The sequence below is a fragment of the Pseudoalteromonas sp. MMG013 genome, assembly GCF_018100885.1.
Classification (GTDB): domain Bacteria; phylum Pseudomonadota; class Gammaproteobacteria; order Enterobacterales; family Alteromonadaceae; genus Pseudoalteromonas; species Pseudoalteromonas aurantia.
On record NZ_JAGJEE010000009.1, the window covers coordinates 1 to 57,671 of the forward strand.

Consider the following 57,671-nt stretch of genomic DNA (forward strand, 5'->3'; position numbering starts at 1 on the left):
GGTGTCTTTTTCTGTCTCAGTCAGCATTGGTAACGTATTGACCGCTTGCTCTGGCGTGTCCACAATGGAGTGTAAAAGCTGGACAAAGTGCTGCCCCATTCGCTCAATGGTGCTTGCTTTAAACAAATCACTGCAATATTCGATATTTAAGATGACCTTCCCATCACGAAGATAAACGAATAACAACAAGTCAAACTTACTTGTTTCATTATCGATTGTGATTTCTTCAAACGTAAGGCCATCGAGACTTACGCGATTGCTATCAATGATGTCTTGCATGACAAACATGACTTGAAATAGCGGTGAGTACGAAAGGCTTCTTGGGAGGTTGATTGTTTCCAAGAGCGTTTCAAATGGTAATGCCTGATGTGACATTGCCTCTAAGCTGGTGCGCTTTACGCAATCAAGTGCTTCATAAAAACTAGATGCTGCAGATAGCTGATCCCTTAACACCAAGGTATTTGCAAAAAAGCCTATTTGCTTAGCAAACTTAGTATCCTGCCGATTAGCAACCGCCGTACCAATAGAAATATCATATTGACCACTGTAACGGGATAGTAGTAATTTAAAAGCCGCCAGATAAGTCATAAATAATGACGCATTACGTGTTTTTGCCAACTCACTCACTTGTTCAGCCAAACCCGCATCTAAAACAAAGCGGTGCTTTTTGCCAGCAAAAGACTGCGTCGGAGGACGAGCAAAATCACAAGGCAATTCGATAAGGTGATTGCAACCTTCGAGTTTACACCGCCAATAATCTAAATCTATTTGTCGCTGTTCACTGAGTAAATACGACTGCTGGCTTTGTACATAACTATCGTACTGTGCAGGCAGCGGCTCTAAAGATACACTTGCGACTTTGACTTGTTGGCTGTATGCCTGAATAAAGTCACGTTTAAAGATGTCCATGGACCAGCCATCAAAAACCAGATGGTGAAAGTTCATCAATAAGATATGTTCTGTGCTACTGGTACATAATAGCTGTACACGATATAGCTTTTCTTTGTCTAACTTAAATACATGACGAGCTTCTCCCTTTAACCATGCGTTCACTTCGTGTGGAGCAAGGTTAACTAACGGAATATCAAAAAAGCTGGCATCGGTGACAACCTGATAAGGCTTTCCAGCTCTAACAGCCAGCTTCAGACGTAGCGCATCATGCTTTTTAACGACTTCATTAAAAGCAACAGAAACAGCTTTAAGATCAATGGTACCGGTAATTTTTATCGCCGCTGGTATATTGTAAGCTGCAAGGTTTTGTTCATCGAGCTGGCTTAGTGTCCATAACCGTTGTTGTGAAAAAGATAACGGGTACTCAGCAACAGACTCTTTCTCTGTAATTTGAACTTTATTCTTATTTTGCTTTGCACGGCCTTTTAAACGTTTTAGCAGTGCAAGTTGCTCCTCAGAGGAAAGACTGTCAAAATCAATTGTATTCTTATCCATTTTACATCCTGGCAAATAAATATCGGTGTGTTATTCAGCTTCCTCGGCAGACAAAAGCATGCTGTGTAGTAATACTTTACTTATGTTGGCAACCGTAGCTTGTTCAATAAATTCCTTCAGTGTCAAAGAAACCGCAAACTCTTCGTTGATTGCGCTGAGTACCTTCATGGCAGCGAGCGAATCCCCCCCTACAGAAAGAAACTCATCGTGGATACAAATATCCTCCACTCCAAGGAAAGCCTGCCACTGTGTAAGGAGCCATCGTTCCAACTCATTTCTCGGTGCAGTAAGCACTATTTTTTCTTCTTTATATTCAAAATGTTGTAGTAATGATTTGTAATCAATTTGCTTAAGCGTTTTTCGATCCAGCTTACCATTGTCGGTTATGGGTAATTCCGCAAGTTGAATAAAAAAGCTTGGGCGAGCTTGTGCCGGTAAGCGCTTATTGACCCGAGACCTGAGCGTCGATTTAGAAACGCTCTCGCCCGTATAATACGCTACCAAGGTATTTCCTTGATGTGCGTCATTAACAAGTACAACCACACAACTTTGCACACTGGGTTCTTCACTGATTAGCGATTCGATCTCACCAAGTTCTATTCTTACACCGTTAACCTTTACTTGGTCATCGATTCGGCCTAAATACTCAATTTGACCACTCACGTTAACTCTTGCTAGATCACCCGTTTTATACATTCTATTGCCTACTGAAGAGAATGGATCAGGCAAAAATAGCGTTGCGGTCAGATCTGGTTTGTGCCAATAACCGGTAGCAAGGTTTACACCCGCGATATACAACTCCCCCATGACACCAACTGGCACAGGCTTTAATTGCTCATCCAAAATATAGATTTGTGTGTTATCGATTGGCGTTCCTATCGGAACCATTTCTGCATTTTCAGAGAGTGTATTACAATCAAACATCGTGACATCAATAGCCGCTTCAGTTGGTCCATATAAGTTTTCCAACAGACTATTTGGACATAAGTCTTTAAACTGATTTACCAAGCTGACTGACAAAGCTTCACCGCTACAGAAAACCCTTTTCACCGTTTTCAATCCCTGAGGTTGTAATTGTAAAAATACGTTTAACATGGAAGGTACAAAGTGCATTAAGGTGACTGCGTGTTCTGCAATTATTTCAGCTAACTTTGACGGCTCTTTGTGAAGCCCCTGTGGCGTGATCACCATCGGCGCCCCTGTCAGTAATGGAAGGAATAATTCCCATACAGAAACGTCAAAGCCAATGGGGGTTTTAAATAAGATCCGATCCCCCTCGAATACATCATATTGTTGTTGCATCCAACATAAGCGGTTCAGCAGCGCGCCATGATTATTCACCACCCCTTTAGGCCTGCCTGTAGAACCTGACGTGTAAATAATGTAGGCTAAATCATGGTGACTTAAACTAACGTCGATGGCCGTTTGTGGCTGCTTATTAATCATAACACAGAGTTGTTCACTGGATATAAGTTGCACACCGCTACCAGCGAGCATATTGATATCATCGCATACAACAAGTTTCAGTTGTGCATCAGAGACTGTATACACCAAACGTTCTTGTGGGTAATCCGGTTCGAGTGGAACATAAATGGCGCCCGCCTTCGCTAGGCCCAAAATAGAAACAATCATATTTATGCTTCTATTTTGGAAGATACCTACCCTATCGCCTTTATCAATACCATTTTCTATCAACCAATGAGCAAACTGATTACTACGTATATCCAGCTCTCTCCTTGTGATGTGAGTATGTCCAAAGTATAACGCCGGGCTATCAGGTTTTTCCGCCAACTTTGTGCCAATCAAGTTTACAATCGTGAGGTCTTTAGGCAGCACCTTATTCACACCATTGAGACAACAGCTCTTCATATCATCACTATCTTCTTTGATAAGCAGCGCTTCAGAAACGGGGTGTTCAGGAGCCTTCAGTAAGCTTGATAATAAGTTCAAGAAGTTATTTGTTAAAGCACGAATCGTAGACTCTTTGAATAAAGACGTATTAAATTCTACTTGACCTGTCAGAACATCATTTTCTTCTTCAATAAACATGGTCAAGTCGAACTTAGATGAACCATTAGACAGGGTGTGCATTTGATACTGTAAGCTTTCGCCATGACGAGCTGGGGCAGGGTAGTTCTGCAATACCAACATGGTTTGAAAGAAAGGTAAAACACTGTTGCTACCAAGTTTTTCAACGATCATGTCAAAAGGTATGTCTTGGTGCGCATATGCTTGAGAAGCAGAGTGTCGAACGCTCGACAGCAAAGACAAAAAACTACTTGTTGAGTCGATTTGAGTGCGCAACGGCAATGTATTCACATATAATCCGACTGAATTACTTAACGCTTTGCTATGATGGCGGTTTGAGATTGGGCAACCGACGATTACATCTTGCTGTCCGCTGTACCTCGACAACAACAGTTTAAACGCTGCAAGCAAGACCATATACAAGGTTGCATCACCCTGCTGGGCCAACGATCTGAGTGATAAAGTGAGCTTTTCATCAAGCTCAAAGCGAATAAAGTCACCTTTAAACAAAGCTTTAGCTTGGCGTTTAAAGTCGGACGGTATGGTTGACGTTGACGGACTATCAGCCAGCTGTTCCAACCAATAAGGTAATTGTGATGTAAGCCATTTCGTTTCTACTTGCTCTTTTTGCCAAAGTGAAAAGTCAGCATACTGTACTATTTCGTGTTTAAACTGTATCGAACTACGGTCAGCACCCGCTATCAGCTGCGAATATATCTCAAGCAACTCACTTTGCACGTTCTTCGCCGACCAGGCATCAAAAATCATATGATGAAATACAAACACCCCAAAGCACAGTTCAGAAGATAAACGAACCAACTGTAAACGAAGTAGAGGTTCTTCATCTATCACAAAACGCTTTGTTGCCATCTGTGATTCTATCGAGGATAGCTCTTGTTTAGCCAGAGGTTCGGGTAAATGGCTCAAATCAATCACAGGCACATTAACCTGCAGTTGCGCTAACACTTGCTGCTCAGGCTCACCCTTTTGTATCACAATTTGCGTTCTCAAGATTTCATGACGTGCAACGATGATATTTAACACTTCTGTTAATTTATCGGTATCTAAACTGCCTGAAAACTCGATTCTCACTGGCATATTGAATAACGAAGTGTCTGTGACTTGCTCTTGAATCCACATCCTTTTTTGAGAATATGAAAGGGGTAGGGTTGATGGACGGTGACATAAAAAGTCAGGCTCACAAGCTTCCGATGCAGGCCCAACGAGCTCATAAGCAAGCTCATTAAGCTTGGAGTGTGCAAAAACCTTTGCAATCGGAACGTTGATGCCGTATTCACTTTTTAGCTGCGATACAACTTGCGATGCCAATACAGAATCACCACCCAAGGTAAAGAAGTCATCAAAACGACTAATTTGCGTGATCCCTAATAAACTCTGCCATATATCAGCTAAGATTTTTTCATGTTTACCATCTGGAGCAACATGTTCCTTAGCAACGTTGTCATTCAGCAGAGGTCTTGTTGTTGCCGGTTGCATCTTCTTGTGTTGAGACTTGGCAGATAGCATTCTCGAATGCCATTCTCTAGTTGAGACAAGCACTTGATTTAAATGCTTATTCGCAAAAACCCTATTTAAGACTTCAATCCCTTCTTTGTCAGTTATCCCAGAGGAAAGCTCAAGTGCTTTTTGCGCCTGAAACTTAGGATCTATATTCGTATTAGCGGCCATGCCCGACTGCTGCCAAGTATCCCAATTGATGGTGACAACATTTTCAAAGTACGTGCGCATTTGCTCAGCATAAGACTCCATAAATCTATTTGCTGCCGCATAGTCAGCTTGACCTACTCGCCCGACAAACGAAGCGATGGATGAATACAAGAACACAAATTCTGTGGTTTCTGGGTTCAGTAATTTAAATAAATTTACCGTACCTTGGACTTTAGACGCCACGACATCACGAATATCTTGTTCTGACTTTGCGATAAGGCGTGTCATACTGGCCATACCCGCAGCATGGAACACACCATTAACCTGCTTATAGGTAGCTATAATCTCAGCAAAAGCCTGTTGTAAGCTATCAAAATCAGATACATCGGCACGTAATATAGTAAGGCTCTTAACACTACGCTCTAACTGCAACAAACAGTCAACCTTGCTTCGCAGCTCGGGTGGTGTATCGGATTGGCTCACTATCGATTGCCAAAGCGTTCTGTCAGGCGCCCCAGAACGACTTATTAGGACAAGATTAATATCCTTACGGCTAGCTAACCATTTAGCTGTTGTTAGGCCCATCCCGCCCAACCCACCGATAACGACATACGTCCCATCAGTGCTCAAGTTAGGAATGGGATCCGCAACTGGCAATAACTTTATGGAATGGAAGTCTCTTTTCCACCATGTTGCGTTTTCATATTTAAACTGACCAGTTTGATAGTGCTTAAAGAGACAGTGCAATACCTTTTTTACATCGTCGAATATGGTTTCACTTGAAGCAATAGATACAGCACAGCTTTGCAACTGCTCAATTTCACTTTCAATACTTGCGAGTAGTGGGGCCATCAAGGCATTTTCTGGCGCCAGTTGAGACTTAACTTGATTCTCAATCTCATTGCTTAGAACCGTTAATTTAACGGGCAAGCTTTGTGCAACATCTTGTATTGCCTGAGCAAGATAAATAAGACCAAATAGATTTCGGTAAACTTTCGCTTCGCTATAAACTCGCTCAGACTGTGCTTTGAGGTCCCATGCCACCACAATGTGGCATGCTTGGTATTCGTTCAGCGTTCGCTTAAGTGATGAAAAAAGCTCCTTATAATGGCTCTTTTCATCAACACTCATTGCGTACCCATCTTCTAGTACAGTAAATTGCTTGCTATCACCGATAAAGATCACATCATTAGGCTTTTTAGAAAAGTGTGAAAACAGTTCCCCTAGTCGTTCTTTTTCACCGAATATCACCTTCAATTCATTAGATTGACTATGATTTGATGCAAAAACTTGCTCAGGAACTTGATGCCAACTCGGCAGATAAAACCACTCTTCTAATTGTGTTTTTTGTAAGTTTTGTGTTTGATTTGTTGGAGGGGCTATCCAATGATATTGTTTTTCAAAAGGATAAGTCGGCATATGAATTTTTCTAGGAGACAGTTCACGGTTCAGTTCAGACCAATTAAATTCAACACCAAAGCACCACACTTGACCTACAGTTTGCGTGAAGTATTCAAACGCATTAAGCTCTTGCGAAGGGTGTGGTAACGAACTGCATATTGCAGGTTCGCCATCAATAATTTGTCGCGTCATTTGCGCCAAAGTGTTACCTGGGCCCACTTCAAGAAAGATTTGATGCTCATCCAGCGCATTGAGTGTTTTCATACCTCTTTCAAACTGCACTGGCTCTCTTAACTGGCGCACCCAATAATCCACTGAGGTAGCTTCTTGATTTTTAATTAACTCCCCAGTAACACTCGACACATAAACTTTATCGGGTGCTGCTAAATCAACATGCTCAAACTCTTTGCTAAACTCTTCTAAAATATCATCCATCAAAGGACTGTGGAATGCATGTGAAGTCTTGAGTAACTGACTTTTTATCTGTTCACTGACGAGTTTTGACTGAAGTAAAGCAATATCTTCTTGCGGTCCAGCAACAACACATAACTTGGGAGCGTTATACGCTGCGATGACACAGTTTTCACCAAGCATGTCCGACAGTTCGTTAGCCGATAGTTTGACAGACAACATGCTTCCTTGTGGTGCCTTGTGCATAATGCGGCCACGAGCAGCAACAAGCTTAATCGCATTTTCCAAACTCATTACATTTGCCAAACACGCTAATACGTATTCACCAATACTGTGCCCAAGCCCATATGCCATACCAATACCAAGTGACTGCCATAATTTCGCTAAACTATATTCTATTGCGAAGATCGCCGGCTGGCTGAGCCAGGTTTGAGTTAATAGATCAACTCCCTTATCATCCTCAGCAGTGACAAACAGAGCATTTTTGAGTTCATGTTCAAGGAAAGGCGCAAACCCGCCACTTATTTTGTCCAACCAATAACGAAATGTTTCATTCTCATCATAAAGCGCTTTTGCCATGCCAAAATACTGGCTTCCCTGACCGGAGAATAACATTGCAACTTTAGGGTGTTTGTATGCCTTTTGTAACTGTGAGTCATTTGCAAGAATACTCGCCGCTGCTGATGCTGTTCTTGCACTGACAGCATAACGATATTCAAATCGTTCTCTTCCAGTTTGCAGGGTGTAACAACAATCTTCTAGTCTGTGCTGTGTTGAATCAAGAAATACTGAAAATGATGACTTCAGATTATCTAACGCTGTTGGTGTTTTAGCAGATAGGACTAATAAGGAGGGTTTATTTGTTTCTGGTAAACTGTCTCTACTAGGAGCTTCTTCCAATACAATATGTGCATTGCTTCCTCCAATACCAAAAGAACTGACTGAAGCCCGCCTGGGGCTTGTATCCACATTCCAATTGCTCAAATTCCTATTAACGAAAAAGGGGCTGTTCTGAAAGTCGATGTTTGGATTGGTATGCTCACAATGTAGGGTAGGGGGGAGTTGTTTATTTTCCAATGCTTTCACAACTTTAATGAACCCTGCAACCCCAGCTGCAGAAACTAAATGACCGATATTTGATTTAACACTCCCTAACGCACAAAACTGCTTTTTTTGTGTCGAGAAAGCATCATTTAACGCCGCTATTTCAATGGGGTCGCCTGTTTTAGTTCCTGTTCCATGAGCCTCTATGTAGCCGATCGTTTCAGCTTCAACCTCTGCCATCGCAAGGGCCTCGGATATAACCCGACTTTGACCATTTAAACTTGGTGCCGTAAAACCAACCTTATCAGAACCATCATTATTGGTTGCAAACCCTCTAATAACGGCCATTATGGCATCGCCATCTTCCATGGCTTCGTGCAAACGCTTTAATAAAACAACACCGGCACCATTTCCAAAAACTGTACCATCAGCATTCGCCCCAAACGCATGACACTGTCCTTGTTTAGAAAAGATACCGCCTTCTTTGAATAAATACCCTTGCTCTTGTGGCGTATCAATACGAACACCGCCAGCAAGTGCAATATCACACTCATACGTAAGTAGGCTCTTGCATGCTTCAACAATCGCGACTAAAGAGGAAGAACAAGCTGTATTCACAGAAATACTTGGACCCGTTAAATTCAGCTTATAAGAAACCGATGTTGCCAAGTAGTCTTTATCATTACCGTAAGCTACCGCAGCCTCACCAATAGAAGAGAAAACGTCATCATTTTTCCATAGGTTATTCAATAAGTAGCTACTAATAGCGGTGCTACCAAAGACCCCCACTGAATTAGTTGAATCAATGCCCCTGTAGCCACCTTGCTCTAACGCTTCATAACAGCATTTTAAGAACATCCGTTGCTGTGGATCCGTTACATCTGCTTCTCGTGGCGTGAATTGGAAAAAGTTTGCGTCAAAAAATTCCACATCATCAACAAAACTGCCGACTTGAACATAGTCATTTTGTTTCAAAATGGCTTCAGGTATGGATGACTTTGCTTCTTCACTCAATCCTCTGATTGATTCCAAGCCAGTAACGATATTTTCCCAATATTTTGATGCTGTAGCAGCATCTGGAAAACGGCAGGTAGTCGCAATAACCGCAATTCCGTTTTCTGGTAAGTCCTTATTTTCTATCGACATCGGAGTATGTTTCTTTGTTATTTTTCGTTTATTTTGGAGAGTTTAACTTCAACCGAGTGTAACATTTCTAAATCATATAACAACAATTTTATAATATTAATGACACAATGTTTCTTATAGGTAACAGCATTGTATTTATAAAAATAAGTATAATAATATTAGATAGTTAAATTGTTATTATGTAATCAGCAAGATCGAACAGAAAAAAGGCGTGGCAAGCGTTTCAGGAAATACAGCAATTAACTGTCATCAAAATTAGTCAATAATATAGTGTTCGTATATTACTCAATACACAGTATCTTTTGCGATATGTTTCATGATAGGTATTTGGGAAAAGCATGTATTCCTACTCACCTAAAACTCCTTTTTATGGTAAGAATAAGTTAAACTGTCGGGCGCTCGACACCCACTCGTATATGCTTGGTGGATTATTTGATTAGGTCTTTCATTTCCTCTTCGTTTACTGATTTTAGCTCTATGGCTTTTGCTTGTTTATTTAGACCTATAACTTCCTCAGTAAAACGTTGGCTTGGATAAATGGTGTACTTATAGTCAATAATTACATCATTCTCATCCTTCCTATTTTCAACGTCATAGCCGGCAATAATATCTGCCTCGATAAAATCTCTCATAGTCTGTGTCATATCACGTCGAATAGCGACTAAGCGACCATTTTCAATTTTTTTACTCTCAATGGATCCAAATCTAACCATTTGGTCTACCAACATAAAGTGATAACTTTTTCCTGTCGCAGCATAACGGAACATAGTATAAAGCCTTACTGCCAGCCATCGCGATAATGATCTACTGAAACTCTGTGTTCGTTCAAATAGATAACCTCTATACTCAACATTTTCGATTTTAGACGCCACGATGCTGTTAAGCACAGCAATACATTTCACACTTGTTCTGCCCCGTTCACCGCTGAAATGCACGGCATCTAAGTAGTTCGTTGTTGTATCAAAATGTTCAACTTCACCCGTTTTAGGGTCAATCACATCCAAAACAATACGCAGACTTGCGAGCTTTAATATCTGTAATGATTCTTTCAGGTCAGGTAAGTTGAGAGTCTGATTGACCGACTTCATCTCATTTTGAAGTTCTTTCAAAGAAAATGCGACAGCGTAACGCTCCCCCATTTTTCCGTTAATCGCTATAATATTACCTTTTGATGCTAAACGTATCAGCGCTCGCTCAACTTTCTCTTCTCGATCAGAAGGGTAGGCAATGTAATCAATATCTTTTTTGCTAATAATGGCTGGCGTAATTTCTATGCGGCCTTGATACTCTTTGCCTTGGATTTTGTCTGATACTTTTCTTTTGGTAACCGCTTTGTCAGCTTCAGAAAGCAGGGAAGGGCGCCTTTTTTCTCTCACAAAACGGGACCAAAGGTCATAATTCTGAAAAGTGTTCGAAACAACGAGCCCCGATTTTTCACCCATCGCCCCTGTATCAACAAAGCGCGATAATTGAAAAACCTCATCTGCATTTTGGATATCTCTCACCTGCTCACGAAAGCTTTTCGGTAAGTTACCAACATTTACAGTTTTATGGTTCATAGGAATACATACCTCCAATACTGGGGTCAGGGCTACTTTTCCATTCAATTACAGGCTGAGCAGCGGTCATGTTAACTCAACTCATTCTTTAGTAAGTCCGCAACTTTTGTTATTGTCTCCTCAGGTGTATCTTCTGAGAAAGTAATGCTTAAGCGGCCTTTTGAGTCTAATTTTGTTGAGATTTGTTTAAAATTAAATTTAGGTTCCCAAGGGTTTTTTGGCTTAACCTGTTTTGGTTTAAGTTCTGCAAGTAGCATTTGCTCTATCTTTTTTGATAGAACAGCATAGTCACGCTCATTGTCCTGAAATTTGTACGCTACAATGTCTGCTTCAAATTTAGCTTTAACATTCTGAGCAGCTAACTCCAACTTTTCTTTTGGAGCATTTAGCGCAGTTAATTCCTTAACGAATCTAAACGTAATATGTTGATATGCAGGGAAAAGTTCCCAAAGTGCTTTCGGCAACTTGGAAATCCTTTGTGCCATGTTCGCGGTATCTTTACTAACCTTAAAAATATCACCAAGTACGCGTGAACTAAGTTTTGAAAACTCTTGATTGGTAGATATTGTCAACCCTATATCGACAAATGAGGGGGCAACATAAACATCAGAAAATTGAGCAAGATATTTTTCATCTACTTCTTCTAAGTGTGCAGCTCTGTAACCGATTAACAGCGCGTTTTCTATTTGCTTTACAGCAAAAACGCGCCGTAAACCCACTACGACTTTGTAATTATCTCTAGAGCCTACAGTATAAATATGATAAGTGTTGCGCTTAGCATCTTGAATTGACGGCAATATGTCTTGTATTGCAGGTAGTTTCAGATCATCATAGCGACGAGGATTAAACTTCGACTGCTTAACGTTGTCAGGAATATCGCTGGAGTTTATTTCGAACGGATAGAAACGGACTCTATTACCTGATGGAAATAACTTTTCTATCGAGCCATCAGCTAGTTTTGATTCAGGTAATACGTTTTCCATTCTGGCTTTTATCTTAAGTGCCATTATTTCATTTTCTCCAAATCTCTTTCTACTTGATAGAAAAGGGCTGATGCAAGATTTTTCACGGCATCAGCAGCTGATTTTAAGCTTACTTTAGAACCATCGTAATCTTTGCCTTGAATGGTCAAAACGGTTTCGTATGATTGTCCAACCTTATTGAAAGCTTCTGAGCTAGGTAGACTTTCAGAGAGCATATCATCTAGAGTTTTAACATAATGTCTTTGTGAAGTTCTGTGTTCTTCTTTGGAGGGGATAAACTTTGTCAAAAAGCCATAAAACCCGATTATATTCATTTGAGAACCATTTGTTTCTATTTCTTTAATCATTGAAGGCAAACGCTCAAGAAACTTCAATGTTGAGTGCATATCAACATGTGCCGGTGGGGCAGGCATGATCAGGAAGTGACTGGCTACAAATGAGTTCATTAACAGTGGATCTAGATGAGGACCTGTGTCTAAAAAAATAAAGTCAAAATCATGCTTTATTTTTTCAATCAGATTTGTTTTTAATAAGTCATAAACAGGTGTATTGCAACCTTCTGACTTTAACTCTTCATAAATATTCATCCACGAACTTGCTACAAACCCATCTTCAATGGATGCAGGCATGAGTTTAACACCAGGTACATTTGAGTTAACAAAACCTTTTTCTAAGATTTCTTCTTTGCTTAAGTGAGGGTTAACACAAATTTGTGCTGCAGTGTAGTCAAAACTGTTTACGGTATAATGGTGATTTAAAAACATAGTTGCAGAACCTTGAGGGTCCATATCAATTACAGCAATTCTTAGATCTTCTTTTACTAAATCAGGTGTGAGCCTGAAACCTTGTGCAATTGAAACAGTAGAGACTGTTTTAGTTACCCCTCCTTTTAAAGAATTAACAAAAATGACGGTGGCATCATCATGTTTATCCCGCCATTTTTTTTCCCCTTTTTTTTCATATATTTTTATGATGTCTTCGATTGATAGATTGTAAACCTCTATTGAGCCATGTATTTTTCTTTGTAGCTCAGTGCCTTCAGCCTCTAATTCAGCAATATATTTATCAACACTTGTTCTAGATAGTTTTTGAAATTGCTTGTAAACAGCTGCTTTGGTGTAGGTAGGCAACCTTTTGAAATCAATTTCAGCTTTTAAAGTATCAATGTCTTCGCTTAATTCTCTTAAAGAGGTTCTTGCTCTGAGGGCCATCGCATCGAAGTCAACCGCCATTATTATTGTTTCCTGTTAGAATCTATAAAAACTATATTATTTCAAAAAAGCATGGTTTTCAATACAAATGTAAAAAAAGGATGCATTTACATAAAATCATAGCATGAACCACATAAACTTTGCTTTAGCATTAAGTTGGTTGATTAATCATGATTGAGATGCTTTCTCTAAGGTACTAAAGACTAAATTAGTTTGGTTAAATATATAGGTAATAAGATTAGAACTCTGAAATTATAAATTAACTCATTGAATTTAATTAAGTTTAAAACATTTTACAGATCGGTTTTACACTACATGTAGATCAAAATTACACTACTTTACAGATCGGTTTTGCACCATTATTTTAAATTACCTCTTAGCTTATACACACCTTATGCACAGCGCTATTCACAGTTGGGTGGGGTTAGATCAATATTGCACCATTAAAATATGAAAATCTATCCCCAGAAAGTGTCTACTTTTTCGTGAATTAATGGTGTAGATCGGATCTCCACTCTATAAAGATCAGATCTACACCATTCTGATCTTGCTTTATTCACAGTCACTTAAGGTGTCTCAGATCAATATTGCACCAACTAAGCCTTTCTTGTTCTAAGTGGTGCAATATTGATCTGGAAGTTCTCATCGCAGAAATTGATAAACTAGGGTATATATTATTTATTTTTATAAGTTATTGATCTTTAATAACATCCAATATTTCAGCTATGAATGTCTATTTCTCTTTATTTTAAAAGTGGCATGCTTTGCTCCCTTGAGCCTTGGTTTCAGGTGTGTTTTTGGCCTTGTTTTTGAGGTCAGGTCAAAATTACACTATTTTATTGGCTGAAATATGGGGCTGCCTTATTCGTATAGATGCTTTTCAGAACAGAGTTACACCATTTAAATGAGCGGGAATTGCGACCCTTCTTATTATTGCATATTCCGCTAAATAAAGAGCCTCTCCCCATCTTAAATGAATCGGTATATCGAAACAAAACTGCTTATTACTACTGAAATAGACTCGTTGCGCTGACTTTAGATGATTTTTGAAGTGTTTGTAAAATGTTAATTGTATATTATTTTGTTATCATTTTTGAAATTATTCCGTTTGTATTTTAGGCGTTGATTGTGTTTATTTTAACCAATTTGGACTGTGAGCTTTTTGTTGTTATTTTGTTCTTTATCTACATTTTTATATTTTTTATGTTTTTATTTATATATTTACGTAGAAATTCTGCGCTTTTGTGTGATAGCTTTATATAGACAGCTTGTAAATATTGCTTTTGTTTTGTTTATTTTTGGTGTCTATCGGTTTTAATTTTGGTATCTCGCTTTTGGTGGGCTGCCGTTTGGTTTTGTGGTCTTTTTGAAGTTGTTGTAAAGGGAATGTGTGAAGTATGGTTGGTGAGATAAATCGAATTGATTTCAATACTCCAGGTATAGAAAAAATAGTTAGGGAGAATCTAAATAATAGCGTTCCTTTTATAATTACAAACGCTTTAAATGAACTGCCTACTTGGGACGTTGACTATCTTGAATCCAAACTGGGTGATTTTCCATGTAATGTGAGATATTACGGGAAGAAAAAGTTTAGCGGTAGCAAAAGTGATTGGCAGCTCTACATTAAGTCAATGCAAGCGACAACCTTTGCTGAATATGCCGAGCAGTTACGTTCTGGCACTGCATTTCAAAATCGTATTTACTACGCTCAGCAAGAAATAGATGATACTGATCTTGAAATTGAGCCGATGGAAAATATTATCAGTCGTTTCGGATTAAAGAAAAAGAGTGGGTTCAATATTTGGTGTGGACCTAATGGGCACCGTGAGCCTTTGCATTATGATCATGCTGATGGGTTTTTATTCCAGTTACACGGTAATAAGAGAGTTAGACTTTTTCCTTATTCACAAACCAAGAATCTTTATCCATTTCCCTCAAATGTTACCGTCGGTTGGTGGTTTAGTCAGGTTGACTTAGATAACCCTGATTTCAATCGCTTTCCTAATGTGTATAAAGCATACGAGCACATGCTTGAATTTATTCTCGAAGAAAAGGAAATTCTTGTACTCCCATGGGGTTGGTGGCATGAGAATGAAAGTCGTGGCGAAAAAATGACATGTTCGGTCAATCAGTTTTTTTATAGTCGCCCTTGGTGGCGTTCTACAGCTTTATCCCCAAGACCTTTAGTGATTACTGGCGAAGAAAAATGGCGAGATATAAAAACTAGACTTGGTGTGCGCACTAACGCATATTCTAAAAATTTTACCATTAATAAAAATGCACAGTTGGTGCAGGAAGCTTTGCTAGACAAGCACGCAATTACTTTGTGGTACAACAAAGATATCTCCTGGCCAAGTGACGATAAATTTGTGATGCAAGTCAATCGGAATCAAATCGACGTCAATATTCGTCAAGAGAGCGCCAATAAAATTTGTTGGGAATTAGGTGGACACCCGTCTGGGTTTGCATCAGGAAGAATTGTTTACGAAATCACGCCTACATTATTACCTGATTATATCAATATTAAAGCAACACAATTTGATGTTACACCAGCAGCAACCAAGCATTTGAAGGGCATGCTTAATCACTCATTAATTAGTTTAAAAGACTATGTAGAAGTGAATGAAGGCGACCCCTTCTTAGCTTGTTAAATCGTAGTCGTAAGTCCCTTTTTGGAAGATAACAACAAAAATAACTGGCATAAAATGCCAGAAAGGATTGTAAATGAGTTCAGACATGAACCTCGCTAGGGAGCTATATCAATCGCGAGGATTTTGGATTGCTCCTAAACTGCTCGGTCAAGCACAGTTGGCTACATTACATGAAGCCATGGATGATGTCATGGATGGCTTCTACGACAGAGGTATTGAGCCTATTGATACGGCTGGTCAGTCGTATGACCCTCGCGACACAATACGAGATATCAATCAGGTTCATTTAGCAAATCAGGCGATACATGACTTAGTTACAAGTACCGATTTGGCTGCCATGCTTGCTGAGGTATTGGGCGCAAAAGCTTTACAAATTTGGGGCACACAGTTGTTCCATAAACCTGCTGCATTATCACGAAAATGTAATATCGGTTGGCATCAAGATTATTTCTTTCATAAGAAATATTTTGAGCCTGAAAGTGAGATATTTACAGTTTGGATAGCGATTTCAGACGTATTGGAAAATTCTGGTCCTGTACAAATGGTGCCTGGCTCTCATAAGTGGGGATTTTATGATATTCAGTCTTCACCAAAAGAGTACATACTTGAACAGCTAGGCAAAGAGCAGCAAGCACTGTGGCAAGAGCTTCCTGTGTTATTGCCTGCTGGTTGTTTTAGCGTACATCATAGCCTTACTTTTCATGGTAGCTATTCTAATTTGTCCGATATACCGCGTCGCTCTATAGCAATACGGTTCAGGACAGAAAAATCTAAGCCGACCAGCGGTTCTATGGTCGATCTAAGTGATCTCCAATCATACCCAATAGTACTGGGTATTCCCGAAGACTTTGAGTTTTAAGCTGCAACAATAAAATTATTTACGGAAGAAGTATGGATAGTTCAAATCACCTTTCTAGCATTGCCATTGTTGGTATGTCAGGCGCATTTCCTGGTGCTCGAGATATTTCCGATTTCTGGAAAAACATTATTAATCAAGTTGAGTCCGTTACCATCTTAGATGAAGAGCAGGCATTGCAGGTTGGGATTGATCAGGACACTTTAAAAAGCCAAAACTTTGTGCCTGTTTCTAATAGATTACAAGATATAGAGTACTTTGATGCTGAGTTTTTTGGCTACTCGCCAAAAGAAGCCAGTATTATGGATCCACAGCAGCGCTTATTATTAGAACATGCTCATTTGGCTTTAGAAGATGCAGGTTATTGTCCTGAAAAAACGGACTCTAAAATTGGTATCTACGCAGGTATCGGATTTAGTACTTATCTACTCAATCATGTATTTAAAAACCAAGAAGCCTGCATGGCTGTTAATCCAATGCAAATTATGATCGCAAATGATAAGGATTATGCAGCAACCCGTGTTGCATATAAGCTTGGTCTGACAGGGCCTGGTGTAAACCTTGGCACTGCATGCTCCACTTCATTGGTTGCAATTCATTTAGCAAGCAGAAGCTTGCTGAGCTATGAAGCTGATATGGTACTGGCTGGAGGCGTAAAAGTTGATTTATTATATCAATATGGCCAGCACCACACAGCCGGCGGTATTTTCTCTTCAGATGGGCACACTCGAGCGTTCGATGCGAAAGCGGATGGCACGACATTCGGTGATGGTGCGGGCATGGTTGTGCTGAAGCGATTACAAGATGCGGTAGATGATGGAGACCATATTTATGCTGTGATACGTGGCTCGGCTATCAATAATGATGGACACGATAAAATAGGCTATACGGCGCCAAGCATTACAAGCCAAGCTGAAGTGATTTCAATGGCTCAAGCTATTGCGGATGTACCACCAAATGAAATCGGTTATGTTGAGGCGCATGGCACAGGGACTCCATTAGGCGATCCCATTGAAGTTGCAGCTTTGACACGAGCATTTCGTGAAGGCACGGATGATAAACAATTTTGCGCTATCGGATCAGTAAAAACCAATGTAGGTCACTTGGATGTTGCATCGGGTGTTGCCGGTTTCATCAAAGCGGTTAAGTCAGTTAAAGAAGCTAAGTTGCCTGCATCATTGCATTTTGAGTCACCTAATCCAGAGATCCATTTTGATTCAAGCCCATTTTATGTCAATACGCAGCTAACGCCGTGGCCATCAAGCTTTGCTAAAAGAGTTGCTGGTGTGAGTTCTTTCGGTGTTGGAGGTACCAACGCTCATATGGTCATTGAGCAAGCGCCAACTCGCAAAAATAGTATCGTGTTGCGAGAATACTCTGCTTTGCAATTGTCAGCAAAAAATGCGGATAGTTTAGCAAGTTCAGCACTTAACCTAGCAAATCACTTAGAGTGTAACCCCACTCTGAATTTGGCCGATGTTGCTTACACACTCAGAGTTGGGAGGCAAGATCATGGATTACGTCAATCGGTTACAGGTTCACATCCACAGCATATAATTGAACAGCTTCGAGCACTTGCAAACAGCAAAAAATATATAACGGTCGACTCGGATAAAAAATATTCTGTGTGTTTTATGTTCTCAGGGCAAGGTACTCAATATATTGAAATGGCTAAAGAGCTATTTAGTCAAGAGCGGGTGTTTAGAGAAGAGTTTGAAGCTTGTTCGGCACGCTTTCAAACGCACTTATCAGCGAGTTTAGTAGATGTTATTTTTGATAACTCACCACTGAGTCAGGAGCTTGATCAGACTTGGTTGGCACAACCGGCGATCTTTTGTGTTGAGTATGCACTGGCAAAGTTATTAATGTCGTTTGGTATTACGCCAAAAGCGATGATCGGGCATAGCTTAGGGGAGTATGTCGCAGCGTGCTTGGCTGGTGTGTTTTCATTGCAAGACGCGACATATTTAGTAGCAACTCGAGGTCGAGTGATGCAAAAGCAAACACCTGGCTCTATGTTAGCGGTCGCGCTAAGCGAACAAGAACTGATATCTTCACTTGATGAGCATATCGATATTGCAGCAATAAATGGCGCTCAGCAATGTGTGGTTTCAGGACCTAGTGACGCGATAGCGACGTTTACCCAGAAAATGTCAGAGCAAAATGTGCGCACCAGTTCATTGGTTACCTCACATGCATTCCACAGTGCAATGATGACCCCTGCGATGGAAGAGTTTGCTGACGCGTTGAATAACGTCACTTTTAATGCACCGAGTATTCGTATTATTTCTAATCTTACGGGCAGCTGGGTCAACGCACAAAAAATACAAACGCCACAGTACTGGCTAGATCATATTCGCGAACCCGTTAGATTCTTTGGTGGATTGCAACAGTTGGCGAAAATTTCAAACTGTATTTTGCTTGAAGTTGGTCCTGGCGCGGTGTTGACTAAGCTTGCACGTAGAGGCTTGGCAAACAAAGTGCCTGTTATTGATACGCTGCCGTCTAAAGGTGATGTAAAAAGCGCGTCGCACGCTGTGAGTGAAGCGCTCGCTAAGCTGTGGGAAAATGGCTTACATATTGACTGGCATGCATATTATAGTGATGAGAAGTTACAACGTGTTAGTTTGCCTGGATATGCATTTTCGAAACAAAAATTCTGGATAGAGGCGACAGATACAAGTAACTTTACGAGTAAAATGACTCAAAGTGCGTTGCATAAATGCACTGATCCGGCTGATTGGTTTTATGTGCCAGTGTGGCAGCAAAGCATAGTTAGTAATACCACTAATTCATGGGCAGAGCTTGGCCCTATACTGTTTCTTGCTGATGATCATGGGCAAGCTATGCGTGTGTATCAACATTCCGAACACCCGATTGTAGTAACATCAGGCAATGAGTTTAAAAAGCTTGGACACTTGCAGTATTCAGTAAACCCCGCAGATCGTGACAGTTTCAACCGCTTAGCTGAAGAATTAAACGGCTTACAGTTAGTGCCTAAAGCCATGGTAAATTTCTGGCCATTAAATGTGATTGAAAATAATGCTCAGTCATTTGCTGATGATAGAAAATATGCCTACGACGGCTTAGTGAATGTGTGTTTAGCGCTCGGTACTTTTCCTCTTTCAGGTAAATTACCGGTATTAAGTGTTACGCAAGGTGCATTCAATGTTTTTGGTGAAGACATTGTCTCACCTGTTGCGACAATGGTGCCTGCATTGACAACTGTTCTCAATCAGGAATTACCTCATTTGGATTGTAAGGTCGTTGATTTTGATAAGGTTCGCGACTTGGAGGAAACTTCTCTTGGTCAAATATTATGTACAGAACTGTCCTTGAATCTTGAAAATAAGGTGTCAACTTACCGACAAAACCAACGTTGGTGTAAGTCTTATCAACATTACTTAGGGCCTATAAGTGACACACCGAACACACTAGAGAGCGACAGTGTTATCGTGATCACTGGGGGATTGGGTAATGTAGGCTTTGTTTTAGCTCAAACTCTGGCTAAACAAGCTCGTGTTACGATTCACTTTATTGGTCGCTCTGAGTTAGCGCCACCTCAGCAATGGAATGAGTTGAGAGAGTCATCTGAGTGCGATGCCCTGTTGCAGAAAAAGCTGGAGAAGATTCATATACTAGAACAGCTTGGCGCACGAGTACATTACCATGCTGCTGATGTGTCAGATCTGACACAGTTAACACATGCTTTTGATCAAGCTATCGAAGTATCTGGCAAGGTAACGGGGATTATTCATGGTGCTGGTCATTATGCCTTTGCCACTATAGATGCACTGACCGCACAAGATGTTAATGCCTCGTTCTTACCTAAGGCTCAAGGGGTGCACAACCTCGCAAAAGTCTACGAAAAATTAAAGCCCGAATTTTGTCTGTTGCTCTCATCTATCTCTTCTGTATTAGGTGGGCTTGGCTATGCACCGTATGCTGCAAGTAATGCTTACTTGGACGGCTTTTGTGAAACAATGCGCCACAAAGGTCATCAAGGTTGGACAACTTTAAACTGGGATGCTTGGAAGTTAGACCAGCAAGCTCAAGAAGATAAATCTGGTTTGATGAAAATGGCGATCGAAGCTGAAGAAGGAGAGCATGCTTTTGAATTGGCGCTCGCCTATAAACAGCAAAAACAGCTCATTATCTCAACAGCAGACTTGAATGCACGAGTGATGCAATGGACTTATTCAGACACCGATACTGCGCGTGACAGCAACACAGATACAGCGTCTTTACAAACCATATCAGATGACCCAATTATGCAGAAACTTTATGGTATTTGGGTGAAGTTGTTTGGTATGGATGCTATTTCACTTGATGATGACTTTTTTGAGTTAGGTGGAGATTCATTGCTTGGTATGAATTTTGTTAGTGAATTTCAGCGCGAGTTCGGTGTGAACATTTATGTTAGAGCCATCTTTGAAGCACCAACGATTAGTACGCAAGCAGCGTATGTCCATCAACAATACCCGGAGCTTACCGCTAAGATACTGGGGCAAAGTACATCCTTGTCAACGCACAAGAAGCCGTTATCTTGGCAAAACTATATGGCATATGTCGAACGTTTTAATGGGGCTAACCAAGACCTACCTGTGTTACAAAATCTACAAAGAAAACAGGTCTTTATTCTTAGTCCACCGCGAGCTGGTTCGACCTTACTGCGGGTTATGATGGCTGCAAATAGTCACTTATGTGCGCCACCAGAACTGGAGCTGTTGTGTTTTAAAGATTTAGCCGCAAGACAAAGCGCATTTAGTGGTAATGATCAGTATAGGAACAATGGTTTACTTAGTTTAATCAAGTATGTATATGATTGCGAAGATCAATTTGCAGATGATGTCATGGCGAAGTATTTGTCAGGCAATAGCATTGAATCTGTCTATGCGGATATTTCTAATAAACTTGGTGAGCGAATTTTGGTCGATAAGTCACCTGTTTATTCGCACAGTATTGATGTTCTTCGTCGAGCTGAGTTGATGTTTGAGGGGGCTGTTTTTATTAATCTACAAAGACATCCTTGTGGCATGATCCAGTCACATAAAAAAGCGCGATTGGACCTACTTTCCGAAGGTGTTGGCGTGCCTGCTGAGGATTTAGCAGAGGTTCAGTGGAATCTCGCCACTCGGACTATCGAATTATTTTTGGAAGAGATCCCAAAAAGCCGTCAATGGAACATTAAATTTGAGGACCTTATCGCGACGCCGAACGAAGAGTTAAGGGCGTTATGCGAGTTCCTAAATGTCCCTTATGAGGAAGCCATGCTTGAACCATACTCGGGTTCATCCAACTTAATGACCTCTCCAGAGATTTTAGTCGGTGATCCGAATTTCCATCGTCATTCTGGTATTTCCACGGATGTTGCGCAAAAGTGGCGTGATGACATGTCCGTTAATGATTTAGCTGACTTTACACGCGAGTTTGCCGCGTCGATAGGTTATGAAATGCAGGAAAGTGTGCCACAACAGCCAGTATCCGAGACTGCAATCGATGACTTGGAAGGTCTTAGTGATCAAGAACTTGATGCTTTACTAAATCAATTAAGTTAATAGGCCGAGCACATTAAATATGAAAGACTATTCGCAGTTAAGTAGGGCTGAAAAAGTAAGGCTCGCCAAACAATTGTTACAGCAAAAAAATCATGCAGCAGTGGCACAGGAATTTCCAATGTCTTCACACCAGCTGCGTTTATGGTTTTTATCACAATTTGAGCACACTAGTGTTGCTTATAACCAACGCATGGTACTGAATATAGAGGGTAAAGTGAATGCAGACTCAATTGAGAAAAGTATTCACTTACTACATCATCGTCATGCCGTGTTTCGGACACAACTCGTGAGCAACGGGGACGTCGCGCGTCAAATTATTTTGCCCAAAGTAGATACTGATTTTGCTATTGTAGAAGCCACGGACTCTGGAGAAGGTAAACGTGAAGCTATCATTCAGGACATCGTATCTAAACCTTTTGATCTGACACAGGCGCCTTTATCTCGTTTTAGATTAGTTCGATGGGACGAACATCGCTCTACGTTAGTGATTGTTATACATCATATAATGACTGATTCACTCTCAATGGATATCATTCGCAATGAACTGATAGATGCTTATAAAGCGTACTGCCAAGGTGTAGAGCCTTTGCTCCCAGCACAGACGTATCACTATGGAAATTATGCTGAATATTTGGATACTTTGGTACGTAGTGGGGAGCTAGAAAAACAATGGCGATACTTCGAGCGTAAATTGGATGCTTTACCGCCTCTGATGGAGCTTAATTATGATTTTTCTCGGCCTTCGAACAAGCGCTATGTGGGCAAAAGGGCACATATTGAGTTAGACAAAGAGTTAACATTGAGCGTAACGCAAGCCGCTAAGCAAGCTGGAGTTACTAAGTTTATGTACTTGTTGGCTTGTTTTAAAGTCACCCTAGCTGCGATAAGTGGGCAGCAAGATATCGTGGTGGGTACGACCATTGCGAATCGTGAGAAAACAGAGTTTCAGAACTTAGTTGGGTTGCTTGTTAACAGTTTGGTACTGCGCACACCATTGGACTGGAAGGATTCTTTTGCTGCATTTTTACAGCAAGTAAAGGCTACTTGCGTGCAAGCATATGCTAACGCTGATTTACCATTTAATGAGCTAGTTGACCGCCTTAACCCGGTTCGTAATCAAAGTTATTCGCCTTTATTCCAGGTTATGTTCACCTTTCACGGTAATAAATCGAATGCAAATATGCCTGAGGAAGGCTTGTCAATCGTACCGGCCGACAGTCAATTTCAAAGTAGCATCTTTGATATGACCTTAGACCTGGTTGAAAGAGAGCGGGGCATGGTGGGCCATATTGAGTACGACACTGATTTATTCACGCACCAGAGCATCAATACCGTTATAGAGGTGTTTAATCTGGTGGTAGAGCAAAGTGTCATTTCAGATAAGCTGTTACTCAATCAGTTTAACTTAGTTAATGAAGTTAAATATAATCAAGAGCTTAGATTGCTGAATAATACACATGCACCTTGCCCACAGTACTCAGTGCTACATCAGATTGAGCAGCAATCACAGTTGACTCCAACCGCAATTGCAACCGAAGACGCTAATGGAAATCGTATGAGTTATGCCCAGCTATGGGAAAACTCAGAACGTGTTGCATTGCATTTGACTGCTATGAAGATTGGTGTAGGTGATGTTGTTGCAGTTAAAATGACTCGTGGATGTCATCTTATTGTGTCTTTGCTGGGCATTTTGCGTGCCGGCGCTGCGTATTTACCTTTGGAGCTGTCTCTGCCTGAGGATAGACATGCCTTCATGCTTGACAATGCAAAGGCGAGTTTAGTGATAACTGACGCAAATGACCTCGCCAATACCTTGCCTGTAGGTATTGTAAAGCAGCCTTATTCCACACTTTTAGAAGCTCCGGTAGGTGGTGAGCTGATCCAGTTAGATAGAATCAATACTGCTAGGGCATATGTTATTTACACTTCTGGTTCCACTGGGAAACCAAAAGGAGTGGAAGTGACGCACGATGCGCTACAAAATCGATTAAATTGGATGCAAAACTATTCACCAATTGATGCGCACGATCGCGTTTTACAAAAAACGCCATTTGGATTTGATGTGTCTGTTTGGGAGCTATTTTGGCCTCTGATGTCTGGAGCGCGTTTAGTCTTTGCAAAGCACGATGGTCACTTAGATTTTTACCACCTACAACAATACATTTATGAACGACAAATCACCACTTTGCATTTTGTTCCTGCTATGCTCAACACTGCAATCAGTATGATTGACCGACAACTATGGACATCTGTAAAGCGTGTTTTTTGTAGCGGTGAAGCACTTGAAAAAGCGACCGTTGCGGCATTTTATGAAACTGCAATTGATGCGCAGCTGCATAACCTCTATGGGCCTACAGAGGCTTGTATCGATGTCAGTTATTTCGCATGTACTGACTACCAAAAGTTTCCAAGCGTGCCAATCGGCAAACCAATTGATAATGTTTTCTTTCAGGTTTTGTCCAGTGAAGGTCAAGCCTTACCGCTAGGGGTACCTGGAGAGCTATACATTGGCGGGAAAGGATTAGCAAAAGGGTATATTAATAATCAGACGCTGACCGACGAGCGTTTTGTAACCTTGGATTATCAGGGGATACCAACGCGCTTCTATAAAACCGGGGATCTCGTTAAGTGGTCCTATGAAGGTGAATTGCTATATATCGGACGACTTGATAATCAGATTAAGTTAAACGGATTCAGAATTGAGTGTGGTGAGATAGAGCAGCAACTTGTGCACCCAGAGGTCATCGCTGCACAGGTGTTAGTTCGTGACATTGAAGGTGTTAAACGCTTGTGTGCTTTTGTTGTGCATCACAGCAGTGATAAGGATTTACACAGGCAGTGTGAACAAGAGTTGAAACATCAATTGATGCAGGTACTACCCAAATATATGCTGCCGGAATTATATATTTGGCTGGACGACATGCCCGTCACAACAAATGGCAAGCTAGACCGTAAATCACTTATATCTCTTTCAATATCTAACATTGAAAGTACACCTCAGCGCCTTCCGATAACTGAAGTGGAAGTGAAAACTGTGGGTATGATCGCAAAACTATTAGCGATAGAACCCGATAGGGTTGATTTACATGCAAGCTTTTTCCATTATGGAAACTCTTTAAAAGCGATGATGTTAATTGCGCACCTCAATGAATATTTTGATCTAAACCTCACCATACAGGCTGTGCTCGAACAAGATTCGCTCTTAGCACTAACAGATCAAATCAGCACTTTAGTTGAGCAGACAAAAAGTGAAGAAGTAGAGTATGAAACGTTCGATTTTTAAACTAAATGGAAAAGTAGTGAACTTAGGGATGTGCAATGCAGACGTTTAAGTACCGACACCCAATTCTCTTTCTGTTTTTATTGTGGATAGTCTTGCCCTTTGTATTTTTTGTAGCCTGTATATTGTACTGGTTGCATAGTGGGTTACCGCAGCAACATCAGGTGGTTAATTACCAGGGCTTGAGTCAACCTGTCACTGTGATTAGAGATGAGCTGGGTATTCCAACAATCACAGCCAATTCAGATCTTGACGCATTTTCAGTTATGGGGTTTGTACACGCACAAGATAGACTCTGGCAAATGGAATATAAGAGGCGACTAGCGCAAGGTCGGCTCAGTGAAGTTTTCGGGAAAAGCACATTAGATACAGATAGATATATGAGAACCCTAGGGTTGTATGAGAGTGCGCAGCAAGCGATTCAACATTTGCCAAAATCAGCGATGAATGTATTGGAAGCTTATAGTTTAGGTGTAAATAAGTGGATAGAGACAAGTAGTGTACTGCCTATCGAATACATGGTAACAGGGTTTAGCCCAGAACCATGGACGGTGACCGACTCCTTAGTACAGATAAAAATAATGTCACTTAACCTAGGGGCCAATTATCAAGATGAATTGACCAATCAGATTTTGATTGGTCAATTAGGGCAAGATAAGTTCGCTATGCTCACTCAGCAAGATACGGCTACACCCGTCATCAACTCTTTTAGTCGAGTAGATTGGATGCACTCGTTCACTGCAATTTTGGACGTCAGTCAGAGGGTTTTTGAGCAAGAGAAACTCGGTGGTGAAGCTGTAGGCAGCAATGCTTGGGTGGTATCTGGTGAGCACTCACAATCGGGCGCTCCGATACTGGCCAATGATCCTCATTTACAGCACGCCTTACCAACAAGTTTTTATATCGCTCATATCAAAGGGGAGCGACTTGATGTCAAAGGAGCAACGTTAGCTGGATTACCTGTTGTTATTTTTGGCCAAAATAAGTTTATTTCTTGGGGTGGCACGAATTTAGCGGCGGATGTACAAGATCTTTATATAGAACAGTTAAATACGTCAAATAACAATCAATATGAAGTGGATGAAAAGTGGCAAGATATGTCTTTTCAACACGAAAAAATATTGGTAGCTCAAGACTTCCCTTCAATGTTACAGCCGGAGTTTAAACCCGTTGACTGGGTTGTAAGAAAAACAGAGCATGGGCCGCTTATTTCTGATGTTACAGGTGACTCCAGTGTTGCCTTGTCATTACGTTGGACTGCATTGGACCCTGACGATACGACCTTCAGTGGTTTCCTAGATATTAATTATGCACAAAACTGGAGTGAGTTTCGTCAAGCATTGAGTCAGCATGTTGCACCTGCGCTTGGGTTTGTATACGCCGATACTAAAAATAACATTGGTTTTAGTGCGGCAGGCAGAATACCTACTCGTAGCAAAGGTGATGGCACTTTACCATTAAGTGGTAAGTACTCTAAGTTGCAATGGCAGTCCTATTTGCCTTTCTCGGCACTACCCAATCAATTAAACCCTCAAAGTGGTATTTTGGTTACTGCGAACCATAAAATTCATGGCCCAGATTATCCGTACGTGATTTCTAATAATTGGCGACCAGGGTACCGTGCACAGCGTATCCAGCAACAAATTGCGCAATGGCGAGAAAATGGTATCAAATTAACACCTGAGCACTTTGTTGAGTTACAGCATGACTTGCTGGATTTACAAGCCCTTGAACTATTGCCATTTTTGGCATCTTTACAAGCGAAAACGCCTGAACAACAAGCCATGCTATCACAGCTTGCTATATGGGATGGGAAGATGGCGAGCCAGCGACCCGCAGCGGTTATTTTCAGAGTATGGCTGCGATATTTTTACGCCAAAGTTGTAAGTGATGAGTTGCACCTTGATGTGACAATAGCGACCAGAACCAGAACATTAAGACGCGAAGAGAATCATATAAGGCCCATTTTTTTAAGGGCGTTGTTAACTGGGGACGCTGATGAATGGTGTGATGATGTTGCGACGACTGATGTTGAAACATGTGAAATGATAGCGTTATGGGCGTTAGATGATGCGTATGAAGAAGTATACAAACTACAAGGTGATGATATAAATGATTGGGATTGGCCTGCATTGCTGAACGCGCAATTTGTACATCAGCCGTTCGGTAATAAAGCGCTCATGAGCAATATTTTCGATCGCTCTGAGCGTGCATTTGGAAGCCAATATACGGTGAATGTCGCGGGAAATTATTATGAAAAGGGTGAGGGGTATATTAAACATTTGGGTGCAACTTACCGACAGGTGATTGATATGTCTAACTTGAGTAATAGTCATATGACTATAGACCTTGGCCAATCAGGCAACATATTAAGCGAACACTATGATAATTTTTTACCAAAGCAGGGTGCAGGACAATGAGCTATTTGATGTTGGCGAATCAGTTAAAAAACGTCTGTGTAGGGATTATTAAGCCGTGAAAGAAATCCAAGAATCGCAACTAAAAGGGCTGTTTTACTTTCTTGCTATCCGCTCTCCAAGAAAAATATTTCTCTCAATTATTATAGGGGTAATTGGGGGCGCCGCTTACTCTTTAATGATACCTTTTGTTCTTTTATCTATTACGCAAAATACAGATTATTTTTTAGAAACTATTGAGCAAGATGCGTTCATGCTGATGGGCTTTGAGATAGTCCAGTTTGAGTTTGCTGTGAGTTTTTTGTTACTTTGCGCGTTTATCCTTGTGTCGCGGAGCATGTCTCAATGGCTGTTTCAAAATGTGGTGATAGAGTCTATTAATGAATTGAGGGTTTACTTTTGCCAGCGTGTTAATCAGTTGCCGATTATCAATCTAGAGAAAATAGGTGAAGCTGAGCTTACCGCTTCACTGACCAATGATGTGCCTGGTGTGGTAAGTGGAGCAGCAGTATTTCCTATTTTGCTGACCAATATCGCGACACTTTTAGGCATTCTTGGCTTCTTAATTGTGTTAAATGCAGACGTATTTTTCTTCGTCTTATGTATCATTTTGATTGGTGTGATCACATATCGATTGCCAATCCATTTTTCACAAAAGTATTTCGCCAAAGCAAGACGTGTATTTTCTCTAATCATAGAAGACTTTAACGCCATTATTGGCGGAGCAAAGGAACTGAAATTACACAGTGAAAGGCGTAATGTGTTTATGGAAGAAGCTTTACTGGTTCATGTGAAGGAAAATACTCGCTTACAGAAAAAAGGTCGTGTAATTGATATCTTTGCTACCAACTATGGGAACATGATCAGCTTTATAACGATTGGCATCGTGGCCTTTGTTATTGCTAATGCCCATGATTTATCTAATGAAGCGCTGATAGGTATTATTATGGCGTTGCTTTATACCGTCGGACCTGTTGCTGCAATTTTGAACTCGATTTCATCCTATGTTCAAGGCAGTATTTCGTTGCAAAGATTGCGTCATCTTTTGAGTATTATGCCAGTTGAGCAGTTAAAAAGCCAAACTCCAGTGGCGGAATTTGAGCAAATTATCTTAAAAGATGTGGTTCACAGTTATGATGGGGATGATTCATTTACTGTTGGTCCTATCAACCTCACTTTTAAGGCGGGGCAGATCTGTTTTCTAATTGGCGGCAATGGCTCTGGTAAGTCAACCTTGTCTAAGGTTGTGACATGCCATTATCAACCAGGCAGCGGAGAAGTGTGGTTTGGTAATCAGCGGGTTTGCGCATCTAATTTAGAGTCAGCTCGTCAGTATATTAGTGCAATTTATACTGATTTCTATCTATTCACTCAGCTTTTTGGCATTTCACCAACACAGCTAGAGCAGGTCGACTTATACCTGAAGGAATTGAGGTTGGTCAATGTTGTGTCTATTAACAATGGAAAGTTTTCTTCTACACGCCTCTCTGATGGTCAAAGAAAGCGCTTAGCACTATTAGTTGCCTTTTTAGACGATAGAAAAGTGTACTTGTTCGATGAGTGGGCTGCGGACCAAGATCCTATTTTTAAAGAATTTTTTTATCGACAATTGCTTCCTAAATTGAGGGATCAAGGTAAGATAGTGCTCGTCATTAGCCACGATGACAAGTATTTTGATTGCGCAGATCAATTGATCCGCTTAGGGGACGGTAACGTCCAAAGTGTGCAGCATAATGAGCATACACCTAAGCAAGTGTATGCGCTTACATAGTTGTGTGCACTGAGATAAAAATGAAAAAATTGTAATGTCGAACTGATTAATTAGTCTCGGCTCGAGGAGAAAGTTAAGTATGTTATCAATAATCGTAAGTTGGAGAGATCGTGAACAGTTATCGGATGCGCTACCTTCTCTTTTAGAGACTGTAGAGATCCTTGATGGGGAAGTTATTATTGTTAACTTTTCTGGCTCAGATGAACTATTAAAAGGACAGTTAGAGCACAATAGTAGTCGCGTATCTGTCGTAAAAGTGACTGAACAGGAATATTTTAACAAAGCTGCAGCGCAAAACTCGGGTGCAAGTGTAGCTAAACACCCGGTGCTGTTTTTTTGTGATTGTGACATCATTTTAAACCCTTCGGATATTGTTGATTTAGTCAATAAGTTACACACACAAGAGCAAGTATTTGCAACGTTGGCGGGTGTGAAGGAAACAGAAGTCAACTCTCGAGGTGGTAATCACGTCGTGTCATTTGGGTATGAGTTGAACATTAGAACTGCGGATGGTCGTCATTTACAGATTATTGATAACGAGGAAGATGCAGAAAACGGCACGCGTCAGGCTCCTGGACTACTGTTGGTAAAGAAATCTGATTTCATTGCTATTAATGGCTACAACAATCAATTACACGGTTGGGGATGGGAAGACCAAGACATGATATCACGCCTTACACTTGGGCAAGGTTTGACGCGCATTTGTTCGGGAACCGCACTGCATATATCTCATGGCGATGACGCACGTATAGCTTTCTATCCAGAAGTGAACTCTCGTTGGGAAAGTCGTGATCGAATGTTTAGGACTGCATTAGCTAATTACGATCAGGCAAACTTTATGGGGAGTTATGACAAAGATGTTACGACTTTGAATATAGCTAGGGTGAAGTATGGCTGAGCTTAATAACACCCCCACGCTAGCAGTCTGTATGATCGTAAAGAATGAAGAACGTGTACTTGAGCGCTGCTTAAACGGTTTGGATGGTATTTATGATGAGTTGTGTATTGTGGATACAGGCTCTACTGATAGAACTGTTGAAATTGTGCAACGCTATACAGATAAAGTTCAGGTATTTCATCAGTGTAACGACGAACAGGGCAACATTATCGATTTTTCTGCCGCTCGCAATCGCGCACTGGAGATGACGCAGGCCGACTGGGTATTGCAAATCGATGCAGATGAAGTGATCTGTCAGGGAAAAGAGCACATTCGCACGCATATCACACGTGAAGATACCGACCGAATCGCCATGATAATACGTAATGGTCGTGCAGATAACGATGTTTTATCGGGTCGCCTATTTCGCCGTAGTAACGCACAAGGTTACAAAAGTGCGATACACGAATATTTAGAGTTTGATGGCAGAGCTGATTTAGATAACCGGTTAATGATAGAAAATTTGCCTGATAAAAAGGGCAAAGAAACGGGAAGTGAACGTAATATCCGGTTATGTATCAAGCAGTTAGAGGTAAAGTCTGACGACTCTCGTACTTGGTATTACCTCGGGAGTGAGTATTTACTTAAGCAGGACTTTTCGCAAGCGGCGGAATGTTTGAAAAACGCCAAGTTATACGATAATTACAAGCAAGGTAAATATCATGTACGCTACTACCTCGCTGTGTCTCTTTTCCATTGCCACGATTGGCGTGGTGCCGTTGATGCTGCTAATGAAGCAATAGATATAGATGATCGTTATGCGGAATCTTATTGTTTACTTGGAGATGTTTTTTTCACGCTAGGGATATTAGATAAAGCGGAGATAGCTTATCAGCAAGCTTTGTCTTGTACACCTCCAAAGGATGCTTTGTTGGGAACTAAGCCTTGGGCGTACCAAGCTCATCCTGCAAGTCAATTAGAAAAAATAACAGAGCTCAGTGATGCCTGAATAAGTATATGTGGTAGTGAAGTATCTGCCCATTAACAGGACACAAATAATAATAATTAAAAGTTTAGGTACGGAAATTTGTCTAGTCATAATCTCGCTCAGTGGATGAAGCAATTAGCAGCGTGCAACATCCATTTTTACTTGGAAAATAGAGAATTGAAATGTCGTGCTGAAAAAGGCACGATGACGTCAGAAGTTATTCAAGCGGTTAAGCTTAACAAAAGTGCAATCATTGAATTACTGCTTGATGAAGAGAGGAACTCTACACCAGATAAGTGGCGCCTTTCATACGCCCAAAAGCCTATTTGGTTGGCACAACGGTTTGCTGAAAATAGCTATGATTACGTGATCCCCGTCGCGATAAAAGCGATTGGGGAGCTGGATATCTCAGTGTTAGAACAAGCCATTGATAATGTCATTACGGCGCATAGTAGTTTGCATTGCTACTTTGATATGGAAGATGGTGAAGTTTGGGCATTCAGGGCGAATGATGTAAATGTTGATATTGAGTTTGTTGATGTTTCGCAACAGACTAAACCTGATCAACAAACTCAGGAGCATTGTGCACGTTTCAATCGCACGCCATTTCGCCTAACGCAGCAGTTACCTATCAGGGTGTTGATAGTAAAACGCGCAGATTTAGATCACACTATTCAGTTTAACTTTCACCATATTGCTGTAGATGGTTGGTCAATTGGAATTTTTTTCAATATGTTGACTCAATACTATCAATCGATACAAAAGCAGCAGTCGGTTTCCATGACACAGGTTGCTCAGTTTTATCAACATGTTGAGAATGAGCAGGCGTTGCTAGAACTCAAGGGGATTGAGTTAGAGCGATATTGGACTAATCGCCTTGCGAACATTCCACCCGTTCATAGCCTGCCGCTAAAAACTAAACGATCGCCGCAAAAAGGACCAACTAAAAGAAAGCACATGCGCCTTGATCGAACATTGTCAGCGCAGTTGAACCAGTTTGCCCAAGCACAGAATGTTAGCATGTTCATGTTACTACAAACGAGCTTTAGTTGGTTATTGAGTCTATGGTCAAATCAGCAAGATATCGTGATGGGCACGCCTGTTTCAGGTCGTATTGATCAGCAGTACCATAACACGATCGGTTGTTTTACCAATGCGCTAGCATTGAGAGCCCAAATTGACTCACAAGAGTGCTTTGTCGATTTTTTGCAGCGCAACCGAATTGACTTAGCGAAAGATTTGTCACACCAGGCTTATCCATTTGATAGCCTAAAAGCCGCACTGAACCTGCCAAACGAAAGTCTGTATAGCCCAGTTTTCCAAATATGGTTCGCGTTTCAAAATAATGATGAACTTAAGTTTCATGTTGAGGGGTTAGAGCTAAACGTTCAGGACAGTGATATAGATTTAATGCGTTTTGAACTGAACCTATACGCTCGGGAAGTGGATGGAAATATTATATTCGACTGGTTGTATCTCGCTGAGTTGTTTGACGATAAGACGATAGATTTTGTCAGCGCACAGTTTGTATCATTGATACAACAGATTATTGCTGAACCGGACATACATATTGATGCGCTTGAAGTTTTCACTCGCGCAGAGCATCGTTCCGAGCCTGTAATATCCAACAATGAAGGTCCATGTGAACGTTTGTTAAAAGTTGTCCAAGCAGCTCCGGGTAACATAGCCATTATTGATGGAGAGCGACAGTTAAGCTATCGAGATTTATGGCAGCGTACTGACAATCTTGCTGCACAGTTGATGACAATGAACATCAGCGGCAATGTCGCGCTATTGTTCCCAAGCGGCAATGAAGTGATTATTGCTATGTTGGCATGTATAAAAGCCGGCTTAACCTATGTGCCTTTAGATCCCTATCATCCAAAGGAGCGACTATCAGAGCTTTGCCATGAAGCACAGTGTAGCACTTTGCTTGCCAGTGAATGTAAGTATGACCAAGCAAATAGTTTAGCACTGAATAGCGAACAGTTACAGGTTCTTGTTGGTACAAAAGGGATTGCAAGTGAGGAAACACAGTTTAGTGTTCCTGCAGGAGATGCCATCGCGTATATTCTATTCACGTCAGGCTCTTCAGGTCGCCCTAAAGGGGTGATGCAATCATATCGAAACTTGGCTTTTCATGGACAGACTTACAGCGAACGTTTGGAGTTAAGTGCTTGCGATAACGTGTTGTTATTGGCAGGCGTAAGCTTTGATGCGTCTGTGATGGATATCTTTGCAACGCTATTTAGCGGTGCCAGTTTAGTGATTTGTGACATCAAGAATAGCCGTGCTGAAACCATTGTTAGAAACATTGAAGCACATCATGTTTCTGTATATCACAGTACGCCAACTGTATTTAGATATGTCTTTGAAGAACACCCGCGTCTGTTCAGCCATATCCGAGCGCTGGTCTTTGGTGGTGAGCCTGTCACTGAACATGATTTTAAATTAGCAATGACTCGATTTGCACCGCAGTGTTTATTGTTCAACGGCTATGGACCGACTGAATGCACCATGGCAGCACAATGGGTTGTGCCTTTAAAAGAGTTAAACATCGAGTCAATTGCGACAATTGGTACTCAATTGCCGGGTATAAAGCTGCATATAGAATTGTGTCAGAACTCAAATGCGCCACGTCCTTGCCGCTACTTTGAAATAGGCGAACTGGTGATAGAAAGCCCATACGTTGCTAAGGGATATTTCAATAATCCTCAGAAAACTGAGCAGGCATTCGAAGTGACCACTCATACCGTTAGATACCACACTGGGGATTTAGGGCTTTTTCTACCGAATGGGCAGATCCGAGTGGTCGGTCGTAAAGACAATCAAGCAAAGCTTCGAGGGATTAGAATTGAGCTTGGTGAAATTGAATCTTGTTTAGTCACTCATTCAAGTGTTAAAGAAGCTGCAGTTGCCATCGAAGGGCAAAGTGAATCACCGTTTTTAAGTGCATTCATTGTCATTCAAGAACATGAAGAAACCGTAGCGGATCAGCTTCGCAGTTATCTTCAACAGCGCTTACCGCAGTACATGATACCGACGGTTTATACTCTGCTGCCTGAGTTGCCTAAAACACCATCTGGAAAACTGGACAGAAAACGTTTACCAGCTGTGGAACTTCAACCATCACGCGTTGAATATGTTGCACCTGCTAATAAAAGCGAACTGATAATGTGTCAATGGTGGGCTGCAGTATTAGCGTTAGAAGCCAAGGCTATCAGTCGCTTTGCGAACTTTTTTGCGCTCGGAGGGGATTCCCTTAAAGTTTTAAAATTACTGGCTATTTGTGAGGCGCAATGGTCGATCTCTTTGCCTATACATGTCTTTTTTGAAAATCCAAGCCTGGCCGAACTAGTACATGTAATCGATAAAATACGCACGGTTTCGGAGCTGAATTCAGCGTTAGAAGGAAACGAAGTTGTCACAGATGAGGGGTGGTTATGATAACTATATTGGACATCATTAAACAGGCCAAATCTCAAGGTGTGCTGCTATACGTTGAAGATGGCAAACTAGGCTTTAAGTTGATTAGCAAGACTTTTCCTGCAGATCTAAAAGCACTTATTCAAACACATAAAGAAGAAATAATAGCAGTATTATCTGGTGACTCTGATTTGACCAAGTCTATCAAGCGTACACAGACTATCCCCTCTCGATTACATAAAGACCAACCTGTGCCAGCAAGTGCTGCTCAGTGCCGTATTTGGACGGCGCATAACTTAGCGCAAAATAGCCATGTATATAATATGTGCAAAGTGCTAACGCTCAAAGGCTACCTTAAACTAGACATACTAGAAAAAACGTTAGAGCATATTTTTAATCGCCATAATACGCTAAGAAGCCTTTTTAAAGTCGTTTCAGGTGAATTACAACAATATGTTTGTAATGACAACGGGCCGCAATTAGAGGTCATTGAAAAGCTTGATATGACATCGTCGCGGATAAAAGAGTTGATTGTTGAACATGCTAATCACCGTTTTGATTTGGAACAAGGACCCTTATTCAAAGTCCACATATATCAGACTGACGCCCAGCAATGGGTATTAATTTTTACGACACATCATATTCTATTTGATGCGTTATCATTTGATATTCTAACCAAAGAGTTGAATACATGTTACAACGCCTATTTACATGGTCGTAGCCCCGAACTTACACCATTGCAAATAGATTATTTGGACTACGCTTTGTGGCTAAAACAACAAAGTAACGTCGAGTCACAACAAGTATTTTGGCAAGAACAGCTACGAGATGCGTCAAAAGTACATAAGTTACCGCTCGATCGTCAGCGTCCCCAGTTACAAAGTGGTGATGCAAAGCGAATAAACAAGGTGCTAGCTCTGACAACATCAGAGCAAATTAGAAAGTGGGTAAAAGGGCAAAACACGACGACTTTCAGTTTCTTCCATACCGCGCTGTCTGTACTTGTAGGGCGATGGAGTAATAGTCAGGACGTGGTGATTGGGACCGCAGTGTCTGGGCGTCAGCATCACCAAGTTGGGGGCGTTTTGGGGCTATTTATCAACATGCTAGCAATACGCTGTCAGTTTGATCCCGCACAGACTTTCACTGCGCTTTTAGCGCAACAAAAAAGTCGTATTGAAGCCATACTAGGTCAGCGAGGCTATCCGTTTGAGTCGGTTTTAGAAGCACTTCGCCTGAAGCGCTCATCACAGTTTTCTCCGTTATTCCAAATTCTCTTTTCGATGCAAAACAAGGATGAAAGGCTTATTGATTTAGAGGGGGTTCAGACTGAAGTACACCCAGTGAACACTTCTCAAACACGTTTTGATCTTGAGTTCTCCGTCAGTGATTATCATGGCCAGTATTACCTAAGCTGCAACTACGCCACAGACATTTTTAATCGCGGCACCATAGAGAGATTGTTGGAAAGTTATGTTTCGCTACTTCAAGATGCTATCAGTGTTGATAGTTTAAAAGTTGCGAACTTGTCTATCTTACCGAAGTATGACTTAGAATCGATCGCCAAATTAAACAACACCACGAAAGATTACGAGAAGCACCTGTGTGTGCACGAGCTATTTGAACGCCAGGTTGTGAAAACTCCAAATGATATTGCTGCTGCGTTTAATGGCAAACTTCTCACCTATAGTGAATTAGATGGTAAAGCTAACAAGCTTGCTTACACTTTGTATTCCAGTGGCATTGCAGCTGGTGAAATCGTTCCTATTGTCATGGAACGCGGTTTAGAAGTGCTTGTGAGCTATTTGGCTGTGATGAAAACCGGCGCTGCGTTTTCTCCTTTAGATCCGAATACGCCAGCTTCACGTTTAGAGGCAATGCTAGCCAATCTCAAGACAAAGGTATTACTAAGCCAAACAAGTTTATCGCTAAGTCATATCAAACTATGTGCACAAAGAATTAACGTCGATATTAATGCACTGGATGAAAGGGCTGCTTTGGGTATTTCGGTGAGCAGTGAATCACCGATATATGTGATCCATACCTCGGGCACCACTGGGCTCCCAAAAGGCGCTGTTAATAGCCACAAAGGTATTGTAAATCGCCTCAGTTACATGGAGCAAACCTTCAAATTTGTAGAAAAAGAGCGAGTATTACAAACGACCCATCACTGTCTTGATTCTTCAATTTGGCAGTTTTTTTGGCCGCTGATGCACGGCGGCTGTTGTGTTTTGCCTGAGTTTAAAAATGGTTTAGATGTTAGCGAGATAATCAGCTTATTGCTTGAATATCATATATCGTGTACAGACTTTACGCCTAGCACTCTATCTTTGCTACTGGATTATCTGGCATTGAACCCTTCATTGAGTGCTCGACTGGAGCACTTAAAGACATTGATCGTAGGAGGAGAAGCGTCTGGGCTCATGCTCGTACAAAATTGTAGAAAACATCTGCCAAATATTCAGTACTACAATGCGTACGGTCAAACAGAAACTTCAATCGGGGTGATATTCAAACGCATACCAGAAGCCATCAATGGTGTTGTGCCTATTGGTAAACCGATGCAAAACGTACAAGCGTTTGTTCTAGATGAAGCGAAACAGTTGCTGCCAGTCGGTGTCGCTGGGCAACTCTATATTGCTGGAGACTGTTTGGGGCTGGGTTATTTTAACAACTCTGAACAGACCGCACAGGCATTTGTCAAGATATGTTATCAGGGCGCTATTATCCAAGCATATAAAACAGGCGATCTGGCCAGAATCAATGAGTTCGCAGAGATAGAATATTTAGGGCGTGTTGATAAGCAAATAAAAGTGAATGGTTTTAGGATTGAGTTGGAAGATATAGAACAGGTGCTAAACCGTTGTAAAAAAGTTTCCATCGCGGCGGTGAAGAGCTTTGAAAACGGCGGTAGTCATAGCATTGTTGGTTTTATTCTCGCCAATGATAATGAGCCGTCACTCAAAGAGGATGTATTGCACCACTGTGTTGAACATCTTCCCGCATATATGGTTCCGAACCGGATTGAGCTACTTCACACTATGCCCGTATCTTCCAGTGGCAAAATAGATTATGGTGCATTGAAGTTGTCTGAGCTGGAGCAAAAGGTTGTAAAAGCGACCACTGTTCTAGAGAAAGAACTAGTGCATATTTGGTCCACAGTATTATCGCTTGACGAGTCAACGTTGAGCATTAGTGCAGACTTCTTTGAATCTGGTGGCAGTTCAGTACAGGCTTTAAAGCTTGCTCACTATATAGAAGCACAATGTGGTGTCAGGTTATCTTTAAAGCAGCTGTTTGAGGCAAGTACAATACAACAGCAGGCTTGTAAAATATCTAATGCCAGTAAAGTGGATGTAAATAGAATCATCGCTCGCCCTTTCGCAAAAAAAGTGATGTCATCGGCGCAAAGGCGCTTATGGTTTATTGATAAACTTGGTGGCAGTCCTCAGTACAATATAACGATGTTACTTAAGCTTGAAGGGCAATTAGATAAAGTTGCACTAGAGTTTGCGCTCAAAGAGATTGTGAATCGACACGTAATATTGAGAACCAACTTTGTGGATAAACAAGAAGATGCGCAACTGATAACACAAAGTTGTGATGGTTTTTCACTGACACAAAGTGCGCTTCATCATGTGCCTGAACAAGAGCAGCAAATGATGGCAATAGCCCGTCAAGAGGCCGCCTACCAATTTAATCTAGAAAGTGATTACCTTCTGCGTGCTCATCTGATAGTGATGAACGAGCGAGCTTCTATGTTGATCCTAAACATTCACCATATTGCATTTGATGGGTGGTCGCAGGGTGTAATTACGTCAGAGTTTAGGGCACTTTACAACGGCTTTCTGGAAGGACATAAAACACCACTTAGCGACTTAGAAATTAGTTATTTTGACTATGCGTATTGGCAGCAACAAATTCTCAGTGATGAACGGGGTGAAGCACTGAAAAGCTATTGGTTACAGCGTTTATGTGGCGCCCCTCAGGTATTGGAGCTCCCTCAGGATAGACCTCGTACAAAGCAAACTGGTAACGCGGCGGCAAGCTGTGTGAAAGAAATAGCACCTGAGTTGTACACACGACTACAAGCATTTTGTTACGAACATAAAATGACGATGTTTAACCTGACTCAGGGGGCGTTTAGCTTACTACTTTCTCGTTTGAGTGGTCAGGATGATGTGGTTGTTGGCTCTCCTATTGCGGGCAGACCAATCAGGCAGTTAGAAGGGCTTATTGGGTTATTTACCAATACACTTGCCCTGCGTACTCAGTTTAACCAGCATGAATCGTGCTTGACATTTTTACAAAGAAACAAAAAAAACGTACTGGAAGATATCTCGAATGAGCTAATGCCATTCGACTCACTTGTTGAATTGCTCAATCCTGCTCGAAATCCACTGCATAGCCCAATATTTCAAGTGATGTTTGCTATTAACAACTTTGAGAAAAGTGAGTTATCACTCAAAGGCTTGACAGTAAACCGGCTGCAACTAAATAGTCAGTTTAGTAAGTTTGATCTGAGTGTGACAGTGCGTGATTCAAGCAATATGATGTCTTTTGATTTTATGTATAACAAAGGGCTATTTGAAGAAAAAACCATACAGCGCATAATGACGCAATTCGTTAACACGCTTGTTTCTATCATTGAAAAGCCACACCAAAGTATTGCGCAGGTCGATTTGGACTCAGGTGAACTGATCACACGAATAAAGCAACTCAGTTTGGGGGCGCAAAGCCAGCTCAAACATGACACTATTATGTGGCACTTCGATAACCAGTTAAGACATAAACCTGACAGCATAGCTTTGGTTCACGGTGAAGATAGTTATACGTATAAAGAACTAGCTGTAAAGGTGGAGCAGTTGGCGGCTGGCTTGCAGGCGTCAGGTATTACACAAAATACGGTTGTCGCATTGCATTTACGACGCTCACCACTTTGGTTAATTAGCATTTTGGCGGTATGGCGTGTTGGTGCGGCTTATGTACCGATTGACTCTAACTTACCGATGCAGCGCGTTGAGTTTATGTTTAGTGACGTTAAGCCAAACTTGGTAATTTCAGATAATAAGGCCTTTTTACCTAAAGCAGTTCACATTGCTATCTATTCAACTGAAGAGTTAATTCAACGAGGAGATTCAGTTGTATTGACTGAATATCATACTCAGCCTCATGACTTGGCTTATATCATTTATACATCTGGATCCACCGGTAACCCCAAAGGCGTTTGTGTAGAGCATAAAGCACTTGCGAATTTGGGGCAGTCGCTACGCGATCAGCTACTACTCAGTTACGCTGATTTAAGCCGCTGGGGCTGGAATGCAACGTATTGTTTTGACGCATCACTGCAGGCTATTAGCCAGGTTGCTTTTGGGAGTGCACTTGTTCTTGTGCCAGAGCATTTACGTCAAGAACCAACGTTACTGATCAAGTACCTAAATACACATCAAGTGAGCATTGTTGACAGTACACCGACGCAACTCAAACAGTGGTTTGATAGTGGCATAAGTGAACAATTGCCCTCCTTGGTGATTGGTGGTGAGGCAATCAACATGGATGTGTGGAAACAACTACAAAGTTGGAGTGAGAGAACGCACAAGGCTGCTGTAAACGTTTATGGCCCAACAGAGGCGTGTGTAGATGCCACCTTGGTACAGATCACCGAGGATATCGATATGCCCGTGATCGGAAAGTACTTACCAAATGTGCAAGGCTTTGTGTTAAATGGCGAGCGTTTAGCGCCCATGGGGGCGGTTGGTGAACTATGTATCGCTGGAACGGGTTTAGCACGAGGTTATTTAAATCGTTCTGAGCAGACTGAGAAACAATTTGTTGATGTATCATTGTTTGGTGAAACGAAGCGTATCTATCGCACTGGGGATTTAGTGCGTTACGATAATGATGGCCAGTTGCGTTACTTAGGAAGAATGGATGGCCAAGTAAAATTGCGAGGCTATCGTATTGAGCTCGGTGAAATCCAAACACAAATTATATCGGTCGAAACAGTAAAGGATGCTGCGGTGACCTTATTTGAGCATCCTCAGCAAGGTCCTATGCTCATTGCCTACGTTGTGTCTAATACATCAGAATTGCCAGTGGATGAGCATCAAAAGGTGATTAATGAGCTGATTGCGAAAAGTCTCCCTGAGTATATGTTGCCTTCACACTATGAATGGCTTGAGAAATTGCCAATCAATGCAAGCGGTAAAGTTAATATAAAAGTGTTACCTGAACCCAACTTATCTCTGTGCACCAACATAAAGCCTGCGCAGACTTCCCAGCAGCAGGATATGTGTGATATTTGGACAGGGCTATTAGGTGTCATAACACTCGGGATTGACAATAACTTTTTTGAGCTCGGTGGCCATTCACTTTTAGTAACGAGACTAGTCAATCGTATTCGAGAGCATTATAAGACGGAGCTGACTGTAAGGGATGTATTTGAAAACCCAACCATAGAATCCCTATGCGCACGTATAGAAACGCTCGCACCACATATAAGTGTTTATGATGATGAGTTAGAGTTTGAAGACGAAGAGTTTTAGAACACCATTCAATGTATAAGATTTAGCATATTGAGAGCGAAGATAGTGGAACAAGAATTATTAGAACAAGCCCTCGCCAAAGGGATCCATATATATGTAGAAAATGGAAAACTACGTTTTAAAGCACCCAAAGGTGCAATGACGCCAGAGCTTAAGGAAAATATCAAAGCAAATATGGATGCTATGATCAAGTTGGTTGAAGGTGCGCCGCGGCAGCCGACTAATAAGCGTTCACTCCAGTCATATAGTCAGCAACGACTGTGGTTCTTGAATATGATCCAAAGTGAGGACATAGGTCAATATAACATCCCTTTTGCGTATAAAACCAACGGGCGACTTAACAGTGAATTGCTATTTGATGCAGTTGATAAAGTGATTGAGCGCCATGAGGTGTTACGTACAAGCTTCTCTCAAAGTAATGACACGCTATGCCAAGAGATTGAGCCTGAATATAAGGTTAATAGAAAAGTCATCAATCTTAGTTCAGCTGGAGAGAGGCAAGATAGCTTGCTGCACGAATTCATTAGCGCTGAAGTTGGATATCGATTCAACTTGGAGAAAAGTCCGCTTTTTCGCTTTTCTTTGGTTGAATTAGATTCAGATAGTCAGATTATCATTTGCGTTTTTCACCATATCATTATGGATGGTTGGTCTGCTGAAATATTTGTCAAAGAGATGATGGCATTTTACCATGCAGCCTTAAAAAACGACTCTGCAAAATTGCCAGACATCAACTATCAATACAGTGATTTTGCAAATTGGCAGCGTAACCGCATCACCCAGGGCGCGATAGATTCGCAAATTAATTATTGGTTAGAGCAGCTCAAAGATGCGCCGCCAGTACATAAAATACCTTTAGACTATCCAAGAAAAGCACAGCAAACGTTTAACGGAAAGACATTGTCTGCAACTCTAAACAAAGAGCAGCTAGAACAAATAAAAACTTTATGTCGACCCCAAGGCATCACGACCAATGCGTTTTTCTACTCTATCCTAACGCTCTATCTAGCACGTTTGAGTGGTGATAAAGACATCGTACTTGGAACGGTCGTTTCAGGGCGCCAAGATGTACGATTTGAAAACTTACTTGGCTTTTTTGTAAATACCTTAGTGCTACGCCATCAGGTTGACAGCAATGTGTCGTTCAGCCAACACCTTGCTCAATGTCAAAGTACTTTGCTAGATGCTTACGCCAATGAGTTTGTACCCTTTGATCTCATCGTTGAGAAATTACAACCGGATAGAACATTGGCAACTTCTCCACTATTTCAACTGTGTTATAACTATTCTAAAAATGTCGGCGTTGCCTCGCAAGGTGAGGCTGGTGTGGGCGCATTTGAGCTGATGAATTTGGGTAATAGTACCAGTAAGTTTGAAATAACTTTCAATATCATTGAACAAGATGACCAAGTTACGATAGCGCTAAATTATAATGATGCACTGTTTAGTGAGCAGCGTGTTCATACTTATTTGAATGGGATACTAATTTTAATTAATCAGGCGGTTAATAGCGCTGAGCAGAATGCTTATATGCTAGAAGTGCTATCTGATAACGAGCGTAAATTACTCGATGAATGGCAACTAGGAGGTGAAAACCCTACTCCTTCGCTGTTCCCTTGTACTTTCTATCGTCATGTTAACACGCATGAAAATCGAATTGCTGTTGAAGATAAGCATACTCAACTGACCTATGCGCAATTAGATTTGGCATCATCAATACTTGCAGTAGAGATCAGGCGACAGGGTGTTAAGCAAGGGGATATTGTTGCTATCTCATTGGAGCGAACAAGTCATTGGTTAGTGGCGATATTAGCGGTGTGGAAGCTCGGGGCCGCTTATACGCCTTTAGACTATGAGCTAAACGAAGAGCGCTGCCGTTTTATTGTGGAAAATACGCAGTCTCCAATTGTTATAACTGACGAAGTGACAAACTCTAAAATAGCCTCTTTGTGCCGTCAAACTTACCTGCTAGGTAAGGAGCCTGTGAGCATGTCAGAGCCGTTTGTGCCCCATGACGCACAGGCCGATGATTTAGCATATGTGATTTATACATCAGGTTCTACAGGTAAACCAAAAGGAGTCATGATCGAACACAAGTCCTTAGCTAGCTTCTTGCATGGTATGCGCAATATGCTGGGTGTAGGAGACAGTCCAAAAGGCTCTTGGTGGGGCAATGTTGGGTTTGACGTATCAGTGCTTGAAAGCCTGTTACCCTTGTACTGCGCTGGGCAAGTATTTGTGATTCATAAACAAACAAGATTGCAGCCTGAGCAGTTTGTACAGTGCCTAGATGAGCATCAAATAACATTGTCATTCATTCACTCTTCCATGATAGAGCCGCTTACGAACGCGATGTCGTCAAGCAGTGCATGCTGCGCAAGTTTACAACATGTGGTAGTGGGTGCTGAGCCAATTGTGTATAGCAAATTACAAGCTATGAAAAAAATCAGGCCGACTTTGACCATTCATAATGGTTATGGGCCCACTGAAACGACAGTTGTAGCCACCGGCTTACTCATTGATGAAAATCAAGACTTCTCAGATCCGATGGCGCCGATAGGTGTGCCACTGCCAGGCTATCGCACTTATATTTTAAACGAAAAATTATGTCCGGTGACGGTCGGTGCTATAGGAGAGCTGTATATCGCAGGAGATACTTTGGCTAGGGGGTATCTAGGTTTAGTTGACACTACCAAACATAGCTTTATTGAATCGATATACGGTCGTATCTATAAAACGGGCGACCTTGTTCGCTATTTGCCTGATGGGAATTTGGCGTTTATCGGTCGGGTGGACGATCAAGTCAAAGTTCGAGGCTATAGAATTGAGCTGGGAGAAGTGGAGTCACAACTAGTTACGCTAGAGACGATTGACTCTGCAGTGGTTATAGCGAAGGAGATTGCAGGTACCAAGCAGTTGATAGGTTATATTAAGCCTAATTTGAACTTGGCTGATGAAGTTAAACTGGCGTTTGTCACACAGATTAAATTTGACTTACAGACCAAGTTACCTGAGTACATGATCCCAACTATTTTGAAAGTAGTAACAGATTGGCCTCTGACAAATAATGGAAAAATAGATAAAAAAGCGCTATCTGATATGGAGTTAGGTGATCTGCTAAGTGCTGAAGAGCACTATGTTGCACCTGAGTCAAAATTGGAACAAGCACTTCAAGTCATTTGGTCGAGCATTCTCAACATTGAAACAGATAGAGTCAGCACAACAGCCAACTTCTTCGCATTGGGTGGCCACTCTCTTTTATCTATCAAGTTGATAGAAAAGATTAAAGCGCAGTTTCAAGTCACGCTGCAAGTTATTGATATTTTTAACCATATATCAATAAAGGAGCAAGCTTTGTTCATAGAGCAAAAGCAGTGTGATACAGGCTCAGAAAATCAGCAAGTTGAAAGTATCTACAATCAAAACAACACGGTACATGATGAGGTTGAAATATGATTGCCAGTGTAGAATGCATGGTGCCTTATCTATGAGTAACGTTTGTGATTTATTCAACAAAAGTGTTGAACAAGCACCTGAACAAGTATGCCTAGTGTATCAGGGGCGTAACTATCGATACTCAGAGATCGCTGCCTGGTCGAGTGATATTGCTTCGTCCATTAGTGCTGCAAATATAGATAGAGGTCAGGTTATCGCTGTTATCATGGATCGTTCACCAGAGATGGTCAGTTGTATTTGGGGGGTTTTAAAGGCCGGCTGCGTATATTTGCCGATTGAGCCTTCGCTACCTTTAGATAGACAACAGTACATGATACAAAATGCTGGTTGTAACTATATTTTAGCTCAGCACGAGTACCGCTCGTCTTATCAAACAGGGTTTAATGTCGCGCAAATAGATGAACAAAAGGTTGTGCTATTGCAAAGAATAGCAAAGCTGGCGAAGGTACATAACCCTGATTGCGATCTTGCCTATATTATGTATACCTCAGGGACAACGGGTAAGCCAAAAGGCGTTATGATTGATAATTCCGCCTTGTATAACTATGTCATCGGCATGCAAGATGTTCACCCAATAACCTTTGGGAGCAGCGTATTACTCAAAACACCATTCAACTTTGATGTTTCTATTCGAGAGCTAATTTGGACGTTGTGTTATGGTGCGAGCCTCATTATTGCAGAGCCTGAGGGCCATAAAGATCCGGTCTACATCAGTTACGTTTTGGCCAAGTACCAAATCAATATCGTACATTTTGTTCCTTCTATGTTGCAGGTGTATTTGCAGCATGAAGGAACAGGCTTTTCGAAGAGTGTGGAGTGTGTAATTTGTAGTGGTGAAGCGCTACAGATTAATCATGTGGAACGTTTTTATCAATGTGTGCCAGATACGCGATTGTTGAATATGTATGGCCCCACAGAGGCAACAGTGGAAGTCACATCCTTTGATTGTAAAAACTTGACCGATCATCGCAGTGTCCCCATCGGTCAGCCCATTGGTAATGTCGCAATTCATATTCTTGATGACAGCCTAAAGGCCTGTGAGGTGGAACAAGCCGGTGATTTATATATTAGTGGTAATAGTTTGTCGGTAGGATACTTAGGTAATCAAGAGCAGACTGGGGAAAAGTTCTTCTCTTTGATGTGTGACAACGGCGAGCAAACCATTTTATACAAAACGGGCGACATCGCCAGATATTTACAAGATGGTAATATTGAATATCTTGGTCGACAAGATGAACAAGTGAATATAAGAGGCTATCGCATAGAATTAACGGAGGTACAATCTGTTATTAACAGTCATAAGGACGTCGATGATTCTGTGATTGCACTAAATATTCAGCATGATTCACATGAGCAAATCGCAGCTTATGTAAAGGTCAAGTATGATGCAAAGGTGAGCGAGGATGAATTGCTTACTTTTCTAAAGGCATATCTACCAGATTATATGGTTCCATCATCAATGACATTTCTTGATGATTTCCCGCTTACGGAAAATGGTAAGGTAGATAAAAAAGCTCTACCTAAACCTGTAATAAGATTCAGTGCACATATATTAAAAGCGCATAGTAAAACGCAAAAAACCCTAGAGGAACTTTGGCAAAATAACCTAAATATTGCTAGAGAGCTCTCTTTAAATGATAATTATATGAATTTAGGTGGGGATTCAATTTCTCTTATTTACCTTATAAAAGAAATAAATAAAGCATTTAATATAGACCTATTATTTCAAGATATTGTCAGTGCAGGGTCTTTAGCGGCACACAGTGAGCTTGTTGATCTGAAACTGTCCAATCCAATTGAGTCAGATAAACCATCAAATGATACTGGTACAGAGGTTGTGTATATATGAATTTATTTAAAATGCTAATAGACTTCAAGGAAAGAGGTTTTATTATTGATGCTGGTGAAGACAAACTATCCATAAAGGTAACTAAAGGCCCTTTACTTCCACTGGATAAGGAAGCGCTGAAAAGTGAAAAGTTGAATATAATAAATTTATATAAATTCTTAAATATAAATTCAAACGCTCAACTGGCACCAGCTAGCTTTTCACAACAGAGGTTATGGTTTATCAATCAACTTGAAGGCGATAGTAGCAACTATAATATTATTGATGGGTTTTCTATTAACTTTGCTGTTAATACAGAGGCATTTGCATATGCTTTTAATAAGCTGATTGAAAGACATGAGATTCTGAGAACGTGCTATGAAGAGTCAGACGGTGATATTTACCAAATAATAAAAAGAACATGCTCCGCTAAAATAACCATTCATGATTTTACACAGTATGAACGAGCGGTCTCAAATAACAAAGCTGAAGCTGTAATTTTAAAAAATAATGACTATGTTTTTGATTTGAAAAATGGCCCAATCTTAACAGTAGATTTGTGCCTAATCAGTAGCACGCAAAGTTATGTAGTCGCAAATATACATCATATTGCATCTGATGGTTGGTCTCAAAATATATTCAGAAAAGAGATTATAGCTTTGTACGAGGAGTATATTAGCGGAGATACAAATACATTACCCACTCTGTCTTTACAGTTTTCTGATTATGCACATTGGGAAAGAAAGTTTTTATCTGGAGATAACCTTTCAAAGCACCTTAATTATTGGACGAACAAGCTAGATGGTGTTCCACCATTACACAGTTTGCCCTTAGACAGACCAAGGGCGAGCGTACAAAGTTTCGCTGGGTGTTTATATGATTTAACCATACCGACGCAGCTTATATCGAGGTTATCGAAAATTTGTAGCGATAACAATGCCTCGACTTTTATGGCGCTATCCGGCGTATTTTCATATTTACTTGGCCGTTTGAGTCACGAAAATGATATTGTCTTCGCAACGCCAATTGCTAACCGAGAGCAAACGGAAACCGCATCGCTGATAGGTTTTTTTGTTAATACCTTAGTGCTGCGTTTTGACTTGTCAGATGTGAAAAATTTTACTGATTTGCTCAAGCTGGCCAAAGATGTGTGCATAGGGGCTTATAGCCATCAACAAATGCCGTTGGATGAAATAATTCAGCATCTTAACGCACCCAGATCGCTTAGTTATTCACCAGTATTTCAAATTATGTTTTCCACACATAATATTGATAATCCAAGTGAGAAAATATCCAATAACGATACTCAGGGCCCTAAATTAAGTATAACTAAGTCAAAATTTGATTTATCCGTTTCATGTATCATTGATAAAGAGAATTATCACTTTTCTTGGTGTTACAACTCATCACTTTTTGACGAATCGACAATCGCTCTGATGGCCCGTTGCTATGTTAATTTGTTAGAACAAATCACCAATAACCCACATAAAAATCTGTCTGAACTACACCTAGTAGAAGATAAAACCTCTCAACAACCTGCTCAGACAGGTGATGACATGTCTTTGAATGGGCATCCAAAAGTACACGAATTATTACGTCAACAGGCAATCATGCAGCCAGAAAAAGTGGCAGTGATAACACCTAGATGTGAAATTACGTATGAAGAATTGAACAAAAAGGTTAATCAATTTGTTCATTACCTCGTATCTTTAGGCGTAAAACAAGGCGATAGAGTTGTTTTATGCTTGGCTGAGAATGAACAGTTGGTTATCGCCATTTTCGCGATATTAAAAATTGGTGCTTGCTATGTATCACTCAATAAAACCACTACTCAGGCGCGTCTAGACTTAATTGTTGAGGACTTGCAACCACGCCTATTAATCAGTGATATGTTTGCTGCAGAGCAACCATCAGGAGTAAACTGTCAAGTAATGGATGTTCGTGAGCATCGCTTACATGAAGTTATGTCACGCCAGCTAGAATGTGAATTAGATATGCAGGTGGGTGGTGACAACCTTGCTTACATCTCTTACACATCGGGTTCTACAGGAAAGCCTAAAGGGGTTATGGTTACACATGATAATCTACTTGCATACTTAACTGCTGCATCGAATGTGTATGAAGTCAATGATCATGACAGAGTTTTGCAATTTTCATCGGTGTCGTTTGATATTTTTGTAGAAGAACTATTCTGTTCATTGTGTTTTGGTGGAACGCTTGTTTTTGAAGACAAACAAGCAATCATGAATATAGAGCAGTTTGCAAAAGTCGTGCGTGACAAACAGGTTTCTATTTTAAGTTTACCTACCGCGTTTTTTCATGTGATGTGTGCTCATGTTTCAGCGTTAGATAGTGATGATTTTAAGACATTAAGATTACTTATCGTAGGTGGTGAAAAACTATCGGCAAAATTGAGCAAAACTTGGTTATCCTTCAATCAAGAAGCTAAGTTGCTCAATACTTATGGACCCACAGAAACAACGGTTATCGCAAGTGCTTATAATTTAAGTAATAGCGCACCATTATCAAATATCCCGATAGGCAAGCCGATTAAAGGGGTACAGTGCCACATATTAGATCAATATGGTCATGTATGTCCCGACGGAATTAAGGGGGAGCTGTACATCTTGGGTGACACTGTGGCAAAAGGGTATTGGAACAATCAGAAGCTTACCGATGAGGCATTTGTAACCTTGCCTTTCTCAAATAGAAAAAAGGCTTATAAAACGGGGGATATCGTACGTCGTTTAGCGTGTGGAAATTTGGAGTTCATTGGCAGAAACGATGCGCAGGTCAAGGTAAGAGGTTTTCGGATCGAGTTGGGAGAGATTGAAGCACAATTAACACAACTGGAATGGATTGACTCAGCACTTGTTATGACAAAAAACTTGGCAGGAGAGTCGCAGCTCATAGGGTATGTAAAGTCACATCAGCCACTTGATGCTCAAGGGAAATTGGAGTTGTTGGACAAAGTTAAGGCTGCATTGACTGATAAATTGCCAGATTACATGATACCTAGGGCCTTAATTGTTGTTGAAGAATGGCCGTTGACAGCTAATGGAAAGGTAGATAAAAGAGCTTTGCCAGATACCGACGAAACTTTAATTGCACAGCTATACCGAGCACCTATTACTGAGCAGGAACTTCGTTTAGCCGCTATTTGGTCTGATTTACTTAAAGTGCCCGTTACAGCAATAAGTACCGCAGCGAGCTTTTTTGAATTAGGTGGGCATTCGTTGTTAGTATTGGCATTGATTGTTCGGTTGAAAGCTGAATATGGAGCCAAGATCACTGTTGCAGATGTATTTCGCTACCAGACGCTCGAACAAATGGTGACATTTTTGAGCGGAGGCAACAATGGTCATGCCGAGCATTATCAGGCGGTGATCCCATACAAAAATGATGAAGGAAATAGAGTACTTGTTTTGATCCATGGTGTGGATGGAGATGCGTTACCGCTTATGGATATCGCGGCTCATTCCATGTATTGGGATAAGGTGTTTATTATTCAAAACTTGGGAATGGTTCATGAATCGGTTGCTCAACAGAGCCAGTATTACGCAAATGCACTTTTAGAACATTTTGACGTTACATCAGCACAGCTATTGGTGTGTGGTTGGTCAATGGGAGGCTGTATTGCGTATTTAGTAAAGGAGCAGCTAGAACACATGTCAACAGGGCCCGTGTTATTGAGTATGCTCGACAGTTATCTGCCTCAACAGGTCAGTGCTCAAGTTAGTTGGCAGGCCCTTCTGTTACAATTTGCTCAATCTATGGGAGTGGTGATAGAGCAGGCTCAATTGCAAGATGCTGCACAGTTATCTGAGGAACAGGCGCTTGGTGCTTTGTTTACTCTAGCAAAAAGAGCACAAGATGATTGGAGTATAGGTGAGTCTGACTGGTTGATGCGTTGGAAATCATTCAAGGGAAACAGTGAGAATTTTTCACAGTGTCAATTGCAAGCGGGTGTTGAAAAAGCACTTCTCATTACGGCTAACAATCATGCTCATGTCTCTTCGGCGGATGGTTGGCAAAGTTATATCAATATACTCAGTATTAAACAGCTCGAGAGCGCGGATCATTATACGATGGTGGGCGCAGAGCATGCCAAACTAATCACGGTTTATTTACAAGAGTATATGTTGGAAAACTTTTAGTAACCACTAGAGGGCATGCGCATTGCGTGCCCTCTATAGCAGAGCGTGTTTTTATAAAAATAAAGAACACATCATACATTAAATATAAAGCGCACTCTTTATATTGCAAAGGTGTCATTTATATCTTATCTGTTCAATAATGAACTGGGTAATACTGTTTACATATTTACCAAATATAGGAATGATTAACTTGACGGATTTCGTTGTTCGTAGGCTGGATAAGTTGTCGAATTTCGAGGTGTTTGCTGTTATAAAATGAATAAAGAAGTGGTCAATATGTAACTCCCCCAAAAAATGAAACAGTTCATAAGTAGAATTTTCCATTAACTAAAATAGGAAAATTCTACTTATGAGAAAAAGCAAGTTCACCGAAACTCAAATTGTCAGTATGATCAAAGAAGCTGAGACGGGTATTCCTGTACCTGAAATTTGCCGTAAACAAGGTATCGGTCAAAGTACATTTTACAAATAGCGCTCAAAGTATGGTGGTATGGAAGCGTCTGATGTTAAACGCCTCAAAGAGCTTGAAGAAGAAAACCGTAAGCTAAAAGATCTGTTTGCAACGCTTAGCCTAAAGTACTCGATGCTTGAGCATATCATCGCAAAAAAGCTGTAAAAACAAGTAGGCGTAGAGCTTGGGTAGAGCATTTAAGAGCTCAATTTAACGTCAGCGTCGCATTTGCTTGTGAAGTGGCAGGGCTAAGCCGCTCAGCTTTTTATTACAAACATAAACGGCCGTTAGATGATGAAGTTATCGACGCATTACTTGCGCTGGTAGAGCGCCATCAAAGGTGGGGGCTGCCTAAGCTATTCAAAAGGCTTCGCAATAAGGGTAAGCCTTGGAACAAAAAGCGTGTTGAACGCGTTTACAACATGCTAAAACTAAACTTGAGACGTAAGGGAAAGCGCCGTGTTCCAACAAGAACACCTGAACCATTAAGTGCACCGACACAATATAATGAATCGTGGTTAATGGGTTTTATGAATGACGCATTAAGCTATGGCCATCGCTTTAGAATATTAAATGTACTATCGACAAGCATTAGCGATTGAAGTTGATACCAGTTTAACAGCTGATAGAGTGATTAGGACACTAAAACACATCATTGCTTGGCACGGTAAACCAAAGCAAATTAGAGTAGATAATGGCCCAGAATTTACCTCAACAGCGCTTGAAGCTCGGGCTATGAAAAACAACATCAAGCTTGAGTTTATAAAACCTGGCAGCCCTTATCAAAACGGTTTTGTGGAAAGATTTAACCGAAGTTATCGTGAAGAGGTGCTAGATTTATACTTGTTTGAGTCACTTCAAGAAATACGAGAAATCACTGATGAATGGTTAGATATTTATAATTATGAGCGACCCCATGATTCACTGGGTGATATGACACCAATTGGTTACCTTGAGGCTGCATAAAATTCTATGAAAGATTTGTGCTAAATTGGGTGGAGTTACAAATAAAGTCATCTTTTTTTTACGTTATCACCTGACTGACATAGAATATCTATGCGACGCAGTTTCTGCCTTGGAAAAATACCTGAATGACTGCTGCAAAACACACAGCAAAGATCAAAACGTCCTAATTAAAGTAAATATATTATCTAATACGTATAATTCAATAGTATTTTAAGCTGATATCAGAAACGACAGAGAAAGAATAGTGATTTGAACGACTACGACCACCGTGTTTTTCGATATTTTGTCTGAGACGTCGCTATCACTTAGCCAAATATTGATATTACCGCGTTGAACTAAAGCACGATTATACTGTGACCAATTCTTAATTTTCTTCATCATTTTAAATCATGGCTTAAGGTATTTAATGACCTTGTCGCACCAAGCAAAAGGAGTGCAATAATTTAGGAAACAACACCATATTGACCGGGTAAAACAGCTTTGTGATCAAGAGTGGTTTAATTTGGAATGTTAAATATTTTAATTGCTATTATTCAAGCGGCTATACGAAACTCAAGATTCTCTAAGTATTTGATCTTGAGTTGTTATGAAAGGAATTGAATACGTGTTATATGATATAAGGGATACACTGTTTTTATTAAAGCTTTGTGGTATGATTCAGTTAACTAGGTATCTAACTTGTGAAAAAAGTTGCATTTTAGTGTTTTTTTATCTTGCCAGATTTGATAGATTAAGGAAAATTTCAACTATTTACAATGGGTTAAGCTTTATGGAATGATGCTTAAACTACGCCAAAGAATTTGATGCAAAAGCTGTAATGTGGGTTTCAATATAACATAACTCCTGTGTTGTGTGCTCGAAATTCCCCCATATTTTTTGTAAGTGTTGATTCCGTTTGCGAATTTGATACGTTCGACCTACCTAAAAGCTTGCTAAGTATTTCTAATGCGAAGTACCAATTGTTTTAGTGTTTATTTATAGTCGGCTTTATTTTTTATTACGTAACCCGAAATTGACTGGATTTGAGTTGTATGGACAGAAAAATTTTAACTAAAAAACCAAAAAAGAAACTATTAATATCAGCGGCAGTGTTGTTAGTTGGTATATGGGGCTATGTGAAAATAGCAAATACCTCTGTTAGTTCCTTTAAAGTGGATTCATCAAGAATTAGTTATGCTCAAGCCTCTCAAGGGCAGTTTACAGAATCGTTACCAATTTATGGATTAGTTGCGCCAGTTAAGTCTGTTTTTTTAGACACAGTACAAGGTGGCGTTATTGATGAAATTTTGATCGAGGAAGGCACCATGGTAGGTGCCGGACAGCCGATCTTAAAATTCAAGAATACATCTTTTGAACTACAAGTGTTTTCTCAAGAAGCCCGAATAAGTGAGCAGCTTGATATTAATGCGAATACACGTTTATCTCTTGAACAAAACCGCCTAGACATTCATCGAAAGCTCAACAACATTGAACTGGATGTAAAGCTCAAGAAACGTGAAATAGAACGAACTAAGCCTCTGATGGAAAAGGGCTATATTGCAGAAAATCATTACCTTAATTTGCTCGATAAGTATGACCAGCTAATTAAGTCGTTGGAGCTGAACCGTGAAGCTGAAACACAAGATGAGGAAATTCGTATTCGTAAATTTTCTCAGCTGGCAGAAAGCGAAAAACGCCTCAACAGTCATTTAGAAGTCATTCGTGAAAGCCTAGAGCAATTGGTTGTTAAGGCTCCTATCGCAGGACAGATCACCTCTTTACCTATAGAAATTGGTGAACTAAAAAAGGTCGGAGATAGACTCGGACAGATTGATGTGATGGATGGGTACAAAGTCTCTGCTTTTGTAGACTCATTTTATTTATCTCGCGTAGAAAAGGGGCAGACGGCTTATTTTGTCGCAGATGGTGTGCAAAAGAAATTGACTGTTAAAAAGGTATATTCAGAGATCAACGATGGACAGTTCCAAGTAGATCTGGATTTTGTTGATACCGCCCCTGAGCACTTTGTTCGTGGCCAAAATATCAATCTAGAGCTGATCTTAAGTGAACCACAACAAGCTGTCATGATAGATAACGGTGGCTTTTTCCAAGACACCGGTGGGGATTGGGTATTTGTTGTGGATCCCAATGGGAATACTGCCACAAAAAGGCCTGTAAAACTGGGTAAACGTAACAACAAAAAGATAGTTGTGTTGGAAGGGATTGAATTAGGTGAAAGAATAATTGTTTCATCATACTCAGATTTTACTGATGTTGATCAGTTAGTTATAAATTAATTTCAAAACCTTGACTGACTTAATATATTCGTTAGCGGGCGAAGGAATGACATTGCCCGTTTAAAAGTTTTTATTAGAGAATTTGCAGGAAAAACAATGATAAACATAGAGAGCATGGTTAAAAGCTATCAAACAGAAGATATTGAAACTGTCGCGCTAGACAATATTGATTTGACGGTTGAACAAGGTGAGTTCTTGGCCATCATGGGTCCTTCAGGTTGTGGTAAATCTACCCTGTTGAATATATTAGGCCTGCTGGATAATCCAACCTCTGGTATTTATAACTTTTTTGGTCAAGACGTTACCAATATGAAGGAAAAAGAGTTATCAGTTATCCGCAAGCATAATGTTGGTTTTATTTTCCAAGAATTTAATCTAATCGGCGAGTTGACAGTTTTTGAAAACGTTGAGTTAGCATTGCTTTATCACGGTTTTTCTGTGAAAGAACGAAAGGAACGTGTACTGGATATTCTTAAGAAAGTTTCAATAGATCATAGAGTTAACCATTATCCTAAAAAGCTCTCTGGCGGTCAGCAACAACGTGTTGCCATTGCGCGCGCTTTGGTGAGCAACCCTAAACTTGTGGTAGCGGATGAGCCAACTGGTAATTTAGATAGTAAGCTAGGTCGAGAAGTTATGGAGCTATTACAAGACTTAAATCGTCGAGGTACGACATTAATAATGGTGACACACTCTGAAGAGCATTCGGGTTATGCAACTAGAACCGTATCGTTGCTTGATGGCAAAATCGTAGAGCATGCTAGCTGTGAAATGAACACAAAAGAGGCTTGCTAATAAGATGTTTTATAATTACTTGATAATCGCATTACGTCGCCTCAAGTCCGATAAACTTTTTACCTCGGTCAATTTGTTAGGATTGGGTGTAGGTCTACTTTGCTTCTTAATGACCCTACTCTACATTTTGGATGAAGTTAGCTACGATGCATTTTGGAAGCAGGGTGACAATATCTATCGTGTTGAAACGACTGTTAGACGCAATGGTGGGGCTGACAATATTCAATACTCACGCAGTTTTGCCCCTTTAACGCCGTTAGCAGAAGTTAATATGCAAGGTAGTGTGGCGATTGCTCGTTTACAGCCAATGCAGTTTCTTGCTGCTTACAATGTAAACCGATTCTATCAGGACGTTTCATTTATAGATCCGAGTTTCTTTGAAGTTTTCGATCTCAACTTTATTCAAGGTTCACGTGAGAATGCGTTAAACACACCATATAAAGTCGTGTTAACCGAATCAACAGCCAAAAAGTATTTTGGCCAAGAAAGTGCCCTAGATAAAATAATAACGCTGGATGGAAAGCACAAACTTCAAGTGACAGGGGTTGTTCAAGATGCGCCAGATAATACTCACCTAAATTTGGGTATGTTGGCGAGTATTGACTCGCTACCGCGTATGTATGATGAGCGGATATTGAGAAACTGGAACTTTCCAACTGTTTTCACTTACGTGGCACTAGCGCAAGGGCAGAACCCTGAACCTTGGCATGTACAATTAACAGAATTGGCTAATAAGAATGTTCCAGAACGCATTCAGGGCACTATTGAGATCGGTTTGATGCCAGTTTCTGAGATTCACTTAAGAGATAATGAATTGGGCGGTTTTAATACTATCCATGTGCTAGGTGTTGTTAGTGCTCTTGTGTTGCTAATGGCCTGTATTAACACTATTAATCTTGCTACTGCGAAAGGTGCAGAGCGAGATCGAGAAACGGGTATACGTAAAGCTTTAGGGGGCACAAGAATACAGTTGTTTAACCAATTTATGGTTGAATCATATTTACTGGTTATTGGCGCGACCATTTTAGCTCTGTTCTTTTGTGACCTTTTACTACCTTGGTTTAACCAGATAACAGGTAAAAGCTTGTCCTTCACGGTGCTCTTTGAAGCGCAATTTTTAATCGGATTGCTACTGCTGGTATTGGTCGCAGGCTTTATGGCTGGTGCTTACCCTGCTGCTGTGATGTCTAGCTATAAGCCAGTTGATATTTTCAAAGGGAGTATGGGTTATGGACAAGGCTCTTTTAGCATGCGCATGCTTTTATTACTGTTCCAATTCATTGTTGCAATCGCTATTACCATAGGTACTTACTTTATTTATCAACAGATGAATCACATCAAAAACATGGATTTGGGCTTCTCAGATGAAAATGTTGTGGTACTGAAAAATATTGGTTGGACTGATATTAAACCTAACTATTCGGTGCTGCAAAAAGAGTTGGTAAAACACCCTAATATCGAGCATGTATCAGGCTCAATTACGGTACCAGGTAGAGAGTTTGATAGAGTGGGTGCATTTCATGCTGAAGGTACGCCCTCTGAAAACGGGATTAGTTTGAATCGTATGGCAACGGATTTTGGATTTTTCCAGACGTATGATGTTGACTTGGTAGCTGGACGAATGTTCTCGAAAGAGTATGGGTCTGATGAAGTTGGGTCAAATCAATCAACGTCAGGTAAAGCAACTTATAGTGCTATTTTAAATGAGACTGCCGTGAGAAAGTTTGGTTGGAATGATGCTGAAGATGCGTTAGGCAAAAGACTGATTTCATCAGATAAGAAATGGGGCTTTGATATTCGTGTAGTTGGTGTTGTTGAGGACTTCCACATACTGACTGGGCACGGCGCCATTAACCCGTATGTGTTTATTATTAGCACAGGTGCGGTGAATTATGCTTCAGTGAAAATTAATGGTGGTGAATTGTCTGATGTATTGAGTTACATAGACAATACATGGAACCAAATCATTCCTCAGTACCCTATCGTTCGCTCTTTCTTAGATGATGACATTGATAGAGCATTTATACAGTGGGAAAGAAATGGTCAATTGATGGCGGCTCTGTCACTTATTGCCATCGGTATCGCTGCTGTTGGCTCATTTGGTATGGCTGCGTTTAGCACTAAAAATAGAAACAAAGAGATCAGTATGCGTAAGGTTGTTGGCGCTACTTCTTTTGACTTGATCAGGCTGCTGGTGTGGGACCTAAGTAAACCGCTCATGCTGGCCAATGTTTTGGCTTGGCCTCTTGTTTATATTGTAATACGTGACTGGCTTAATAATTTTGCTTATAGAATTGATATAAGTTTGCCCGTTTTCTTCCTCGTTGGTGTAGGTTCATTGATATTTTGTTGGTTGACCGTTAGCTATCATACTTTGAAAGTTGCGAGAACAAGCCCAGCTATGACGTTCAAACACTTATAGATGCAAATAGCTAAGGCTAAACAGACATGCTGAACCCTGATACAAAAAAAATCA

General features: G+C 40.8%; 22 protein-coding genes and 1 pseudogene (1 of these 23 running past the window's edge). 18 read left to right on the plus strand and 5 right to left on the minus strand.

Annotated features, from left to right (window positions below; genetic code table 11):
- The 5 genes from J8L98_RS10800 to J8L98_RS10820 form a co-directional block, all read right to left on the minus strand.
- A partial coding sequence (locus J8L98_RS10800) for a condensation domain-containing protein (RefSeq protein ID WP_247682517.1) occupies nt 1-1,446 on the minus strand: 1,446 nt, incomplete at its 3' end.
- A gap of 30 nt (nt 1,447-1,476) precedes the next feature.
- The gene (locus J8L98_RS10805; protein WP_210996412.1) at nt 1,477-9,144 is read right to left on the minus strand and encodes a non-ribosomal peptide synthetase/type I polyketide synthase; all 7,668 of its coding nucleotides are present in this window, start codon (nt 9,142-9,144) and stop codon (nt 1,477-1,479) included.
- Nucleotides 9,145-9,572: 428 nt separating this feature from the next.
- Nucleotides 9,573-10,703 (minus strand): replication protein A, encoded by a 1,131-nt coding sequence (locus J8L98_RS10810; protein WP_210996413.1) that lies wholly within the window; start codon nt 10,701-10,703, stop codon nt 9,573-9,575.
- A gap of 71 nt (nt 10,704-10,774) precedes the next feature.
- Nucleotides 10,775-11,710: a hypothetical protein gene (locus tag J8L98_RS10815; RefSeq protein ID WP_210996414.1), complete on the minus strand. Its 936-nt coding sequence runs from the start codon at nt 11,708-11,710 to the stop codon at nt 10,775-10,777.
- Complete coding sequence (locus J8L98_RS10820; RefSeq protein WP_210996415.1) at nt 11,710-12,918, minus strand: AAA family ATPase; 1,209 nt, start codon at nt 12,916-12,918, stop codon at nt 11,710-11,712. The genes J8L98_RS10815 and J8L98_RS10820 overlap by 1 nt, the downstream gene beginning before the upstream one ends.
- Before the next feature lie 1,376 nt (nt 12,919-14,294).
- On the opposite strand from J8L98_RS10820, the gene J8L98_RS10825 reads away from it, so the two are divergent.
- The 18 genes and pseudogenes from J8L98_RS10825 to J8L98_RS10910 all read left to right on the plus strand — a co-directional run.
- Nucleotides 14,295-15,548, plus strand: coding sequence for a cupin-like domain-containing protein (locus tag J8L98_RS10825; RefSeq protein ID WP_210996416.1), 1,254 nt, complete (start codon nt 14,295-14,297; stop codon nt 15,546-15,548).
- Between the two features lie 73 nt (nt 15,549-15,621).
- Entirely contained in the window at nt 15,622-16,407 is a 786-nt protein-coding gene (locus J8L98_RS10830; RefSeq protein WP_210996417.1) for a phytanoyl-CoA dioxygenase family protein, read from the plus strand.
- Between the two features lie 32 nt (nt 16,408-16,439).
- Entirely contained in the window at nt 16,440-21,962 is a 5,523-nt protein-coding gene (locus J8L98_RS10835) for a type I polyketide synthase (protein ID WP_210996418.1), read from the plus strand.
- Nucleotides 21,963-21,981: 19 nt separating this feature from the next.
- Entirely contained in the window at nt 21,982-25,245 is a 3,264-nt protein-coding gene (locus tag J8L98_RS10840; protein WP_210996419.1) for a non-ribosomal peptide synthetase, read from the plus strand.
- Between the two features lie 35 nt (nt 25,246-25,280).
- Entirely contained in the window at nt 25,281-27,662 is a 2,382-nt protein-coding gene (locus J8L98_RS10845) for a penicillin acylase family protein (protein ID WP_210996420.1), read from the plus strand.
- A gap of 55 nt (nt 27,663-27,717) precedes the next feature.
- Complete coding sequence (locus J8L98_RS10850; protein ID WP_210996421.1) at nt 27,718-29,430, plus strand: cyclic peptide export ABC transporter; 1,713 nt, start codon at nt 27,718-27,720, stop codon at nt 29,428-29,430.
- Between the two features lie 79 nt (nt 29,431-29,509).
- The gene (locus tag J8L98_RS10855; RefSeq protein WP_210996422.1) at nt 29,510-30,328 is read left to right on the plus strand and encodes a galactosyltransferase-related protein; all 819 of its coding nucleotides are present in this window, start codon (nt 29,510-29,512) and stop codon (nt 30,326-30,328) included.
- Nucleotides 30,321-31,316, plus strand: coding sequence for a glycosyltransferase (locus tag J8L98_RS10860; RefSeq protein WP_210996423.1), 996 nt, complete (start codon nt 30,321-30,323; stop codon nt 31,314-31,316). The genes J8L98_RS10855 and J8L98_RS10860 overlap by 8 nt, the downstream gene beginning before the upstream one ends.
- Nucleotides 31,317-31,394: 78 nt before the next feature.
- Nucleotides 31,395-34,742: a non-ribosomal peptide synthetase gene (locus tag J8L98_RS10865; RefSeq protein ID WP_210996424.1), complete on the plus strand. Its 3,348-nt coding sequence runs from the start codon at nt 31,395-31,397 to the stop codon at nt 34,740-34,742.
- A complete protein-coding gene (locus J8L98_RS10870; RefSeq protein WP_210996425.1) occupies nt 34,739-41,266 on the plus strand; it encodes a non-ribosomal peptide synthetase in 6,528 nt (2,175 codons plus the stop codon). Before J8L98_RS10865 ends, J8L98_RS10870 begins: the two co-directional genes overlap by 4 nt.
- Nucleotides 41,267-41,311: 45 nt before the next feature.
- The gene (locus J8L98_RS10875) at nt 41,312-44,722 is read left to right on the plus strand and encodes a non-ribosomal peptide synthetase (protein WP_210996426.1); all 3,411 of its coding nucleotides are present in this window, start codon (nt 41,312-41,314) and stop codon (nt 44,720-44,722) included.
- A gap of 31 nt (nt 44,723-44,753) precedes the next feature.
- Nucleotides 44,754-46,571 carry a non-ribosomal peptide synthetase gene (locus J8L98_RS10880; RefSeq protein WP_210996427.1) on the plus strand — a complete coding sequence of 606 codons (1,818 nt, stop codon included), beginning with the start codon at nt 44,754-44,756 and terminating at the stop codon, nt 46,569-46,571.
- Nucleotides 46,568-50,707: a non-ribosomal peptide synthetase gene (locus J8L98_RS10885; RefSeq protein ID WP_210996428.1), complete on the plus strand. Its 4,140-nt coding sequence runs from the start codon at nt 46,568-46,570 to the stop codon at nt 50,705-50,707. The genes J8L98_RS10880 and J8L98_RS10885 overlap by 4 nt, the downstream gene beginning before the upstream one ends.
- 349 nt (nt 50,708-51,056) lie before the next feature.
- Nucleotides 51,057-52,124, plus strand: a pseudogene (locus J8L98_RS10890) (IS3 family transposase).
- Between the two features lie 1,031 nt (nt 52,125-53,155).
- Entirely contained in the window at nt 53,156-54,400 is a 1,245-nt protein-coding gene (locus J8L98_RS10895; RefSeq protein WP_210996429.1) for an HlyD family efflux transporter periplasmic adaptor subunit, read from the plus strand.
- 96 nt (nt 54,401-54,496) lie between these two features.
- Nucleotides 54,497-55,195, plus strand: coding sequence for an ABC transporter ATP-binding protein (locus J8L98_RS10900; RefSeq protein ID WP_210996430.1), 699 nt, complete (start codon nt 54,497-54,499; stop codon nt 55,193-55,195).
- 4 nt (nt 55,196-55,199) lie between these two features.
- On the plus strand, nt 55,200-57,617 hold the full coding sequence (locus J8L98_RS10905) for an ABC transporter permease (protein ID WP_210996431.1): 2,418 nt from the start codon (nt 55,200-55,202) through the stop codon (nt 57,615-57,617).
- Between the two features lie 26 nt (nt 57,618-57,643).
- Nucleotides 57,644-57,671 carry the 5' portion of a sulfotransferase domain-containing protein gene (locus J8L98_RS10910; RefSeq protein WP_210996432.1) on the plus strand. Its footprint extends 929 nt past the window's final position, so the window shows 28 of its 957 coding nt (coding positions 1-28); the start codon lies at nt 57,644-57,646; its stop codon lies beyond the right edge, outside the window.

What these genes read in the sequence shown, in the direction of transcription:
- J8L98_RS10805 (WP_210996412.1), bottom strand. Translation starts at nt 9,144, where the DNA reads ATGTCGATAGAAAATAAGGACTTACCAGAAAACGGAATTGCGGTTATT.
- J8L98_RS10810 (WP_210996413.1), bottom strand. Translation starts at nt 10,703, where the DNA reads ATGAACCATAAAACTGTAAATGTTGGTAACTTACCGAAAAGCTTTCGT.
- J8L98_RS10815 (WP_210996414.1), bottom strand. Translation starts at nt 11,710, where the DNA reads ATGGCACTTAAGATAAAAGCCAGAATGGAAAACGTATTACCTGAATCA.
- J8L98_RS10820 (WP_210996415.1), bottom strand. Translation starts at nt 12,918, where the DNA reads ATGGCGGTTGACTTCGATGCGATGGCCCTCAGAGCAAGAACCTCTTTA.
- J8L98_RS10825 (WP_210996416.1), top strand. Translation starts at nt 14,295, where the DNA reads ATGGTTGGTGAGATAAATCGAATTGATTTCAATACTCCAGGTATAGAA.
- J8L98_RS10830 (WP_210996417.1), top strand. Translation starts at nt 15,622, where the DNA reads ATGAGTTCAGACATGAACCTCGCTAGGGAGCTATATCAATCGCGAGGA.
- J8L98_RS10835 (WP_210996418.1), top strand. Translation starts at nt 16,440, where the DNA reads ATGGATAGTTCAAATCACCTTTCTAGCATTGCCATTGTTGGTATGTCA.
- J8L98_RS10840 (WP_210996419.1), top strand. Translation starts at nt 21,982, where the DNA reads ATGAAAGACTATTCGCAGTTAAGTAGGGCTGAAAAAGTAAGGCTCGCC.
- J8L98_RS10845 (WP_210996420.1), top strand. Translation starts at nt 25,281, where the DNA reads ATGCAGACGTTTAAGTACCGACACCCAATTCTCTTTCTGTTTTTATTG.
- J8L98_RS10855 (WP_210996422.1), top strand. Translation starts at nt 29,510, where the DNA reads ATGTTATCAATAATCGTAAGTTGGAGAGATCGTGAACAGTTATCGGAT.
- J8L98_RS10860 (WP_210996423.1), top strand. Translation starts at nt 30,321, where the DNA reads ATGGCTGAGCTTAATAACACCCCCACGCTAGCAGTCTGTATGATCGTA.
- J8L98_RS10870 (WP_210996425.1), top strand. Translation starts at nt 34,739, where the DNA reads ATGATAACTATATTGGACATCATTAAACAGGCCAAATCTCAAGGTGTG.
- J8L98_RS10880 (WP_210996427.1), top strand. Translation starts at nt 44,754, where the DNA reads ATGAGTAACGTTTGTGATTTATTCAACAAAAGTGTTGAACAAGCACCT.
- J8L98_RS10885 (WP_210996428.1), top strand. Translation starts at nt 46,568, where the DNA reads ATGAATTTATTTAAAATGCTAATAGACTTCAAGGAAAGAGGTTTTATT.
- J8L98_RS10895 (WP_210996429.1), top strand. Translation starts at nt 53,156, where the DNA reads ATGGACAGAAAAATTTTAACTAAAAAACCAAAAAAGAAACTATTAATA.
- J8L98_RS10900 (WP_210996430.1), top strand. Translation starts at nt 54,497, where the DNA reads ATGATAAACATAGAGAGCATGGTTAAAAGCTATCAAACAGAAGATATT.
- J8L98_RS10905 (WP_210996431.1), top strand. Translation starts at nt 55,200, where the DNA reads ATGTTTTATAATTACTTGATAATCGCATTACGTCGCCTCAAGTCCGAT.